Source organism: Croceicoccus pelagius (assembly GCF_001661915.1).
Classification (GTDB): Bacteria; Pseudomonadota; Alphaproteobacteria; order Sphingomonadales; family Sphingomonadaceae; genus Croceicoccus; species Croceicoccus pelagius.
In genome coordinates, this window is the sequence record NZ_LYWY01000037.1 from 55,888 (window position 1) to 111,127 (window position 55,240).

Below are 55,240 nucleotides of genomic sequence, written 5' to 3' on the forward strand. Positions count from 1 at the left end.
GTCGAGCGATTCCAGCTTCGGCTTCTTCTTGGGCGCGGCGTAGTAATACGCATCCTGATAATCGATCGGCGGGAAGTTGACCTTCGCCCAGTCCGGCTGCGGCATGGTCAGCCAGTGGCGGTATGCCTTCAGGCGCCATTCCAGCATCCATTCCGGCTCTTCCTTCTTTGCCGAGATGAAGCGGACGGTCTCTTCCGAAAGCCCTTTTTCCGCAAACTCCTGCTCGATGTCGGAGGAGAAGCCGTATTCGTAGGTTTCGAGAGCCTTGGCCGCATCTTTCGCGGCGCGGTCCTTCTCGATCGCCTCGTCCTGGGCTGCTTTCAGCACTTCTGCCTGTGGGTCGTTCATGCGGGTACTTCCAGATCGGGTATGTCTTGCGGGGCTTTCTCGTGAGCGAGATCGACCAGCGAAATGCCGGAAAGCGCGGAGCGGATGGCGCGGTTCACCTGCGGCCAGTGCGCGCGAGTGCCGCAGCGCAGTTCGATGGCGCAGTCGCCATCCTCGTCGCAGCACTGGGTCAGCGCGATGGGGCCTTCGATCGCCTCGACAATGTCCGCAACGGTGATCGCGGCGGCCGGGCGCGCTAGGCGGAAACCGCCGCCCGCGCCGCGCACCGAACGCAGCAGGCCGGCGGATGAAAGCCTGCTCACCAGCTTTTGCACGGTGGGCAGTGGCAGGCCGGTTTCTTCCGAGATTTCGGACGCATTGGTGCGATCGCCGCCACAGTGAAGGGCAGCGGCACGCATCGCCACGACGGCGTAATCGGCCATGCTCGAAAGCCGCATGTAAGCTCGTGCTCCCCGGGTGTCGCCATACGATCGCTCCTTAATCGGAACGATCTAGTCCGGTTTCACCTAGGGATGCACTGCCGCCGATTCAATCAAAACCGACTGTTGAGAGTCGTTTGCATCTAGAGGTGGAAACGGCGCCTAGCCGCCACGGTCGACGATGATCGGATCGCAGAACGCGAACGTGCCGCTGTCGTCGGTCGACTGCAGCAGTACGGCATATTCATATTCCTTGCCGGCGGTTCCGCTGGAGGTGACCTTCAGCTGCAGGTCCTGACCCGACGTGCCGGTACGCGCGCTGAACGCGATCTGGCCGTCCTCGACCAGCACACCGATGAAGGTGCCGTTCCCATCGGTCAGCGCGGTCCACGAACTGTATCCTGACGGAATGAAGTCGGTGTTCGAAGCGAACTCCCACTTGTTGTCCTGCGCGATGGTCAGCTCGACGATACCGTTCGCGTCGGGCGTGATCTTGCGGTGATCGACGATCACCCCGCTCTTGTTGACTTTGAAGTTCACCGTATTCGGCAGATTTTGCGATGCCATAGTCCCCACTCCTTTGCGTTACTCTGCAAACATTCCCCCGAAAGCAGAAGCAGGCACGCCAGCCTTTTCCCCCGAGCAGAATTCCCCATTGCCGCGCGTTCGGCGGCATAATCTCTGTTCCTGGATCCGCTCCAGCACCTTGCGATGGCGCGATGCAGTCAGAATCCTCGCGGCCTGCCCCCATGCCTTGCCCTGCGTAGCGCTGCCCTTGGGCGCGGCATCGCCGATCGCGATCAGAATCGTGGCGCGGGCAGGCGCGTTGGCGGTAAGCCCTTCGAAATCACCAGCATATTCGCGTTTTGTATAGATATCGAGTGTTGCCGGCTCGGCAACGCCCAGTCCCGCCGCATAGGCGAGAGCGGTAAGATAGAACTCGTCCGCCTCGTCGGTGCCCTTGCCGTCGTTCTCGGCGATCTTGGCAGAGATGGCGCGCAAGTCCGCCGCGGCCTGCGCCTTGCCGCCCGCCTGCCACTTGCAAAGCGCCTGCTGCGCACGGTGAAAGTCGCGGTCCTGGGCCCAGGTCTTGTTGTCGGGGTCGAGCGCGACAAGTTCGCGCCAACGGCGGTCGGCCTGCTCAAGGCTCGCGCAGCCTTCCTTCATCCGACCAAGCCCGAAGCGCAGGCCCGCCAACTGGTCGAGCGCAATGGCGCGATAGCGGTCAAACTGGCGGTCCATGCCGTCGTCGATGGCATCGATCTGCGCGATCTGCCGCTTACGGGTCTTTTCCGCCCCGGCCTCGTCCCCGGCATAGGCCCGCGTCGTCGCCGCGTGGGAAATCGCCTGGATGATCGCGGACTGCGTCGTCCGGTCCTTCGGCTCGATCAGGCGGTAAAGCCGCTCGGCCTCCTCGAACGAAGCGAGCGCATCATCGAATTGCCCGACCTCGCGATAGACGACGCCGAGATTGAGTTCGCCCGAGGCTGCTTCCAGCTTGGAGGTCGGATCGTCGGGCTTCAGTTCGACCAGCTTGCGGCCAAGATCGCGGTACTGGCCCAGATGAACTTCCGCGTTGGGCCAGTCGGCCTGTTCGTAAAAGCCGTAGCCGACCCAGAACTCGCTTTGCGAATGGTCGAAAACGCGCTGCCAGTTATCGGGATCGTCCTGCAAGGCAGCGCCTGTCGCCCTCGCCGCTTCCAGGAAACTGCGCCGCGCCTGCTCGGTCTGTCCGCGCAACGTCGCGACTTCGCCGACGAGATGCAGCGCGCGCGCCTTGCGGCCAAGCGCGTCGATGTCGAGATCGGACTGGTCCTGATCCTCGTAATAGGACAGCGCGCGCTCCCCCACCGAATCCAGCACGTCGAGGCGGCCCACCTTTTCCAGGCGCGGCTTCAGGTCGGTGATCATGAACTCGACAAGGCTGTCGGCCTGCGCGCGCTGATACTGCGCCTCGTCGCGGGCGCGGACGGCGGTATAGGCAAGCAGGCTGGTGCCGATCATGCCGAGGACGGAAGCCGAGGCAAGGATGGCCAGCCGCCGGTGCCGCCGCTGTGCATCGCGGCGCACGATACGGTCGAGCTTTACCCCGAGGATACCGGCAACGAGCTTCAGCCGCGCCAGTCGTTTGCCGTCACCCCCGTCACGGAAATCGGCAGCCAGCGGTTCGATCGGCGTGTCGGTCAGTTCGCCATCCGGCGCAATCGCGAAACGCAGGGCGCGCGGCAGGCATTCCTCGTCCTCCCGGCCCGGAATGGCGCTGGCATGTGGCTCGCCCGAATGGATCGCGGCCAGCACCATGCCGTCTGGGCGGACCTTGCGGAAATAGCGGATTTCCTCGTCCACCCAGCGCGACTTTGCAGCGGCGGGCGAACATATCACGATCAGGCAGCGCGATGCGGCGATTGCCTCGCGCAGCCGATCACCCAGGTCGTTTGCCGCTTCCAGTTCCTGCCGGTCGCGGAACACGGGGAACAGGCGTTTCGGAAGCGCCTGTTCGTCGCCATTCTCGGCGCGGATGTGACGCGGCAGGCGATATGTTTCCAGTGCGCGGTGCAGCCACGCCGCAAACGGCGTATTGCCATGGGAATAGCTGATAAACGCCCAGTAGGTGTCGCCCCCGCCCGGTCCTGCGTCCCCGGTCATGTCCAAAATCCCTACCCCGATATCACAGGCCCGCAGGTTGCGTGTCCGTACCGGCCGGCAGTATCGTCAAACCCATGATCCGCAACCCCGATACTGAAACGGTGCAAGCCATTGCGCGCGGTTTCGACTGTGACGACGCCGTCGCGCAGTCGCTCGCGCGGCAGGCGCAGCGCGTCAGTTTCGAACCGCGCGACATCGTGCTCGCCAGCGGAGAGCGGGCGGAACATCTGTTCCTGATGATTCGCGGCCATGCGCGGATGCTGGCCATCTCGATCGACGGGCGCATGGCGGTGATCGAGGAGTTCCGCGACGGCGACCTGTTCGGCGAAGGCGCGCTGACCGACGAGGGCCCGGGCGCGGAGACCGGGGACGAAGTCGTCGCGGTCAGCCACAGCACGGCCTGCAGCCTCGAATCGCACGTCATGGTCGCCGCGATGTCGGCCCATGCCAGCGTGGCGATGGCGATCTCGCGCCGCCTGCTGAAACGGTTGATGACTCAGAACCGGCGCATGGCCGAAGTTTCGACGCTGTCCACCGTGGGTCGCATCAATGCCGAACTGTTGCGACTGGCACGAGGCGGCGTGAACCTCACGATTTCGCCGCCGCCAGTGCTGACGCAATTTGCGCTCAGCCTTCAGACCACACGCGAGACCGTGTCGCGCGCGATCAGCAAGCTGGAAAAGAAGGGGATCTTGAAGCGCGAGGAAAACGGGCTTCGCATCGTGGCCGAACACCGGCTCGAGGAACTGATCTTCTGATCTGAGAGGCGCAAGCCGCCTAGCCATCGCGCAAGGCAAAGAGAGTCAGCCCCTCACACTCCCCCACCGCTTCGGCATAGACCACGCCCGGAGCGGCAAGGAACAGGGCCGATGCGAAAGGCTCGCTCACCGTCACGACACCGGGCAGGGCTTGCGCTGCAAGACGTGCAAGGTCAGCCACACCGCGCCCGGCAAGCGCCGCCGGTTCCTCGAACCAGTGGGCGAGGGCATAGTGACCCGCGATCGTCACTGGAGCCTTGAAGCGGTGCGATTGCAGTTCGCGCGCGAATTCCCATGCGGCCTCGGGCGTACCGAAGGCGGCCAGCCGCGTGTTCCCGCACGACAGCATGACAGCAGGTTGCGCCTCCATCGCCGCGAGCACGTCGCGCAAAGGGTAAAGCAGTTCGTCGGCGGCTTTCTCGAACGAGGCTTCGTCGAGATCATCCAATCCCGCAAAGCCGATCTGCAGCATCGCGGCGAGCCTGCGGTCGGGACGGCCCTCGGGCGGCTTTGTCGCAGAGGCCTGTACGCTTTCGACACGCGGCCAACGCAAATGGTGGCTGCGGCGGCCCGCGTCCTGCCATCGCGTCGCGTCGCGCGCGGTCGCGCGGCCCTTGCCCAGTTCGCCGCCCTCGTCATCGACGATGGTAAGCTGCACCGCTTCGCTGCCCATCATCGAGGCATGGAGCACGGCGCAGCCCATCGCGACATCGGAAGCAAGCGCGGTCGCCAGCGGTTCGTAGGCACCGGTATCGGTCGCAGTGGTGACAAGGCTTTCTGCCGCATCGAGACAGGCGCGGAAACGCGTTTCCCATTCGGCGCCATAGGGACGGATCGACTGGGCCACGAAGGCATCGGGCGTCAGCGGCAGGACGACATGAAGCTCCGCCCCGCGCGCCAGAAGACGTTCGGCGATGAGGATATCCGCCCCTGCGGCAAGCGCCCCGAAGCCGAGGCCGATCGCCTCTTCCTCCAACACGGCGTCGATCCGGTCCGCCAGAGCGGCGACGTTTCTGGCATCGACGCCCATGTGGCCGGCAAAGTGGAGCGAGCGCGGCGGGCGGAATTCGTCGAGCCAGTCGGCCTCCTCGCCCCTCGCCGCGACGATCAGGCGCAACTGGCGCAGCGTACTCGCCATGTCCTCGTGATTGTCGGGCGATGCTTCCAGCGCCGCGATCAGTGCCGCCCTCGCCCCTGCAGCGTCGCCGACGAGCAGCAGGGCCTCGGCCCTTGTCGCGGCCAGGTAGAACGGCGTTTCGGCCAGTTCGCGGTCGTTTTCGAGCCAGTCCGCGATCGATGCGGCCAATTCGCGTGCGCCCGCGTCATCGCCTGAAAGCAGGCGCAGGGTCGCGACGTTGATGCGGGTATAGGGCTGGGGCAGCAGGGCATCGGCACGTTCGTAAAGGGCGGCGGCCTCGGCCATCATTGCGCGCCGCTCCTCGCCTGTAAGGCGCAAAGCGCGATCCTTACGCAAGCGGCCCTTCACCGCGAGCGTCGAGGATTCTTCCCGGCTTTCGAAACCGCCGGCCTTGAAGAGATGTTCGGCATGGTCGAGCGCGCCCGCGCGCGCCGCCGTGATGATCGCGGGAAGCGTCGGCTTCATCGGCATTTACGATCCTCGATCAAGTTCCGTCCTCCCCTATGACGGTCGTTGCAAGCAAGTGGTTAGCACAAATGGAGAAAGTCCGAACCCTTTCGGGTCCGGACTTCTCCGGTCAATTACCGCACGGTTTAGCGTGCGGACGAACGCGGAGCCCTGATCGGGTCTGCAGCGACCATGACCGGAAGCTTGACCCGCGAGTCGATGACGGCTGCGACCTGCACTTCGGTGCGTTCGAGCGTTTCGTTCATGCACTTTCGCTCAAAGGCCATGGTGCCAACGCCGCGCATCCCCTTGGGTTCGCATACCGTGCGCGCCGCGCGCTTGACCAAGCGGCGTAGGTCCTTGACCCCTTCCTCACTGGTGAGATCGAAGCCCCAGGTATCGACCTCGATGGTACGCGTCTCTTCCTTGGCATGGGCGGTTGACGTAGTACCGGTAGCAGCGATCCCGGCGGCGACAATGGCAATGAAAGCCTTCTTGGAATACATGATAAGAACTCCCCACAGTCTTGCATGTAACGTGTAGCGACCATTCAAGACCTACGAGAGTTTTTGAAACATTTCGCGTGACGTCTATCACGCGTAATTTTATTTCAGTTGCAACCGTATGATGCATTTCAGAATTTAATTGTTCTCGGGCACTTCCTGCAGCTTTAAACCAATTGCCCGGCCCTGAAACGGCGAATGCCCGGACCTGTAAAAGATCCGGGCACCCCCCACGGACACCGGCGCGGACAAACGCCGGTAGGCCTTGCAAGCGAGCCCTGGTCTTTCGGACCATGACGGACGGCTCAGCTCACAACGTACAGAACGGGAACTCCCCCAAGTCCCTGCCCTGTATCTGCTGTCGAAGACGGGTTTACGCCGGGGTCTGCGCGGCTACGCGTGACGGCGGTCACGCCCGCGCAGAAAAATGCGGATTTGTCCGGATGCGACTTTGCGTAAATTGCAGACAGCCGCCGTTCGACATTGCACAAAGCCTCTCTTATAGGCGCGCGCATGGTCTATTCGCTGCTGCGCCCGCTCATCTTCCGTCTCGACGCCGAACAGGCGCACGGTGTCGCGCTCGACGCGCTGAAGACGACGCCCAGTTCGCTGCTGGCCAGCCCGCCGCGCCCCGATCCGGCGCTCGCGATGGACGTGGCGGGGATTACCTTCCCCAATCCCGTCGGTATGGCGGCAGGGTTCGACAAGAACGGCGAAGTGCCCGATGCCCTGCTGCGCTGCGGTTTCGGGTTTGCGGAACTGGGCAGCGTCACCCCGCGTCCACAGGAGGGCAATCCCAAACCGCGCCTGTTCCGCCTTGCCGAGGACCGCGCCGTCATCAACCGCATGGGTTTCAACAACGAAGGCGCCGAAGCGGTCGAGACCCGCATGAAGCGCCGCGCTGGCCGCCCGGGCGTTGTCGGCATCAACATCGGCGCGAACAAGGACAGCGAAGACCGCGTCGCCGACTATGCGACGATGACGCGGATCATGGCTCCTTATGCCAGCTATCTCGCAGTCAACATTTCCAGCCCCAACACGCCGGGCCTGCGCGCGCTGCAGGACGAGTCTGCGCTGACCGGCCTGCTCGATGCGGTACTGGATGCGCGGGGACAGGATGGCCCGCCGGTCTTCCTCAAGGTCGCACCCGATCTCGAACCCGCCGACGTCGATGCGATCTCGCGCATCGCGATCGACAAGAAGCTGGGCGCGCTGATGGTGTCGAACACTTCGATCACGCGGCCTCCGCTCGCCTCGAAGCACCGCGACGAAGGCGGCGGACTGTCCGGCGCGCCGATCAAGGCGCTGGCGCTGCAGCGGCTTCGCGATTTCCGCAAAGCGACAGGGCGCGCGATGCCGCTGATCGGCATCGGCGGCATCGCGACGGCGGAAGACGCGTGGGAACGCATCCGTGCGGGCGCAAGCCTCGTGCAGCTCTACTCAGCCATGGTCTATGAAGGGCCCGGCATTGCGGCAAAGATCGTGCGCCGCCTGCCCGCCCTGATGGAGCGTGACGGATTTTCCTCGATTGCGGAAGCGGTTGGCAGCGAATAGCCTGCGCCCCATGATCCAACGCCTGATTGCCATTCTCGCCGCGCCGCTCGCCCTTGGCGCCTGTGCGACAGTTCCCGCCGAAACCCCTCCCGCCCGCCCCGAGACAGGCCCAACCCTCCCTTCCACCGGAATGGTCAGCGCCGCCGACCCGCGCGCGGCAGAGGCAGGTGTCACCATGCTCAAGGCGGGCGGCAATGCGACTGACGCGGCGGTGGCGACGATGCTGGCGCTTACGGTCGTGGAGCCGCAGTCGAGCGGGATCGGCGGCGGCGGGTTCCTCGTACTCGACCCCGAAGGCGACGGCGACCCGACGACATACGATGGCCGCGAAACCGCGCCTGCCGCCGCCATGCCTGCGCGGTTTCTTGACGCGTCGGGCCGACCGCTGCCGTTCCGCGCCGCCGTCGAAAGTGGGCTCAGCGTCGGCGTGCCGAGCAATATCGCGCTTGTCGCCAGGGCGCATGGCGAACACGGCGCGCTGCCTTGGAAAGACCTGTTCGCGCCCGCCATCGCGCTGGCCCGCGAAGGGTTCGTGCTCTCCCCCCGTCTTCGCGAAAGCCTCGACCGCTGGCGCTCCGTCGGCGCGATGAGTGCGGACGGGCGTGCCCTGTTCTACGGCGCCGATGGCGAGCCGCTTCCGGTCGGCACCAAGGTGCGCAATCCCAAGCTCGCGGCGTTCCTCGAAAGCCTAGCCAACGAAGGGCCGGACGCATTCTACACCGGCAGCAACGCTGCTGCGGTTGCCAGCACCGTTTCCGCGGCAACACCTGCGGGCAAAGGTGCGATGACGCTCGCCGATGTCGCTGCATACGAAGCGAAAGAACGGCCTTCAGCCTGCGGCACCTACCGGCTGTACGTCATCTGCGGCATGGGTCCGCCATCTTCCGGCGCGACGACCGTCTATGCGATTCTCAAGCAGATCGAGCGTTTCGACATGCGCGCCTATGGTCCCGAAAGTCCGGTTGCATGGCACCTGATTGCCGAATCGACCCGCCTTGCTTTTGCCGACCGCGGGCGCTGGCTGGGCGACAGCGACTTCGTCGACGTTCCGCTGCCGGGCCTGATGGACGAGGGCTACCTCGTAAAGCGCGGACAGCAGATCAGCGCCGACAGCACGATCGCCGATCCGCAGCCCGGTCTGCCGCCGGGCGCGATGGCGATCATGAGCATGGCCGATCCGCAGCCCGAGAACGGCACTTCGCATTTCGTCGCGATCGACGGCGATGGCGGAATCGCCAGCTATACCTCGACGGTCGAAAGCGCGTTCGGATCGGGGCTGATGGTGAACGGCTACTACCTCAACAACGAACTGACCGACTTCAACTTCGCGACCGGCACGGCAAACAGCGTCGAGGGCGGCAAGCGTCCGCGTTCCTCAATGTCGCCCTCGATCGTCTATGGCCCCGACGGCACCTTCCGCCTTGCCGTTGGCGCGGCCGGCGGCTCCACGATCATCACGCAAGTCGCCAAGGCGCTGATCGCGGTCATCGACTGGGACATGAGCGCGCAGGACGCGATCGACCTGCCGGTGATCTACGCACCGGGCGATACCGTCTTCGTCGAGGAAGGCACTGTGCTTGTGGCGATGATCCCTGCTCTGCAGGCGCTCGGCCATGCCAAAGTGATGACGAGGCCCGGTACCTACAAGGCCAACGCGGTGGAGCTGGTGGACGGCGAATACGTCGGCGCCGCAGACCGCAGAAGCGAGGGGATGGCGGTCTCTCAATAGGTTGCCGCTAGGGAACGTGCGCCGTAGAAGCGCATTACGGAGAGGAAAGGAAGGACACGCCGCATGGCGAAAACCACTGCGGGTGGACCGCATTCGGGCCCGAACGGGTTCACCATTGCCGAGATCGACGAGGCGCAGAACCTCGTCTCGCTTTTCCTGCATCGCGCCGAACGTTTGGGCGATGCCCCCTTCCTCTATGCCAAGATCGACGGAAGCTGGCAGCCGCTGAGCTGGAGCGAAGTCGCCCGCCAGGTTACCCTGTTGGCCGAAGCGATGCTGACCATCGGCCTCAACAAGGGCGACCGCGTCGTCATCGTTAGCGAGAACCGGCCCGAATGGTGCATCGCGGACCTTGCGATCATGGCCGCGGGCCTTGTCAGCGTTCCGGCCTATACCACCAACACGACGTCCGATCACTTGCACGTGCTGGAAAATTCCGGCGCGCGCGCGGCTTTCGTCTCATCGGCCAAGTTGGCCAAGACCCTCCTTCCCGCCGTCCTCAACAGCCCGTCGGTCGAACACGTGATCGCTTTCGAACCGCTGAAGCAGCAGCAGGTCGGCACGGCGCGTTTCCACACCTTGTCGGACATGCTGACCGGCGACGCGGACGCGGCTTTCGAGTCTGTGGCCAGGCGCATGGAGGCGGTTCAACGCGCCGATCTTGCCTGCATCATCTACACCAGCGGCACCGGAGGAGCGCCGCGCGGGGTTCGCCAGCATCATGGCGCGATCCTGATGAACTGCGGCGGCGCGGCGCGAGTGATCGCCGAGGATCTGGGGTGGGAACAGGAAAGCTTCCTGTCCTTCCTGCCGCTCAGCCACGCTTACGAACATACCGGCGGGCAGTTCCTGCCGATCGGACTTGGCGCGACGATCCACTATGCGGAAGGGCTGGACAAACTGGCCGGCAATATCGAGGAGGTCCGCCCGACGATCATGGTCGTTGTCCCGCGTCTGTTCGAAGTCTTGCGCGCACGGATCCTGAAGCAACTGCAGAAGCAAGGGAAGGCCGCGCAGATCCTGACCGATCGGGCGATGGCCTTGGCCGAACGCGAATCGAACGACCAGCGCCGCCCTTTGATCGACGCCGTGGAAGACCGGGTGCTGGACAAGCTGCTGCGCCCCAAAGTGCGGGCGAGGTTCGGCGGCCGGATCAAGGCTATGGTATCGGGCGGTGCGCCGCTCAACCCCGAAATCGGCTATTTCTTCACCGGGCTCGGTCTGCCGCTGATGCAGGGTTATGGGCAGACCGAAAGCGGGCCGGTCATCTCGGTGTGTCGGCCCAAGACGGGTCTGAAGATGGATACCGTCGGCCCGCCTCTGCATGGCGCCGAAGTCCGCATTGCCGAGGACGGCGAGATTCTCGCGCGCGGCGAAATGGTGATGTACGGGTATTGGCAAAACGCATCGGAAACCGCGAAGGCGCTCGTCGACGGCTGGCTCCACACTGGCGACATCGGCCATTTCGACGAACGCGGGCGGATCAAGATCACCGACCGCAAGAAAGACATGATCGTCAACGACAAGGGCGACAACGTCGCGCCCCAACGTGTCGAGGGCATGCTGACGCTGGAGCCGGAGATCGCGCAGGCCATGGTCTCGGGCGATCGCAAACCGTACATCGTCGGCCTGATCGTGCCCGATGCCGAATGGGCCCGCGACTGGGCTCGTGAGAACGGTGCCGATATCGACTGGACCAAGCTTAAGGACAATCCCGAATTCAAGGCGGCGGTCCGCAAGGCGGTGGACCGGGTGAACGTCGACCTGTCGGTAATCGAAAAGGTGCGCCGATTCGAATTCGCGGACGAGGCATTCACGATAGAGAACCACGAAATGACGCCGTCGCTGAAGATCCGGCGCCACAAGATCCGCGACCGCTATGCCGAGCGGATCGCGGCGATGTACAAGAGCTAGATCAGAAACCGAAGTTGGTCTGGAACTGCTCCAGCTCGATGCTGAGCAGGGTGTAGGCCGCGTCGAGTACTTCTTCGAACGCTTCGGCCTCGACCTTGTCGGCGACCCATTGTTCGATCTTCACGCTGCCGCCGCTGCCGGTCATCGAATCGAAGCGGGCGTGCCAGCGTTCCTTGTTCTGCATGAGCGCAGTGATCACCCCGCTGACCACGAAAGGCCGGCGCACGCCCAGTTTGGACCAGGCGTCAATGGCACGCACGACGTTCGAACGCTTGCCCTCGCCCCCTGTCTCCGCCTCTGCAAGATCGCGCAGAATGCCAAGCTGTTCGTGTGGCGGAAGAGTCAGGTCGACCTCGTGCCCGGCGGCTTCGGCAACCATCAGCGTTTCGCAGATGATCTCGTCACTGCGCGCGTAGAGGTTCATGCAGCGGCCACGCCAGCTGCAGATTTCGTCCCAATGGGGTCCGTTCCCGCCGGTTTCGGGCACCGGCTGTCCCGTGATAGCGCTCAATGGATCTCCGCCGACTGGTCTTCGATCCAGTCAGGATAGAATCCCGGGCGGCGCTTTGACCAGCCCGGAGCGCATGCGGCCGCCTCGCTGATCGAATGGAGCAGCACCTTGCGCCGTTCTGGCACAATCTGCGGCAGCGCAGAGGCGGCACAGAAGGCCGCGGGCAGCCAGGGACGCACTTCCGGGCCGAGCAGACGCTCGTAAAGGAAGCGGTAGGCCGCGAACCCGTTGATGCACCCTTCGACAAGATCTGCCGCGGTCAGCGCGATGAGGCGTCCCATGAAGCGCTCCATCCGCTCGCCGCTCTGCATCGCAGGAAGCGCGGCGCGAAGCGTGCGAAGCTGCTGGTAGGCCAGCGTCTGGCGGCGGATCGATGAAGCCTCATCGGGATTGCGCGCCCAGCGGGCCAGCGCGTCGGCGCGGGCGAGGCCGATGTCGAGACCTCGCCGGATATAACGTTGCTCCGCCGGGTCGAACTCGGCAAATTCGCGAAGTTCCGCGATTGCCAGAGATGCCGTGTCGAGCTGCGCCATGATCCTTCCTTCTCGCATTGCGCCGTCCCTGCGAAGACTATGCGGGGCTGTCCGGCAAGCTTGCGCGAAACGGGGTTAGGATCGGGTTAAGACGCGGGTTAATTTTCTCGCTCTACGATTAGGCTGATGCGATCGAGATCAGAAGCGGCCCCTTACTCGAGTCGATTCTGATCGATAGGTGCGCCCCATCCTCCTCAGCGCACGTAGTCGCCCAATCGATAGCCGATTGGGCGAAATTTTCCGGCATCTTGGATGATCCAGCCTGCCAAGGAACATAGATCGCAATTCCCAGACGGATACAATCTGTTGCAAAGTCTCGGGCCGTAACGTCAGCAACTGCTGCTGCCAAAAGCCCCTTGATGTAGTTTGGCTTTCGTTCGTTTGGCCAACCGATCTTGAACTCTACGATGGCCGTCGAAGGGCCTTCCCGATCAATCAGGATGAGATCATGCCGGCCAGAGCGCGCCCCATCCCTCTTAGCGTTGGCCTCGACCAACGTGAGATAGCCGGATTTGGCTGCCGCCGCGCTAAACGCACCGACTGCGGTCAATTCTCCGTGGACCATCGGATCGTACGCCGGATCAACATTGATCAGATGCTGCCGCGCGGTCGCAAGTTCTTTGAGCACCGACAACAGCCGCGAGGGCAGTCGAAAGCCTTCCATCATCTGGTTGGTTAGGTCACCAACCGTGAAGATCTGCATCAGATCAACCCGGCAAGCGGGCTCGACGGGTCGGCGTACTTGCGTGTGGCCATGCGGCCTGCGCGATAGGCGGCGCGGCCTGCCTCGACCGAGAGTTTCATGGCATGGGCCATCAGGATCGGGTCCTTCGCCTCGGCGATGGCGGTGTTCATCAGGACGCCTTCGCAGCCCAGTTCCATTGCGACGGCAGCGTCCGAGGCCGTACCGACGCCGGCATCGACCAGCACTGGCACGCTTGCGCCTTCAACGATCAGGCGGATTGTAACGCGGTTCTGAATGCCGAGACCCGAACCGATCGGCGCGCCCAGCGGCATGATCGCGACGGCGCCGGCGTCTTCCAGCTGCTTGGCCGCGATCGGGTCGTCGGCGCAGTACACCATCGGTTTGAAGCCGTCCTTGGCCAAGACTTCGGTGGCGCGGAGAGTCTCGATCATGTTGGGGTAGAGCGTCTTTGCCTCGCCCAGAACTTCGAGTTTCACGAGGTCCCAGCCGCCCGCCTCGCGCGCAAGACGCAGGGTGCGGATCGCGTCTTCGGCAGTGAAGCAGCCCGCCGTGTTGGGCAGGTAGGTGATCTTCTTCGGATCGATATAGTCAGTCAGCATCGGCGCCTTGGGGTCCGACACGTTGACGCGGCGTACAGCGACGGTGACGATCTCGGCCCCGCTCGCCTCGACCGCGGCGGCGTTCTGTTCGAAATCCTTGTACTTGCCCGTGCCCACGATCAGGCGCGAACGGAAGGTCTGGCCGGCCACCGACCAGCTATCGTCGCCTACCGGACTCACGTCACCACCTCCCACGAAATGTACGATTTCCAGCTTGTCGCCCTGCGCCAGACCCACGCCTTCGAGGGTAGAGCGCGGGACGATGTCGCCATTGCGCTCCACCGCGACTTTCGCAGGGTCCAGTTCGAGCAGGCGGGCTAGGTCCGCGATCGAGCTGCCGCGGGGAATACGGCGGGTCTCGCCGTTGACGATGATGGAGATCTGTTCGGACATGGAAGGCGACATAGCCGCTTTGCCCGCCGCTTCAAGCTCCGCCATGCAAGAGGGCGGGGGCGGCCGGTGCTTTTGTCGGGCAATCAGAAGGAATGCGCGCGTAGGTTCATGACGTGCGCGATGGCAACACAAACGACACCCGCGATCGTCAGGAAAGCTTCATGCGCGCCATGCGGAACGGTCAGAGCCACGCCCATCAGCGCGAGGCCGAAACCGCCGACGGCCAGCGGCATCATCCGGCCATGGCGCAGGACGCCAACCCCGATGGTCGCCGCGCCGACGAGGATCGCAAGGCCGAGACCGAATTCGTGGATTTCAGGTGCGAGCAACCACTGCCCGCCAAGCCCCAGCAGCCCGACAAGCAGGATGCTGGCCACGCAATGCACGGCACACAGGCCGGAAAGGGCGATTCCCATCCGGTCCAGCTTCAGCCGCGTCGCATAGCTTGGTCGTTCCATGAGGGGTCATGTATGTAACATTATATCATTTAACAAGCGGAATCGGCGAGACGCCCTTGCGCTTTGCGCCAAAGCGACGCAGATGCGGGGCCGAAGAGATGAAAACGGCCCTTATCTATCCCCCCGATTCCGTCCGGTATGGCAGCGAGAGGCCTTTGGCCCTGTCGCGCTGGTTGGCGTTCGTTGCGGCACTCGTAATCCTGATGATCGCAGTGGGTGGCATTACCCGTCTCACCGAATCGGGACTGTCCATCACCGAATGGAAGCCGGTGACCGGCGCCTTGCCGCCCCTTAGCGAAACCGCGTGGCAGGCCGAGTTCGACGCCTATAAGCAGATCCCCGAATATATCGAGGTGAACGGCCCGGCCGGCATGACGCTGGCCGAATACAAATTCATCTACTTCTGGGAATGGTTTCACCGCCTGCTGGGGCGTTTGATCGGCATGGCCTTTGCTCTGCCGCTGGCATGGTTCTGGTTTCGCGGGGCTATTCCGGCCGGATACAAGCCGCGCCTGTTGGCGCTTCTGGCGCTTGGCGGCCTGCAGGGTGTGTTCGGTTGGATGATGGTCCGGTCGGGCGTTGGCGCCGAAGCGATGCTGGATATGCGGACCGACGTTTCGCACTACTGGCTCTCGATCCACCTGATGACCGCGCTGTTCACGCTGGGCGGCCTGGTCTGGACCGCGCTCGACTTGCGCAACTGGGCGCGCAGCGATCCGCATGCGGGGCTTTCGGGCTTCAGCGTCGGTGTTCTTGCGGTCCTGGCGGTACAGCTGCTTTACGGTGCATGGATGGCAGGTCTCGACGCGGGCTATGTCGCAGGCGGCGGGCTGCTCAATTCGTGGCCGCTGATGCAGGGCAGCCTGTTTCCCGAGGGCATCGACTGGTCGCGCGGCGCACTTTTCGCGTTCACGGCCGACCCGTATCTCGTGCACTTCATCCATCGCTGGTGGGCATGGGTCGCGGTCGCCGCGCTTGTCGTAATGGGCCGCCGGCTGCGAGCAAGGCATCGCCATATCTCTATCTTCATTCACGCCGCTTTCGGAACGCAAATCTTGCTCGGCATCGCGACGATCTGGACCGGCATGGAAATCTGGGTCGCTGTCGCCCACCAGGTCGTCGGCGCGCTGGTGCTCGTCACTACGGTCTGGGGCGCACACGCGCTGGGCTTTCGCGACAGGATGCCGGGAAGCGTGATGAAATGAGCGGGGCGGCGCTGATCTGGGCTCCCTTCGAGGACGAAGATAGCGCCGCAAAGGTCGCCGACGCGCTGCTCGACGAAGGCCTGATCGCCTGCTGCAACATGATCCCGATCAAGTCGCGCTACGTCTGGCATGGCGAGCGCGGCGCCGGCGATGAAGTCGGCGCGCTGTTCAAGACGCGGGCCGACATGCTCCACCGCGCGGTCGCCCGGTTGGAAGAGCTACACCCCTACGAAACCCCCGCGATAACGGGTTGGACTTGCGGGGCCGCAGGGGGCGAGACGCTGGCGTGGCTCGCGGGGATTGGGACGGTCGCACGCAACGGCTGACTCTGAACGGTATTATTTTACCGCGCCCGAAAGCCCCCGATTTGCTTGACTTGCGGCACCGATGCGCACAAAAGCGCGCCAACTCGCCGCGGCAGCCCCGTGGCGATTCTGTTTTTTCAACGTAAGGAACTGAAAGCCATGAAGGCAATCAGCACCCAGACCCGGTCGATCAAGCCGGCCGAGGTCGAAAAGAAGTGGCACATCATCGACGCCGACGGTCTCGTCGTCGGTCGTCTGGCGGTGATCATCGCCAACCACCTGCGCGGCAAGCACAAGCCGAGCTACACCCCGCACGTCGATTGCGGCGACCATGTCGTCGTCATCAACGCGGACAAGGTGAAGTTCACCGGCAACAAGACGCAGGACAAGAAATACTACAAGCACACCGGCTATGCCGGCGGCATCAAGGAAACGACCCCGGCGAAGATCCTCGGAGGCCGCTTCCCTGAGCGCGTGCTTGAAAAGGCCGTTGAGCGTATGGTTCCGCGTGGCCCGCTTGGCCGTCAGCAGATGAAGGCTCTCCACCTCTACGCCGGCACCGAACACCCGCACGACGGTCAGAAGCCCGCCGTGCTCGATGTCGCTGCCCGCAATCGCAAGAACAAGGTTGGTGCATAATGGCCGACAACGAAGTTAAGGACCTTTCCGATCTCGCCGAGCTTACCGAAGGCACCGAGATCGAGAACACCGAAGCCCAGGCCCCCACCACGCCGCTGCGCGAGCAGCAGCTGGACAAGTTCGGCCGCGCCTACGCAACCGGCCGCCGCAAAGACGCCGTCGCACGCGTCTGGATCAAGCCCGGCTCGGGCAAGGTCATCGTCAACGGCCGCGACCAGGAAGTCTACTTCGCGCGTCCCACGTTGCGTCTCGTCATCGACCAGCCCTTCTCGATCACCGATCGCCAGGGCCAGTACGACGTCGTCGCCACCGTCAAGGGTGGTGGCCTCTCGGGTCAGGCAGGCGCCGTGAAGCACGGTATCTCGCAGGCTCTCACCAAGTACGAGCCTGCTCTGCGCGGCACCGTCAAGGCGGCCGGCTTCCTCACCCGCGACAGCCGCGTGGTCGAGCGTAAGAAGTACGGCCGTGCAAAGGCACGTCGTAGCTTCCAGTTCTCGAAGCGTTGACGTCTCGCAGACATACATCGAAAAAGGGCCGTATTCGTACGGCCCTTTTTTTTGCGCCCCATCCTTGTGAAGGTCCCGCCTGACCCATGCGTTTCCTGACCAGATCGAAGCCGCAGGCCCCTGCCCGGCTTCCCGGTTTCGACTATGCCGAAGACCCGCGGATCGAACGCATGGTCTTCATCTGCGGGCTCCATCGCAGCGGGACGACCCTGCTCGAACATTACCTCGCCTCGCATTTCGAACTCTCGATCCTGCGCGCCTCGGTGCCCGAGAACGAGGGGCAGCATATCCAGACCGTCTATTCGACCGCCAAGTCGTTCGGCGGACCGGGCAGGTTCGCGTTCAATCCGGCGCTTGGCACGCAGATCCTCGACCAGTGGAAGCCCTTCGTGGTCGGCAATGCCCCAGCGCTGCTGGAAAAGAGCCCGCCCAACCTCGCGAGGATAGGCTGGCTGCGGAAGGTCTTCCCCGGCGCACGTTTCGTCATCCTGACCCGCGATCCGCGCGCAGCGGCGGCCGCTACGCAGAAGTGGGCCAAGACTTCGCTTCCCGAACTGATGATGCACTGGAACGTCGCCCATTCCGCCGCGCTTGCCGACATGCGCGAGGATGACTGCCATGTCCTTCGCTATGAAGACTTGTGCGAAGATGCCGAGGCGGCGCTCGCGGCGAGCGGCCTTGCCGCCACGCTGACGCGCCGCGCCGAACCTGTCGCGATCGAGGACCGTTTCGCGACCTTTCGCAATTCGAACGCCCGCTATTTCGAACTGCACGAAGGCACCAGATATGGCCGGGGCGCGTGGGACGAATTCGGCTACAGCGTCTGACCACGCACTTCAAATCGAGTAACCAGTCGTGCATCTTCCCTTTCGAACAGGATTGGGGGTCGCATGAAAAGAACCACATATATCGGGCTCGCCGCAGTTGCGCTGGCGGCATCGCCGATACACGCAAAGACCACAGCGCTTGTCGGGGCCACCGCCATCGACGGAACCGGCACCGCGATCGAGGACAGCGTGATCATTGTCGACGACGGGCGGATTTCCTGCATCGGAACCGCAGACGACTGCAAGGTCCCGAAGAAGGCCGAGATCGTCCAGCTTGCCGGGCGTTACGTAACGCCGGGCCTTATCGACTCTCATGTCCATTTCGCCCAGACCGGCTGGCTCGACGGACGGCCAGATGGGTTGAGTGCGCCGGATATCTATCCCTACCACGAAACCATGGCCACGCTTCGGGCCGATCCGGGGCGCTGGCACCGGGCCTATCTGTGTTCAGGCATTACCTCGGTTTTTGATGTCGGCGGTGCTGACTGGAGCGTTACGGGCGAGCAGGCGACCGATACCGACCGTCCCGATCGCGCGCGCGCCCGCGCGGCAGGCCCGCTGATCACGCATGCCAGCGAGTATAATGAGAATTACGTCGCGGGTGGCCATCCTGAACTCGCACCATTTCTGCCATTCGACACCGACGACGAGGTGCGTGCAGCCATCGCGCATCTTCAGGCCATCGGCTCTAATGCGGTAAAGGTCTGGTTCCTGAAGCCCAAGCCCGAACTGCGCGAGGAACTGGAGAACCGCCTGCTTTTGACCGGAAAGCTGGCGCGGGAAGCGGGCCTGCCCCTCATCGTCCACGCGACCGGACTGGAGGAGGCCAAGGCCGCCCTGCGCGCCGGAGCGACGATTCTGGTTCACAGCGTCGACGACAAGCCCGTCGATGCCGAGTTTCTCGACCTCCTGAAAGTGAACGACACGGTCTACACGCCCACCATCGTCGTTGGCGAAGGCTGGCTTCGCGCAATGGCTGCCGTCGCGACGGGCGCTGCCTACACCATCGACGATCCGGGCAAGTGCGTGGACGATGCGATCATCGAGCGGATCGTCACGCCCGAAGGGCTTAAGGGACTGGCCGAGCGTCTCACGCCCGATTACGTCGTCGACAGGGCGCTGGCAATAGGACGGGAGCAGGCGATCATGGAGCACAATTTGCGCGCCGTTCGCGATGCGGGCGGGCGGATAGCGGTCGGCACCGATGCCGGCAATCCGCTGACGCTCCACGGCGCGTCGATCTACTGGGAGATGGAAGCGATGCAGGCCGCGGGCATGCCCCCTGGCGAAGTGATCGAGGCCGCAACAATCGCCGGCGCGAAGGCGATGGGTGTCGACGCAGAAACAGGCTCGCTAACGGCGGGGAAGTCAGCCGACCTGCTCGTCATGGCCGAAGACCCGCGCAAGAACGTTACCGCCTTTCGCCAGATCAGCCATGTAATGCGCAAGGGCACCTTGTACGAGCAGCACGAGCTGCAGGTGCGTTAATCGCGGTCGGAAAAGCCGATCTTGATATGCGAGCCGTCGCAGAACGGCTTGTTCCCGCTCGCACCGCAACGGCATAACGCCATGCGGTTGCGGGACTCGTAGCGCTCTCCATCCGCGCCGGTCAGCGACACGCCGCCTTCGACATAGAGCGGGCCCGAACATTCCTCTGCCGGGTCCTGCGTCGTCGAGATGCGGGGGTCGCGCGGGTGTTCGACCATGTCACCGCTCTCGGCGTCGACCGCGACGAGCCGCCCCGATGGGCAGCGGGCGATCTGGTTGAGAAAGACGTCTGCGATTTCGTCCTCGTCGGTCCGCTCCACCTCTTTCCAAACGGTCTGATACGTGTCGCAGAACCGTGCCACGGCGCAGAGGTCTTCCTTGTCGAGCAGATGATAGCGCGGGCCTTCGAGCTTATTCGCCTTTTCGACGAAGCCGCTGCGATCCGCCGTCTCGGTGCCGTCGAAATCGGTGTCCTCGTGGCTGCCGTCGCAGAACGGCTTGTTGGCGCTGTGCCCGCAGCGGCACAGATAATACGTCGGTTCGGCATCATGTTCGCCGGTCTTCGCCCAGTCGAGCGAAGCGCCGTCCGGGCCGGTTTCGATCTTCTGATCGATGAGGGGAAGCGAAGCGCTTACCTCGTAGGGGCCGTCTTCGGTGATCTTGATGCCGTGTGCGTCTGCCATGCCCGATCAACTGACCGGCAGGCCGTGCGGTTCCTCGAGCCTCAAGCCTCTTCGGCGCGGCCCTTGAAGTCCTGGGCGATCACGTACCATTCCGAACTGCCCTTGCGGCTGGCAGGAGGCTTGGCGTGTTTAACGGTGCGGAAGTTCTTTTTCAGGATGTCGAGCAGCGCCTTGTCGGTGCCGCCGGCAAAGACCTTGGCCACGAAATCGCCGCCCGGCGCCAGTGTCTGGACTGCAAAGTCGACCGCCGTTTCGACAAGACCCATCGTGCGCAAGTGGTCGGTCTGTTTATGACCGACAGTGTTCGCCGCCATGTCGGACAGGACAAGATCGGGAGCCTGACCCAATGCCTCCATCAGCGCGTCGGGTGCCGTGTCATCCATGAAGTCCATTTTGAAGATCGTCACGCCGGGCAGGGGATCGACGTCGAGCAGGTCGATGCCCACAATCTTCGCCTGCGGACGGCGTTGCGCAACGACCTGGCTCCACCCACCCGGTGCAATGCCCAGATCCACGACGGCGTTCGCTTTCTTCAGAAGCGCGAACTTCTCGTCCAGCTCCTTCAGCTTGTAAGCGGCGCGGCTGCGATAGCCGTCCGCCTTGGCCTGCGCGACGTAAGGATCGTTCAGCTGACGCGCCAGCCAGCGCGCCGACGACGCAGTACGCTTCTTGTTGCTTTTCAGCTTCTGGCGGTCCTGACCCGATCTGCTCATGGCGCGCCTCTTACAGCGGTTTTTCACGCTGGGCGAGAGCGCGCGGCTGATCCAGTCTCGCCCCGCCCATGAGCGAGCGCAGAATACCCTCGCGAATGCCGCGATCGGCAACGCCAAGGCGGGCGGCAGGCCAGAGGTCGAGGATCGTTTCCAGGATCGCACAGCCCGCGACGACCAGTTCGGCACGGTCGCGCCCGATGCAGGGCAGCGCCTGCCGTTCCTCGGGCGAAATGTGCGAAAGCTGCTTGGCGATGTCGCGCATGGCCAGCGCCTCGACGATCAGCCCGTCGACCGCGCGGCGATCGTATTGCGGCAGGCCGAGGTGCAGGCTGGCCAGCGTGGTGACAGTGCCGCTGGTGCCCAGAAGCCGCAGACCGTCCTCGCCGCCTTGCGAGCGGAAGGGTTTGAGACGCATCGAGAAGTCGGAGAAGGATCTATGCACCGCGCGGCGCATCTCACGATACCGTTCGAGCCGCTGATTGTCGGATTCCTCGGCGTTGCTGGCGGGGAAACTCTCGGTCAAAGAGACGACACCCCACGGCACCGATTGCCAGTCAACGATGCGCGGAACGGCCTTGCCGGTCTCGATCAGGACCAGTTCGGTCGAGCCGCCGCCGATGTCGAAGATCATCGCCGGGCCTTCGCCGCGTTCGAGGAGGACATGGCAGCCGAGCACGGCAAGCCGCGCTTCTTCCTGGGCACTGATCACGTCGAGCACGATGCCCGTTTCGCGGCGGACGCGTTCGATGAAGTCGTCGCCGTTCGATGCGCGGCGGCACGCCTCGGTCGCGACCGAGCGGGCGAGGTGGACGTTGCGGCGCTTCAGCTTGTCCGAGCAGACGTGGAGCGCGGACAGCGCGCGATCCATCGCCTCGTCCGACAGTCGCCCGGTCTGCGCCAGGCCTTCGCCCAGACGCACGACGCGGCTGAATGCATCGATCACGACGAAGTTCTCGCCCGAAGGCCGTGCGATGAGAAGGCGGCAGTTGTTGGTGCCAAGGTCGATCGCGGCATAGGCCTGCCGCGAGGGGCGGCCCTGCGGAACGTTGCCGGAAGAAGGTTTCGCGTTCTGCTGCGGAGCGTTTCCGCGCGCAGGTCTGCCTCGCCTGTTCCGGTTGTTCGACTGCCTGTCCGGCGCGCCCTTGGCAGATGGGGGTCTGCGTGCCCCTTCCGATCCCGGATCGTGCGACCTGTCCGCGGTCTGCCGATCCTCGTCCTGCGATGCCGGCGGGTCCAGATCCGCCATGCTGTATTTCCAAATCCAAAATCAATGAACTGCGCCCCTGGCCAGTGGCCATGCGCAGCGAACCTGGAACCCATGCTAACGGCGGGTGGTTAAAGTGACAAGTTCGCGGCCGGAAACCATGCAAGACTCGCCTTGACGCAGGCGGGAGATGCTAATATTGGGCGCCCCTCGGCGGCCGATTGGCTGCCCGTTGCCCCGTCGTCTAATGGTAAGACTACGGATTCTGATTCCGTCTATCGAGGTTCGAATCCTCGCGGGGCATCCACTTTCCAAACCTCCCTGATGAACGGGCTGCTCAGGCAGCGGCACCGTCGATCCGTGCGCGGATGTTGCGCAGGACGCGGCGGGAGATCTGGCGCTGTTTCTCGCGGTCGAGCGGGTGGTCCGGGTCGAAGCGGGCCTTGTCGTTGTCGGCAAAGACGTAGCGGGTGACGATGGCGCGCTCCATCGCAAGATCGCGCTCAAACGCGTCAATATCGGCGGGGTGGACAGTGCCGGGCATGGTCTGGCGGCTCCGCAAGACGGCACGGGCGCGCTCCTTTTCCGCTCTTTCGCGCATCATCGCCTCGTACGCGTCAAGCATCTCGTCGAGGGAACGTTGCGCGATGCGGGCGGAGGTTTCCGCTTCTACCCGGGCGCTGGCGTCCTCATCCTCGATCTCGAAGCCGAGGGAGACATCACCCTCACCCATCATCGCGTCGAGCGAGACGGTACGCGCGCCGACGCGCTTTGCGCTGTCTCGTGAATCCAAGCGGACGCGGTGGCGCAGGGCCTGAAGCTCGCAGCGCAGTTGCCAGTTCACGAACGTAGTGAAAAGCGCGCGGGCGGGATCATAGTCGCAGATCGCGCGGTGGACGCCGATGGCACAAACCTGTTCGGCATCGTCGGCCATGTCGACCAGGCCATAGACCCGCGTGAAGTGCCTGATGCGCGGCGCGATAAGCCGCATGATGCGGCCGAAATGCGCGTCGATCTCGCGCAGCACGCGCGGCCCCTGCGGTCCCGAGCGCAAGGCGATGATCGCCGCGACTTCGTGCTCCAGAGCCTGCGTCGTGCGCGACATGTCCGGTTCCCTCCATCAGCGAAGGGCGGGCGCCCTTCCAAGGGGATCAGGGTTAACGGGTCGGTCATCAACGCCGCCCGCAACGGCGGATAGGCATTTGCCCGTATCTCGCGCCGATCAGGATAGCAGCGCGTCGAGCGCGTGGATCGCGACGCCGACGAGCCCGCCGACAAGCGTGCCGTTGATGCGGATGAACTGCAGATCGCGCCCGACCGCGCCTTCGACCCGCTGGGTGATCGTCGTCGCGTCCCAGCGCTTGACGGTTTCGGAGACGAGCCGGACGAGCTGGTCGCCATAGCGGTTGGCGATGCCGACCGCGCTGCGACGCGCGAACCGGTTGATCTGGATCTGCAATCTTGGATCGTCGCGCAGGGCCTGCCCCAGTTCGGAGATCGCGCCGCCAAGCTGGCCACCCATCGCCGCATCGGGATTGCGGGCCATGTCGATAAGGCCGCGGCGCATCCGTTCCCAAACGCTCTGCCACCAGACGCCGACGGCGGGGCTGGACAGCACTTCGTGCTTCATCCCTTCGACCCGCGCGCGCATTTCAGGATCGTGGACCAGATCATGGGCGAGCTTCTCCAACCCTTCCTCGATCTTTTCGCGCACAGGATGGTCAGGGTTTACCAGCATCTCGGCCAGCATCCGGTACAGCCCGTCGAGTACCGAATTTGCGAGGCGTTCGTCCAGACCCGTCCAGCGCAGCAGGGCATTGGCCCGTTCGTGTATCATGGTCCGCACCATTGGCTCGTTCGCCTCCAGCGTCAGGCCCGCCCAGCGGATTGTCGAATCGACCAGCGGCAAGTGTTTCCCGTCAGCAATGGCGGTCGACAACACGTTGCCCAGAAGCGGTGCGACCTCCAGCTTGTCGAGCTGGTTCTTGAGGCCCGAACGTACCTGTTCGCCCAGCCTTTCGGGGTCGAGCGATTCGAGTACTTCGGCGAAAAGCTCCGCCGCGCCTGCGCGAACCCCGGCTCCGCCATGGTCGGGCGCCGCCAGATAGTCGCCGATGCCGCGCGCGATATTCATGCCTGCCATGCGGCGGGCAACGACTTGCGGCGTCAGGAAATTTGCCCGCAGAAAGCCCGCCATGGTGTCGGCAATGCGGTCCTTGTTGGTCGGGATAATCGCGGTGTGCGGGATCGGGATGCCGAGCGGGTGGCGGAACAGGGCGGTGACCGCGAACCAGTCCGCCAGCGCGCCGACCATCGCAGCCTCGGCAAAGGCCATGACATAGCCCACCGCCGGATGCATCCCGAGATACTGGCGCGAAACCAGGAAAACCGCCGCCATGAGCACGAGCAGCCCGGTCGCGACCCGGCGCATCGTGCGGGCCCGGTCGGGCATGGCGCCCGACGCGAGCGCGAGGTCGTCGCTTCCGCTCAAACCGTGTGCATCTTCCGCATCATTCGGCAGGCGCAGGGCGATTCTGCCCGTCAGCATCATCGCGCAAACCATGTTCGTCACCCGGACGATAGGTCAGGAACCACTGGCGAAGCTTGGGGCCGACGCGCTTTTCGAATCCGTCTGCCAGCGAGAAGCCTGCCGGCACGATGACCAGCGTCAGGATCGTCGAGAGGATCAGGCCGCCGATCACGACCGTGCCCATCGGCGCGCGGAATGCACCGTCACCGCTGAGCGAAAGGGCCGTCGGCACCATGCCGGCCGCCATGGCGACCGTTGTCATCACGATCGGCTGCGCACGCTTGTGACCTGCGTCGATGATCGCTTCCTTCTTCGGCACGCCGGCTTCCATTTCTTCGATCGCGAAGTCGATCAGAAGGATCGAGTTCTTGGCGACAATGCCCAGGAGCATCAGCAGGCCGATATAGACCGGCATCGAGATGATCCCGAGGTTCTTGTCGAATATACCCAGGAACCAGAGCAGCAAGAGCCCGCCCAGAGGCGCGAGCAGAAGCGATGTCATGTTCACCAGCGGCGAGATGATGCGCTTGTAGAGAAGCACCAGCACGGCAAAGACGAGGAAGATGCCGGTCACGACCGCGTACATGAAGTTCGTGATCATTTCCTGCTGCCACTCGTCGTCGCCGACCGGTGGGGTCGAAACGCCTGTCGGCAGGTTCTGCATCGTGGGCAGCTTGTTGATTTCGCCCATCACGTTGCCCTTCACCTGGCCGTCGGCCATGTCCGCGCCGACGAGGATGCGGCGCGACAGGTTGAAGCGCTGGATCTGCGTGGGGCCCGCTCCGAAGCTGACATCGGCAACGCGGCCCAGCGGGACCGAGCCACCCGTCGCAGTCGGGATCGGCAGGTTCTCGATCGTCGAGATGTCCTGTCGCGACTTCTTGGCAAGGATCACACGGATCGGGATCTGGCGATCCGATAGCGAGAACTTCGCAGCGTTCTGGTCGATCTCGCCGATCGTCGCGATACGGATCGCCTGGCTGAGCGCGGCGGTCGTCACGCCGAGCTGGGCGGCCAGATCGGGCCGCGGCGTGATGATGAGTTCGGGCCGCTGGAGATCGGCCTCGATACGCGGAGCGATGATCGAATCGAGCCCGCGCATTTCGCTAACGAGCTGGTTGGCGACATCCTCAAGCTGTTCCGAATCGGAACCCGACAGCATGATGGTGATATCGCGGCCCGTGCCAAAACCACCGGACTGGGACGCGAAGCTGACGCGGGCGTCGGGAATGTCCTGCAGCGCCGGGGTCAGGCGGTTCTCGAACTCGATACTCGTGGTCTCGCGCTCGTCCTTGAGCGCGATGTAGATATTCGCGTTGCCTTCGCGGATCGATGCCAGAGCGCGTTCGACTTCGGGCTGATCATAGAGCATGTCCGAAATCCGGTCGGCAACGGCGACCGTCTGGTCGAGCGTGGTACCCGGCGTCATTTCGATGCGGACCTCGCTCGTATCCTGGTCCGATTCCGGCTGGAACTGCTGGGGCAGGGAAACGAGGAGAACCGCGGTCAGCACAAGGGCCGCGACGCCTCCGATGAAGGCCCAGAAACGATGGTCGAAGAAACGGGCGTAGGCGCGGTGACCGAAACCACGGAGCCTTGCCATCGCACCGCCTCCGCCGCGCGTCGCGCGAATGATGACGGCGATCAGCAGGCTGATACCGAACATAGCTCCGCCTGCGATGGCTGCCACCATCAGCGTCCCGCCGAGCACCTTGCCGATGGCGATCAACGTTTCGCCCCAGGTGTCACCGTATTCGGCGGTCGCCAGTCCAAACGATGCGCCCACTACGAAGACGAACACGGCCAAAGCGAGCGCGGGCACGAACATCTCGATATCGCGGGCCGGACGGGCCTTGCGCTCCTCTGCCTTGCTTTCGTCCAGCATGAAGGGAAGCACGCGCATGTAGAGGTCCATCATGCGCCCGCCGCCATGTTCGGCATGACCCTTAGCGCGCAGGAAATAGGCCGCGATCATCGGTGTGATCATGCGGGCCACGGCAAGGCTGGTCAGCACCGCAGCAACGACGGTGAGGCCGAAGTTTTTGAAGAACTGGCCCGAAATGCCCGGCATCATGCCGACCGGCAGGAAGACCGCGACGATACACATGGTGGTCGCGACGACGGCAAGTCCGATTTCGTCGGCAGCATCGATCGAGGCCTGGTAGGCCGATTTGCCCATACGCATGTGGCGCACGATGTTCTCGATCTCCACGATCGCGTCATCGACCAGGACGCCCGCGACGAGGCTGAGCGCGAGGAGCGACAGCGTGTTCAGCGAGAAACCCATGAGGTCCATGAAAAAGAACGTCGGGATCGCGGAGAGCGGGATCGCGATGGCGCTGATGATCGTGGCGCGCCAGTCGCGCAGGAAGAAGAAAACGACAATGATTGCCAGCAGCGCCCCTTCGACAAGCGCTTCGATCGAGCTCTTGTACTGGTCCTTCGTGTACGTGACCGAAGTGAAGAGCCGGTTGATGTGAATGCCCGGGTTCTCTTCCTTGATCTTTTCCAGCTCGACCACTGCCGCATCATAGACGGTGACTTCGGACGCACCTTTCGCGCGTTCGAGGCTGAAGGTCACGACTTGGCGTCCCTGCAGCGTGGCGACGCGGGTCTGTTCCGAATAGCTGTCGGAAACGGTCGCGATATCCTTCAGCCGGATGATGCGGCCATTGGACAGGTTGATGCGCGTTTCGCCAAGGCGGAATGCGTCGTCGGCATTACCCAGCACGCGGACCGACTGACGCGCACCGGCGATCTCGGCCTGACCGCCCGCGGCATCGATGTTGACCTGCCGCAGCACGCCGTTGACCTGTGCAGCCGTGACGCCCAGCGACATCATCTTGGCAGGATCCAGCACGACGCGGATCTCGCGGTCGACGCCGCCGTTGCGGCTGACCGAAGCCATGCCCTCGATCGAGAGCAGGCGTTTTGAAATGGTGTCGTCGACGAACCAGCTCAGCTGCTCCATCGTCATGTCGTCGGCATAGATCGCGAAATAGGCGATTGGACCGCCAGCGATGTCGACCTTTGAGACCTGCGGTTCGAGAATCCCGTCGGGCAGGTCGCTGCGGATCTGGTCGATCGTGTTGCGGACCTCGTTCGTCGCCTCGTTCGGGTCGATGCCCAGTTCGAACTGCACGAAAGTGCTGCTCGACCCTTCACGCGCGGTCGACTGGATCTCATCGACGCCGTTGATCGAACGGACCGCCGCTTCAACCTTCTGGGTAATCTGTGTGTTGATCTCGCTCGGCGCGGCGCCGGGCTGCGAGATGCGCACGTTCACACCGGGAAAGTCGATGTCCGGATTGTTGTTCACGTCCATCTGCGCGAACGAGAACATGCCGGCGAACAGCAGAGCCGTGAACAGGACGATGGGAACGATCGGATTGCGGATCGACCAGGCGGACAGGTTGCGGAAGTTCATGGGTCCGGCCCCTTACGTACCGGGCTTGAACATGCTGGGCTTCACCTTGTCGCCTTCGAACAGGAAGCCGCCTGCGCGCAGCACCACCTTCTCGTTTCCGGTCAGCCCTTCGACCACCGTGATGCCCGCATCCGTGACGAGGCCGGTCTTGACCGCACGGCGCTGGACCGTGTCGTCCTTGTCGACGATGTAGACGAACGAGCCCGTGTCGTCGTTCTGGATCGCCGATTCGGGTAGCATCGGGGCATCGACCCCGCCGGTGCCGATTGCCGCCGTGGCAAAGCCGCCGGGGCGCAGTGCACGGTCATAGTCGAGCGCGATGCGCGCCTCGCCCTGACGCGAACCTTCATCGATTGTGGGCGAGAGCTGCCAGATCTGACCGGTGAAAGTCTTGTCGGAGCCAACCGGCTTCACTTGCGCGGTGGCGCCGACCGAAAGGCGGGAAAGATCGCTTTCGCCAACAAGCGCAGCCAGTTCCATCTCGCCGCCGCGGGCGATAAGGAACAGCGGGCCCGACCCTGCCGACACGACCTGCGCCTGTTCGACATTGCGCTGGAGCACGAAGCCGCCAGCCGGGGCAACGATGTTGAGCCGTGCGTTACGTGCGCGCAGTTCGCCAAGCTGGGCCTCTGCCACTCGGACGCGGGCCCGGGCGGCGTCGCGTGTCGCGGTCAGGCGATCGACGTCGGCCTTGGAAATAAAGCCGCGATCCACCAGCTGTAGCGCGCGTTCGAGATTGCTTTGCGCCAGTTCGGCATCGGCGCGGGCGACTTCGACCTGCGCGGCCTGTGCCTGGACCTGCTGGCTCTGTACCGAACGCTCGATCACGGCGAGAACCTGTCCGGCGCGGACCCAGTCGCCTTCGTCGACGCGGATGTCGGTGATCTGGCCGCCTTCTCCCACGACGCCAACCGGCATCGGGCGACGCGCGGCAAGCGTGCCACTGGCGTCGATTTCGCCCAGCACGGTCTCGCTGCCCGGCACGATTACGGTGACGGACGGCACCTGCTCGCCATCATCGGTGGTCAGCGCGGCATCGTCGCCGCCGCTCATGGCAAGGAACAGGGCGATGATGACGACAAGGGCGCCTGCCACGATGGCGGCGATCACGATTTGCTTGCGGCGACGCTCACGCGCCGGCGAATCGTCAAGCGCATCATCGTAAGGGTCGACGATCGCAGGCTCTGCCGGCCCGCTGTTGGACATGGAATCGTACTTCATAAGCGTGGCCTTGCGGCGCTCCCCATCATCGTCACCCGATATAACGACGCTGTATTACTCGTCTAAGTCACCTTGGGCAAGAGCCATGGCCACGCGATAACCGGCAAGAGGGCTGATACACAAGAACCGGCCCGCCGAAACGGCAGGCCGGATATATTTTCATATGTTACATTCTAAGGCCCCGACTTACAATCCGTCCGGGCAATCCGTCCGGGCGTCAGGGCAAGGTCAGCGAACGCGCCCGCGCTGCACCATGTTCACGATGCCCAGCAGGATAACCGCACCGACCAGCGCGCTGATGAACCACAGCAGCCAGTTCGCACCGCCCGCGACGCCCAGAAGGCCCAGCACGAACTTGCCGACGATGGCACCGATCACGCCGACGATGATGTTCCAGAAAATGCCCATCGAGGCATCGCGGTTCATGACCATGCTGGCCAGCCAGCCGGCGATACCGCCCACGATAATAGCGAGAATCCAATCCAAGGCGTCCTCCTCTTTTCTTGATGAGGGGAAAACGCCTTCGATCAGAAGCGGTTCCGGTAATGTCTTGGTTAATGCGATTCGCGGGGGCGCGACGGGCGCGTTAGTACTTCATCTGCCGTTCGTACAGGTCGCGGTAGTGCTGGATCCGCGTAACGCGCAGGCCCTTCATGCCCGAGCGTTCGACAGCGCGCTGCCAGGACGCGAATTCCTCGAGAGTCAGGTCGTAACGCTTGCATGCGTCGTCGATGGTGAGCAGCCCGCCGTTCACGGCCGCGACCACTTCCGCCTTGCGGCGAACGACCCAGCGCTTGGTCGACGCGGGCGGCAAGTCGTCCAGCGTCAGAGGCTCGCCAAGCGGGCCGATTACCATCGCAGGTTTGATGTCCTGGTTCTCGATCATCTACGTCCTCAAGCGTTCCCTTCAGACGACGGCGAGGTCTTGGGGGAGACCTCGAAGTCGAAGCCATCGCTGGCCACTCGTTCCGTCGTTTGTGACGGATTCTTACAATCGGAAGACTTAGGATTGCGTAAACGCGATGGCGCGCCCGCTACCTGTTGCGAAAGAGCGGCCAAATCCTCGGGCAAGAAGCGCCGCTCGGGCGTGTCGCCGGGCACGCCTGCACCCGCGGCTAGCGCGAACAGCATCTCTGCCGCGTGGGGATCGAAGCTGCCTTCGGTGATGAGGGTCGCAAGCCCGCGGCGGTCAAGACCGTCCTCCAAAGAGGCGCGCAGATCGCGTTCGGCCTGAAGCCTTGAGAGCAGGGCATGCCAGTCGATCCGCCGGGTGGCCCCACGGTCATCTTCCGTTGCCCCGTCCAATGGCAGATTGGGAAGATTCTCGAACATGTCGGTGACCATGCAACAGGCTTGGTCAAAAAAGCATAAACGCGGGCTTCATAACTCATTAGGGATAATGCTTAATCCTTCCGGCCCGCGCCCCCACCTCGTCCCCGCCCTCGTCCATGCCTTTTGCCCCGTGCCGGAAACGTGTAGGGGCAGCCGCGACATGACCGGACAGACCGTGACCACTCTCCCCACCGCCCCTTCGGCGACCGACCTTGCCGGGCTATTCCAGCTCGAGCAGCCGCTTTCCGCGCGCCGGATCGTTGTGGCCATGTCGGGCGGGGTGGACAGTTCGGTCGTCGCCGCGCTTGCGGCCAAGAGCGGAGCCGAAGTCATCGGCGTCACGCTCCAGCTTTACGATCATGGCGAGGCGGTGAAGCGCAAGGGCGCCTGCTGTGCCGGCGACGATATACGTGACGCGCGCGAAGTGGCCGACCGGCTGGGCATCGCGCATTACGTCTTCGACCATGAAAGCCAGTTCCGTGAAGACGTGATCGACCGCTTTGCCGACGAATACATGGCCGGGCGCACGCCGATCCCCTGCATTCGCTGCAACATGGGTGTGAAGTTTACCGACCTGTTCCGCATGGCGCGCGAACTGGGCGCCGACTGCCTTGCCACCGGCCACTACGTTCAGCGCGTGGTGGGCGAAAACGGTCCCGAACTGCATCGCGCCGCCGATCCGGCGCGCGACCAGTCGTACTTCCTCTACGGCACGACCGACGAGCAGCTCGACTTCCTTCGCTTCCCCTTGGGCGGTTTGCCCAAGCCGCAGGTGCGCGAAATCGCCGCCGAACTTGGCCTCGGCGTCGCCGCCAAGCCCGACAGCCAGGACATCTGCTTCGTGCCGGAGGGCGATTATGCGTCGCTGGTCAAGAAGCTGCGGCCCGAAGCAGGAAACACCGGCCCCATCGTCCATGCCCAGACGGGTGAGGAACTTGGCACGCACAAGGGCATCATACACTACACCGTCGGCCAGCGCCGCGGGCTGGAGATCGGCGGACAGGCCGAGCCGCTTTATGTCACCGACATCGATGCGGAGCGTCAGGCGGTTATCGTAGGGCCCAAGCGACTGCTGGCCGTAACCGCGATGGAAGTGGTGGAGACCAACCGTATCGGGCCGATACCGTCGGGACAAGTCGCTGTAAAGGTTCGCTCTCTTGCGAAGCCGGTGCCTTGCCGGATAGAAGGCGATCTTGGCGGTAACGCCACTGTCCGCGTGGTGTTCGAGCGTGCCGAATACGGTGTCGCCCCCGGACAGGCCGCGGTTTTCTACGCGGGGGAAAGGGTCGTCGGCGGCGGATGGATCGAGGATACCGAAAAGGTCTCAGGCTAGAGGCCGACCGGAAAAGCCGGAGCACGTGGCTCGGGCTGCTCATCGCATCGTGGGTGGTGATCGCCCTGCTTGCTTGGCTGGACCCGTTCAAGATCGGGCACCGGCGGTACGAACAACCGACCTGGCCGGCGAACATTCACCTCCAGACACCCGAGCGCAGCGGGTCGATTCCCAATGGCGTGACGCTGCAGCCTGATGGTTTCGGCGAACTCTTCGCATTCGGCACGATTGAGGATGCGCCTACGCTATACGGCACGACAGCCCAACTGGAGAGCGCGGGCATGGGCCGCTGGGACGGGCCGTGGAGCCTGACCGAGGCGTGGTCCCGCGAAGCGCGAGGCGAGGAGCTGATCGGCAAAGTCGGCGACGCAGTGCGCGTCGTCGCTTTCGCAGACCCCGGCAGGCAGGAAGAGCACCTGATCATTATCGATGTCGCTGGGTCGGGGCCAAGCCGGACGGGACCGGAGCAGACGAAGCTTGTGCTGGCGCGCGGGTGCCTGCGGCTTGGCAGCGCGAAGGGACCGCTCGTCTTGTTGGGACCTCGGGCGAACGGGGTATACGTCGATAGCGAAGGCTGGCTGGCGGTCGGACGTTTTGGACTGCAACAGCTACGCGTGGGCGAGGTGGGGGAGATCTGGATCGATCCGCCGGTCGAGGACGAGACCGCTCTCAATGCTCTGCGCCTCCAGTGCGGCGGCAACGGCGACGTCGTGCAAATCAGCGGGATTTCCCGAAAGCCCGTTTGCGACCTGACCGCTGAACAAGCCGCCGCCAATCGCGCTGCGCTGACCGAGCAGCAGCGCATGGTCCGCGACCGCATGGCCGAAGCGTTCGAAGAACAGGTGGCTGTCTGCATGAAGCAGGGCCGTACCCGCCTCGCCTGCGAACGGTCGATCCCGCCCATGCCGCCGCCGCCCATGCCCTATGGCGCGCCCGACGGGCCGGTCTATCAGGGTCTTGGTCCCGGAGAGCGCTGCGTCCCGCAAGAAGACCTGCCGCCCGGTGTGTGGGCGTCGGATCAGTCCTCGTAAGTTTCCAGCACGCAGCCCCAGCCTTCGCGATAAGTCGCGGTCGTGCTGGCGATCAGCGGTACGCTGGCGGTGACCGAGCGGTCGACGTCGTCCTCGGACAGCGAGACCATGCCCATGCCGTCGAGAAAGTCCTTTTCGCAGTCACCCAGTTCGCGCCCGCCGACATAGCGGCACGAACAGGCGACGCGCGCGCCATAGGCGGTCCCCGCCTCGGCCTGCGCGGTCAGCGGCGTCCAGCCCCAGGCCAGCAGCACCGCGAGAACTCCCGCGATCAGCAACGCGGCCCTGGCACCCTTGCGGGCGGGCTGGCGGGTGGCGTGCCTGCGCGACGATTTTGCGGGTGGTGATTTTGCGGATTGGGGTGATTTGCTTGGGGGCATCCGGGTTGCCGACTTGCTTTGAAAGGGGGACTTGGTCGATCACGCGCGCAATGAAGACGCGTTACCTGCTTCCTATCCTTGCTGCCGCGTGCCTGCCAGTGCTTTGCGCCTGCGATGCGACGGACGGTGCCCAGCCGCTACCGCCGCCGAGCGCGGAATCGATGGCCTCGCTTGCCGACGGCGAAACCGGCGCATCGCGTGAGGGGCTGGCCCGTGCCATCGACGGCGTGTTCGCGGACGACGTGGGCGAAACCCGCGCGCTGATCGTGATGCATGACGGCAAGATCGTCGCCGAACGCTATGCCGATGGGTACACGCCCGAAACACGCCATGTCGGCTGGTCGATGACCAAGACCGTCACCGGCGTCGTGATCGGCATGCTGATCGCGGACGGTTCACTTGCCTTGGACGAGCCTGCCCCGGTACCGCGCTGGCAACGGGTCGGCGATCCGCGCGGCGAGATCACGGTGCGACAACTGCTCCAGATGCGCAGCGGGCTGCGGCATGTCGAAACCGGCGAACCTGCCTATGATGCCGACACACCGCAGATGCTGTTGCTCCAAGGCCGCGACGACATGGCGCATTTCGCAGAAACCCAGCCTTTGAGCGCGGCACCGGGCGAAGAATTCGTCTATTCCACCGCCAGCAGCGTCATCCTTGCCGACATCGCCACCCGCGCGCTGACCGAATCGGACCGCCCCGCCACCCGCCGCGCGGCGATGGACGGATACCTGCACGAACGCCTTTTCGAATTGCTGGCGATGGACAGTGCCGTCGCCGAATTCGACGCGCATGGTACGCTTGTCGGCGGCAGCATGATCCACGCAACCGCGCGCGACTGGGCAAAATTCGGCGAGATGCTGCGGGGCGGCGGCGCATCACCCAGCGGCGTTCGTATCGTGCCGCAAGGCTGGGTCCGCTTCATGCGTACATCCAGTCCCGCGGACCCGGCCTATGGCGCGCACTTGTGGCTCAACAAGCCGAGACCCGAAGGGCGCGAGCGTGTCCTTTTTCCCGGCAGCGCACCTGAAAGTACGTTCGCCATGCTCGGCTTTCGCGGGCAGTACACGCTGGTCTCACCGTCACAGAAGCTGACGATCGTGCGGCTGGGCAACTCGAACGAGGAGGAGCAGGACCTGCTGCGCGAGGCGATGGCGAACCTCGTCTCGCGCTTTCCGACAGGTCAGTAGCGACCAAAGATTCAGTAGCGGAACGTTCCTTCGAGCAGCGTGACGCAAGGCCCGCCAAGCCACGCAGTCTCGCCATCCAGCCTACAGGTCAGCAGCCCGCCACGCTGCGAAGCCTGGAACGCGGTGAATTCTGCCCTACCCAGCCGCTGCGTCCAGAACGGGGTCAGCACGCCATGGGCCGAACCGGTCACGCTGTCTTCGTCCACGCCGGCACCGGGGACGAAGACGCGGCTTACAACGTCGGTCTCGGTTCCGGGTGCAGTGCAGATGAACTGATCGTCGCCCATCGCGCCAAGGGCGGAGAAATCGGGTCGCAAGGCGCGCACCGTATCCTCGCTGTCGAACAGGAAGACTTTGTAGCCGTCGCCCGATCGCGAAATCGCCTGTGGCGCAGCGCCCAGTGCGGCAATGGCCGCAGGAAACTCGCCCGGCTGCGTGGGGATCGCGGGCAACGCGACTTCATAGGCATCGCCATGCCGCTTGACGGTCAAGACGCCTGCCCGCCGCGTCAGGAAACGGACCTCGTCTGTCCCGTCCCGCCCCAACATGGCATGGCCCGAAGCCAACGTGGCATGGCCGCAAAGCCGGATCTCGCATTGAGGCGTGAACCAACGCAGTTCATAATCCGCTTCCGGCCCCGCGTAAGGGACCAGAAAAGCGGTCTCGGCAAAATTGTTCTCGTTCCCGATGCGCGCCATCGTCGCATCGTCGGGAAAGCCGTCAGCGTAGAGCATGACCGCGGCCTGATTTCCCGCGAATGGCTCGGGCGCGAAGGCGTCGATATGCCAGAAGGGAATTGCGGGCATGGTCAGGCCGGCTTTGCCTGTTCGGGGAAATCCGCGTCCACGCCTTCGGTCAGCAAGTCGACCGGGCGATCGGAATCCAGTTCCACATGTCCTTCCGGATCGGTGTGGATGAGGAACTCGGTCTCGGGAAACCTTGCCAGCAGGCTCGCCTCGATCGCGTCCATGACCTCGTGCGCTTCGGCCACGGTCATGTTGGGGTCGACGGTGATGTGAAACTGCGCGAAATCGCGGTTGCCCGCCGTGCGGGTGCGAAGATCGTGGACTCCCTGAAGGTCAGGGTTATCGCGGATCGTATCGAGCAGTTCCTCACGTTTCTCGACCGGCCATTCGCGGTCCATCAGGTTGTCGATGGCATGCTGGCTCGCTTCCCAGGCGTTCCAACCCAGCCATATCGCGATGCCGAGCGCGAAGATCGGGTCGGCGCCGGTGACGCCTGCATACTGGTCGAGCAGCAGGGCCGCGATCACCGCGAAATTCAGGAAAATATCCGACTTGTAATGGACGTGATCGGTCTGGATCGCGATCGATCCGGTCTTGCGAATGACATGGCGCTGCCAAGCCAGCAGCAACAGTGTCGCAGCGACCGCGATCAGCGAGACGACGACGCCTTCCTCGGCCTGTTCGACGCGTCCGCCGCCAAGCCACACCTCTATCGCGCGGGCGGCAATGCCCACCGCCGAGATCGAGATCAAAACGACCTGCACCAACGCTGCCAGCGCCTCTGCCTTGCCATGCCCGAACCGGTGGTCCGAATCGGGCGGATGGGCCGCGACCCACACGCCAATCAGTGTGACGAGGCTGGCCACGATGTCGAGCGCGGTATCGGCAAGACTGCCAAGCATCGCAGTCGAGCCGGTACGGGCCGTGGCGTAGATCTTGAGGGCGAGCAGGAGCGCGGCCACGCTCATGCTCGCAATGGCGGCGCTGCGGGTCAGCAGCGCGCGGCGCGCCCGTGCCTCTTCGGCATGGACGGCAATGGTCGCAGGGCCTGACGTCATCGGCGGATAGAACTCACGGATAGAGAAGAGTGCTGGCCCAGCCGCTCGCGCTGCGCGTGAAGCGCCGGCGTTCGTGCAGGCGGAATGGCCGGTCGTGCCAGAACTCGATCGCTTGCGGCACGAGGCGGAATCCGCCCCAATGGTCGGGGCGCGGCACGTCCTTGCCTTCGTACTTGCGACGAACTTCCTCGAACCGCGACAGGAACTCGCGACGGTCGGCCATCGGCGCCGACTGGTCGCTGGCGAGCGCGCCAAGCTGCGAATCGCGGGCGCGGCTGGAAAAATATGCGTTCGCCATGTCCTCGCTCACCGGTTCGAGCCGGCCCTCGATGCGGATCTGGCGGCGCAGGCTCTTCCAGTGGAACAACAGAGCAGCCTGCGGATTGGCGGCGATCTCGCTGCCCTTGCGGCTGTGCTGGTTGGTGTAGAACACGAAACCGCCGCCCGCCCCCAGATCCGCGCCGTGCCCTTTCAGAAGGACCATGCGAACCGACGGTGCGCCGCTCGGGCTCGCCGTGGCGAGCGCCATGGCGTTCGAATCGTTCGGCTCGTGCTCTCGTGCGAGCGCATACCACTCGTCAAAGAGGTTGAAGGGATCGCCGGTCGGGATCGCGTCTTCTGCCAGGAGTTCGGGTTCCACTGTTCTCGCCGTGCCTGCTGTCTGGGACCATTCTGCGCCGGACGGACTCGCATCGTCGCCCCGCGCTTGCAACATAGGCATGCCCTGCCGCCTTCGCAAAGGTCGATGCACGACACTGCTCCGTTGCGTAAAGCGCAAATGCTTCCTAGCTAACGATCATGGCCGATCCCTATTCGATCCTCGGTGTGCAGCGCGGCGCGAGCGAGAAGGACATCAAGTCCGCCTATCGCAAGCTGGCGAAAGAGCTTCACCCCGACAAAAACAAGGACAACCCCAAGGCGTCGGAACGTTTTTCCGACGTCACGAAGGCGTATGACCTGCTGTCCGACAAGGACAAGCGCGCCCAGTTCGACCGGGGCGAGATCGACATCGACGGCAATCCGCAAATGCCCTTCGGCATGGGCGGGCAAGGCTTTGGCGGCGGGCGGCGGGGTCATCCCGGCAGTGGCGCAGGCGGTTTCGGCGCAGAGGAAGTCGACCTTTCCGACCTGTTCGAAGGTATTTTCGGCGGCGGCGGTCCGCGTTCGGCGCGTGGCGGCCCCGGTGGCGGTTTCGGCGGCGGCATGGGAGGCGGTCCGCGTCGTCCTCCGCCCAAGGGCGCGAACGTGCAGTACCGGCTTGCGGTTACGCTGACCGACATCGCCAACCTTGCCCCGCAGCGCATCACGCTGTCGGACGGCAAGACGATCGACCTTAAGCTTCCCAACGGGGCCGAGGACGGAACGCAGATGCGCCTGTCCGGCAAGGGCGAGCAGGGTCCGGGCGGCGCCGGCGATGCGCTGGTCACTATCGTCGAGAAATCGCACGCCTTCTTCCGCCGCGACGGGGATGACGTGCGGCTCGATCTGCCCGTGACGCTGGACGAGGCGGTTAACGGCGCGAAAGTCAAAGTGCCGACGACCAGCGGCGCGGTCATGCTGACCGTCGCGCCGGGCAGTTCGTCAGGCAAGGTCCTGCGCCTCAAGGGCAAGGGCTTCACCCGCAAGGACGGATCGCGCGGCGATCAGCTCGTCACGCTGGAAATCGATATTCCCGAAGACGACGCAGACCTGAAGCAGCGGCTCGAGGGGTGGAGCGATACGCGCGCCATCCGGGCCAAGCTGGGCGTGTGACACCCGAATATCTCTTCGTGCCTTGCCCGGTGACTGCCGGATGAGACGGCGGATCAATCGCCACCTCCACAAGGTCCGAAGCGAGATCGGCCCGGGGACGCGTACGTACCAGGTTATCAAGTGTACCCTGCTGGGCGCGTGGGAAGACGGCTTCATCCACGCGGGCAACCTTGCCTATATGGCGATCCTGTCGCTATTTCCGTTCTTCATCGTCGCCGCCGGCGTCTTTTCTCTGTTGGGCGACGCCGAGGACCGCACGGCGGCGATCAACGCTCTGCTGCTGGCGGTGCCGGCTGTCGTCGCCGAAGTGGTCGAGCCTGTTGCCAAGGACGTCGTTTCCTCGCGGACGGGCTGGCTCTTGTGGGCAGGCGCGATCTTCGGGCTGTGGACTGTGGGCAGCCTGATCGAGACGATCCGCGACATCCTGCACCGCGCCTATCACACCAAGCCTTCGGCCAGTTTTCTGAAACACCGCCTGCTTTCGGTTGCCGTCATCATCGGCTCGATCATCCTCCTGATGATGTCGCTTTCGGCCCAGTTCTACATTTCGGCCGTGCAGGAAATGATCACCGCCTGGTTCCCGGATGCGGCCGATCTTGGTTCGGCGCTTTCGCTGTCGCGCATTATTCCTGCGTTTGGCCTGCTGCTGTCGATCTGGCTTCTGTTCGTATCACTGACGCCCAAGAAATACCGCGGACCGGAATATCCCAAGTGGCCCGGCGCGCTGTTCGTTGCGGGATGGTGGATGCTGGTGACGGTCGCCCTGCCCCCTGTCCTGCGCACGGTCTTCGCCTACGACCTTACCTACGGAAGCCTTGCCGGCGTGATGATCGCCCTTTTCTTTTTCTGGCTTGTCGGGCTAGGGCTTGTCGTCGGTGCGGAGCTTAATGCCGCGCTGGCCAACACGCCGTCAGTGCGTGACATGGAAACAGCAGAGGCTGGCGAAGAAACGTCGGCCCAGCAGGAACGAAGATAACAGGCATGGACGAAAACGCTCTTCCCACCGGAACCCTGATGCAGGGCAAGCGCGGGCTGATCATGGGGCTCGCCAACGACAAGTCGCTGGCTTGGGGCATTGCAAAGGCACTTCGCGCACAGGGCGCGGAACTGGCCTTCTCCTATCAGGGCGAGGCACTGGCCAAGCGCGTCAAGCCGCTGGCCGAAAGCCTGGGCAGCGATTTCCTGCTGGAATGCGACGTGGCGGACATGGACGCGCTCGACACCGCGTTCGAAACGCTGGCCGCGCGCTGGCCGAAGATCGACTTCATCGTCCACGCCATCGGCTTTTCCGACAAGAACGAACTTCGCGGGAAGTATGTCGACACCAGCCTCGACAACTTCCTGATGACAATGAACATTTCGGCCTACAGCCTCGTTGCCGTGACCAAGCGTGCGGCCCCGCTGATGACCGACGGTGGCTCGATCCTGACGTTGACGTACTACGGCGCGGAAAAGGTCGTGCCGCACTACAACGTCATGGGCGTCGCCAAGGCCGCGCTGGAAACCAGCGTAAAGTACCTGGCCAACGACCTTGGCCCCGACAACATCCGCGTGAACGGCATTTCTGCAGGCCCGATCAAGACGCTGGCCGCCAGCGGCATCGGCGATTTCCGCTACATCCTGAAGTGGAACGAATTGAACGCCCCGATGCGGCGCAACGTCACGATCGACGATGTCGGCGGCTCGGCGCTCTACCTTCTGTCCGACCTTTCGTCCGGCGTGACGGGCGAAACCCATCACGTCGATTGCGGCTATCACGTCGTCGGCATGAAGCAGGAAGACGCGCCCGACATCGCGCTGTCCTGACGGGGCAGGGACGATGACGACCACGCTCGTCACCGGGGTCGCCGGGTTCATCGGCGCGGCGCTGGCAAAGGCCTTGCTGGCTCGGGGTGAGCGGGTCGTCGGGATCGACAACCTCAACAACTATTACGATGTCGCGCTGAAGCGTGACCGGCTGACCGATATCTGCCAGGGCGCGGGCAACCGGTTCCGCTTCATCGAGCTGGACTTTGCCGACATGGCAAAGCTGCGTAGCGCGCTGGAAGGCGAAACGATCGACCGGATCGCGCATCTGGGTGCCCAGGCGGGCGTGCGCTATTCGATCGACAATCCGCACGCCTATGCGCAGTCGAACCTCGTCGGCCATGTGAACATGCTCGAATTCGCGCGCGAACGCTCGGTCGCGCACATGGTCTATGCCAGCTCGTCCTCGGTCTATGGCGGGAACGAGAAAGTGCCGTTCGACGTCGACGACAGGGTCGATCATCCCGTCTCGCTCTACGCCGCCACGAAGAAGGCGGACGAACTGATGAGCGAAACTTACGCCCATCTTTACAAGCTGCCGATGACGGGGCTGCGGTTCTTCACCGTCTATGGGCCATGGGGACGGCCCGACATGATGATGTGGATCTTCACGGACCGCATCCTGTCAGGCCAGCCCATCCCCGTGTTCAACAACGGCGAAATGTATCGGGACTTTACTTACATCGACGACATCATCGCCGGCGTGGTCGCATCACTGGACTGTCCGCCCGCCGATGACGGCTCGAAAAAGCCCGGTGGCAGCACCACGGCGCATACGATCTACAATATCGGCAACAACCAGCCCGAACAGCTGATGCGCGTCATCGGCCTGTTGGAGGACGCCTGCGGACGCAAGGCGGAGCTCGACATGAAGCCGATGCAGCCGGGCGATGTGCCGCGCACTTATGCCGACATCACGGCAATCAGCCGCGATCTCGGCTATGCGCCGACGACTTCGGTGGACGCAGGCGTTCCCGCCTTCGTCGACTGGTTCAGGAAATACCGAGGCATCTAGGCCGCGGCGCTAAACGGTTTATTCCGCAACGATTTCCGGCAGCGGCTCGTCCTCGGCGGCGGCGGCTTCCTGCGCTTTGCGGCGGGCCTCGTACTCGGCCTCGATGGATTCGACGCGGGCCTGTTCGGCGGCGGCATCTTCGTCGATCTCGGCAAGGCGGGCAGCGCGGGCTTCGGCGACAAGCTGACCCATGCGAACGTCGGAGCCGGTGGCCTTTTCGGCATAGGCCTGCTCGATGATGGCGGCGGTGCAGCCGGTCTGACCCTCGGGCCCGATCACGGTGCACGAACCGACGCCGGTGGAACCGACATCGCGATTGGCAGCAACGCGCTGCGCCCAGGCTTCGTTCTGCTTGCTCTCGCTTTGCCGCAGGGGCTTGGGAATGCGATAGGGATCTTCCTGCCTCACGCAGACGACGATCTCTTCAGCGGTCGGAACCGGGCATTCCTGGTCGCCATAGACGATGACCGAATTGACGGCAGGTTCTGCCTCCTGCGCGAAAGCGGGGCTGGCAAGGCCGATCCCGGCGGTGGCGATGGCAAGGGTAGCGATCAGCGTGCGGGTCATCGGTCTATGCGCCTCCTTCAAGCGCGAGGTCTGTTTTCCAGTCCTGATATAAGTGCCCTTCGCACTGAATGACAGGTGAAGGGTGGGCCATTTTGGTCAGATGCGTTTTGAAAGCCCGATGGCAACGCGGCAGCCGAGGCGTATCGCGCCCGACATCAGGCCATAGACCGGCGCGCGTTCGGCACCGGCATTTATCGCGGCGTCGTGATGCTCACGCTCGTCATCGCGGAATTCGGTGACCATGGCGGAAAGCTCGGGATCTTCCTCGCCCAGTTCTTCCAGCTGCTGGGTATAGTGGCGTTCGATCTCGGTCTCGATCGCGGCAGTGCAGGCCATTGCGGCTTCGGGCCCGATCAGCGCGGTTACGGCGCCAAGCGCAAAACCGGCCTTGTCCCAGATCGGCTGAAGCAATGTGGGACGCACGCCGCGTTCCGCCATCAGGGCATCGAAACGCGCGCGGTGATCCGCTTCCTGCTGCGCCATCGCGGCAATTTCGCCCGCGCCCGGCGCACGGTCGCCCATGACGGCTAGCTGACCCGCATAGATGCGCGTTGCGCCATATTCACCGGCCTGGTCGACGCGGATCATCGATTCGATCCGCTGCTTCTTTTCCGCTTCGGTCATCGTCATGCCCTACCAACGCCCGACCGGCCCGTCCGTGCCGAGAGAACGAGGACGACGATAGCGCCAATACCCGAGATCAGGAAGTTCCAGCCTGCGAGCGAGATGCCGAACAACGACCACTGCACTTCATCGCAGCGCACCGTGGGCGCGCCCATGATCGCGTCGAGCGCGCTCTGCCCCTCGGCGATTTCGAGCGAGGTGCACTGAGTGAACCCTTCCCACCAGCCATATTCGACACCCGCATGGAACGCGCCGATGAGGCCGGAGATCAGAACGGCAATCGCAGCCAGACGCACCAGCCAAACCTTTGCGGCATCTCCCGGCACGACAAAAGCAAGCAATGCGATCGCAACGGCAGCGAAATGCGGCCAGCGCTGCCACCAGCACATCTCGCAAGGGTAAAGCCCGAAGCCGTATTGCGAGATATAGGCTCCCGCGAGAAGGGCTGCGGGGATAAGCAGCGCAAGCAGGCGCGCAAGTTTCAGGTCGGCGGTCATTGTCGGTCCGGAAATATCAGATCAGATCAGGGCTTGGCCGCACCGGTGTGCTTCTGCGCCAGCCGGGTATTGCGCAAGGTATCCAGCGCGTAGTGCATCTGGAAGTCCTTGATGCCCTGCTTCTCCAGCTCCTCTGCCGAAATCTGGAAACGCGGATCGTCGATCAGGTCCTTTTCCAGTTCCTGGTCCTCGACCTGAAGTTCGTTGATCAGGTGACCGCGGAGATCGGATTCGCGGATTGCACGTTCGGCGCGGGCGCGGGCATCGGGGTCGGACAGCTGCGGCACGGCGATATCCGGCTCGATCCCGCCTTCCTGAACCGATTTGCCCGACGGCGTGTAATACCGCGCCGTCGTCAGCTTCAGCGCGCTGTCGTTAGTGAGCGGAACCAGCGTCTGTACGCTGCCTTTGCCGAAACTGCGCTGCCCCATGACGAGCGCGCGGTGATGGTCCTGCAATGCGCCGGCCACGATTTCGGAGGCCGACGCCGAGCCTGAATCGATCAGAACGACCAGCGGGATGCCGCGCGCGATATCGCCGGTACGTGCGACGTAGCTTTCATTGTCGCGCGCGAAACGACCGCGCTGCGACACGATCTGGCCCTTGTCGAGGAACAGGTCCGACATGGCGACTGCCTCATCCAGCAGACCGCCGGGGTTGGAGCGCAGGTCGATCACGATGCCTTCGGGCATCTTGCCCAGCTTGGTACGAATTCCGTTCATCGCCCGCTCGACATCGCGGCCGACGTTGGCACTGAACGAGGAAACGGTGATCACGCCCATATTGCCATCGACTTCCCACTCGACGGGGGTCAATTCGATGATCGCGCGCGTAACGTTGACGTCGAACGGCTCTTCGCGGCCCGAGCGATAAATGGTGAGCTTGATGTCGGTGCCCGGACGCCCACGCATCTGATCGACCGCTTCGTCCAGCGTTCCGCCATAGATCAGCTTGCCGTTGAGGTGCGTGATGTAGTCGCCCGCCTTAATACCGGCAGTTTCGGCCGGGGTACCCTTGGTCGGGGCGATGACCTTGACCACGCCGTCTTCCATCGTGACCGAGAGGCCAAGGCCGCCGTAGTTGCCGTCGGTCTGGGTGCGCAAGCTCTCGAAAGCGGTTGCATCGAGATAGCCCGAATGCGGATCGAGGCTGGCCAGCATGCCGTCGATCGCGCCGCGCAGCAGCTTTTCATCATCGACCTGATCGACGTAATTCGCCTTCACCCGCTGGTAAATGACCATCAGCTTGCCGAATTCCGGAGCGCTGCGGGCATCGACGGCGGCAAGGCCGGCAGTCGTGGCGGGCAGCATGGCAAGTGCGGTCACGAGAGCCGCAGAGCGCAGGAACGGCGCGAGGCGAATGGCCATGGGTAACTTGATCCTTTTTGTCGCGCGGCATGGGTGGCCGCCACGCATCACGAACAAATGTATAGCGCATGAAGGCTTAACGCCAGATGGCAGGTTTTCAGCGCGTTTCAGCGTGCCAGCAAGGGATGAATCGCCCGCCTTCCCTGCCGCAATTCGTAAAGGATGCGCGGCTCTGCATCGGGTGCGCTGCCGATAATTTCGCCGCGCCTGACCTTGGTGCCGGTTTTGACGGCGGTGCGATCAAGACCTGCAAGCAGGCTGAGCTTGCCATCGGGATGGCGCAGGATGACGATCGTACCATAGCCGCGAAACGGCCCGGCGAAGGCGACTTCGCCCGCCAGCGGCGCAACTATTGGCGCACCGCCGCGCGGCGCGATCGTCATGCCGCTGCTGCGCCCGCCTGCGGCGTCGCGTTCGCCGAAACCTGCAAGAATGTCCCCGCGAACCGGCAGGCGCGGGGCGTCGGGATCGGTCTTTGCAGCCGTGGTGGAGGCCAGCAGCGTGGGGGCCGGAAGCGCCGATAGCGCGGCAAGTGTGCGCTCGCCCTGCTGTTCCTCTGCGACAAGAGCGCCGATCGACCGGACCTGTGCGCCGCGCAAGGTTGCCTCGCGCCGTGCCTCGTTCGCGGCATCGACCAGCTTTTCGGCGGTCATCCGGTCCTCGACGCCCATCGCCTGAAGCTCTGCGCGCCTTTCGGTGAGGTCCGCCCTCGCCTGCTCGCCTTCTTCACGGGCGCGCCGCGCGGTTGCGGCAAGATCGCGTGCCTCGGCCAGATCGCCGCGCAGTTCCCTTGTGTGCGCCGCGATCTGCGGCTGCATGCCCGCAACCATCGATCGCATCCGCACAAAATCGCGGGTCGAGGACGGGCGCATCACCAGAAGCAGTGCGGGGCGCTGCGCCAGCCGCTGAAGCCCGGCCATCATGCGGGACAGTGGCGCACGCTTGTTCGCGAGTTCGTCGCGCAGCACGGCAAGACGGTTTTCCGAAGCCTCCGCGCGCAGTTGCGCGGCCTCCAGCCGGTTCTGCGTCTCGGCCACTTCGGCGGATAGCGCCCTCGCCCGTGCTTCCGACTTCAGCGCGCGATCCTCGATCAGGCGCGCCTGATCGGCAAATTCCGCCGCCTTGCGCTGTGCTTCCGCCCTTGCCGCCTCGACTTCACGAAGCCGGTCTTCCGCGCTCGTCACCGCGCCAGCGGCAGCGGGCAGCAGGGCAAGCGTCAGGATGGCAAAGCGCAGGCGCATCTACCCGGCCCGGTGATAGGGGTGACCGGCCAGAATGCTGGTCGCCCGCCAAAGCTGTTCGGCCAGCATCGCACGCACCATCAGGTGCGGCCAAGTCATCGGGCCGAAACCCAACAGCACGTCTGCCTCTTCGCGCGCGGCATCGCCGTGCCCGTCGGCAGCGCCGATCAAAAACCGCGCCTCGCGCACGCCATCGTCGCGCCAGCGTTCCAGCAATTTGGCGAAATCTTCGGACGACATCTGCTTGCCCCGCTCATCCAGCAGGACCTGTTTCGCAGGCGTCAGTGAAGCGGGTACCGTGCCGCCGGTGTCGGGCAGCTCGGTCCACTTCATCGGCCAGGTCACGCGCTTGGCATAGCGCTGAACCAGCTCGGCCTCTGCCGAGCGGCCGATCTTTCCGCGAGCGATGACGTGCAGGCGCATGAGGGCCTGTTACACCGCTCGCACAATTCGCGTCCAGCGCCCCGGCCGGTTATCCCGGCTGCGGAGGACAGGATCCGCGGTTCAGCTCAGGCGTTGCCGCCCTCGCCAAAACCCCACATGCGTTCCAGGTTGTAGAACGTACGCACTTCGGGGCGGAAGATGTGGACGAGCACGTCGCCCGCGTCGATCAGCACCCAGTCGGCGGCCGGAAGGCCTTCGATGCGTACCGATCCGAAACCGCCAGCCTTCACCCGCTCGGCAAGTTTCTGCGCGATCGCGGCAACCTGACGGCTGGAGCGGCCACTCGCGATGACCATCTGGTCCGCGATCGAGCTTTTGCCGGCAAGGTCGATGGAGACGATTTCCTGCGCCTGGTCGTCGTCAAGCGACTGGAGGACCAGTTCGTGCAGGGAACCCGGTTCGGCATCGATGTCGGCAATGCCCGATCCGGGGGTGTTGAAGCCGGTCTGCTCCGGCATGGCTTGGGCCTGGTTCATGGGTGTTATGTAGGCTCCTCGTCTTCGCCCTTCAATTCCCCGCGGCGCAAACCGCCGGGTGCCTGCACCATGCAGGCGTTATGCAACCGAACTGTGATGAAACGGACACGGGTGTCGCGGCGATCAAGCCAGGTCCCCATGCGTCGGCCCCGATAGAACCTTCCGCGTGACCGCATCGCGCGGTCTTGAAGCAGAAAAGGCCCCTGCCCAATCGGGCATAGCATTGCGCCGGGCGGTGGCCGAGCGCGGATCGGGATCGAATGCCAGGAACACCAGTGCCGGTGCGCTCCAACTTCCCCGGTTGCGTAATCCGGACAAAGGCACCCGGAAGCGCCTTAGCCAGGCCGTGGCAGGGCTTGTCACGGCATGGGCATCATATCCCGGACGAGCGATCACCGCAATCGGCATGGTTCGCGCTATCCGCCGCCAATCCTTCCAGCGGTGGAACTGGGCCAGATTGTCGGACCCCATCAGCCAGATGAAACGCCTATGCGGATAACGCCTTACGATGGCCTGAAGCGTATCGGCGGTGAACACCGTTCCGAGCTCCCGCTCGATCGCGGTCACGCGGATCGGGGCGCGGCGGGCCTGCTTGCGGGCCGACGCGACCCGCGCGTTCAATGGCGCCATGCCCTTCTTGGGCTTCAGCGGATTACCCGGCGAGACCAGCCACCAGACCTCGTCCAGTGCCAGCGCATCTTTCGCGAATAGCGTGATTCGCCGGTGCCCACCGTGGGCGGGATTGAAGCTCCCGCCCAAGAGGCCGGTATAGATCGGCGCGCTCAACCGCAGGACCTCGACAAGTTACGGACGAGTCTGACCCGTTCCGCGCACCTGCCACTTGTAAGTGGTCAGCCCTTCGAGAGCGACCGGGCCGCGCGCGTGAATGCGCCCCGTGGCAATGCCGATTTCTGCGCCAAGACCGAATTCGCCGCCATCGGCGAACTGGCTGGAGGCATTGGCCATGACAATCGCCGAATCGACCGAATTGAGGAAAGTCTGCTCGGCCTCGGCATCAGACGTCACAATCACGTCGGTATGGCCCGAGGAATGTTCGGCAATGTGCGACAACGCGGCATCAATGCCGTCGACGACCGCGACCGAGGCCACGGCTTCGAGATATTCGGTATCCCAGTCCTCGTCCGTCGCGGGCAGCACCCGCTTGTCAAGCGACTGCGCCCGGCCATCGCCGCGCAGTTCGCAGCCCGCGTCGAGCAGCTTGCCGACAAGTGCCGACGCCTCAGGGTACGAAGCGTCGACCAGTAGCGTTTCCATCGCGCCGCAAATGCCGGTGCGGCGCATCTTGGCGTTTACCGCGACTTGCTCGGCCATGTCCTTGTCGGCGGCCGAGTGGATGTAGGTGTGGCAAATGCCGTCGAGGTGGGCGAGCACCGGCACGCGGGCCTCGTCCTGCACGCGGGCGACCAGCGACTTGCCGCCGCGCGGGACGATCATGTCGACCGCGCCGGTTGCGCGCAGCAGGGCGCCGACAGCGGCGCGATCCTGGGTCGGAACCAGCTGGACCGCCTTCTCGGGGATTCCGCCCTCGGCCAGACCCTTCGACAGAGCGGCGAGGATGGCGTGGTTCGAATGCACGGCCTCGCTACCACCGCGCAGGATCGCGGCATTGCCGGCGCGCACGCACAGGACGGCGGCATCGGCAGTCACGTTCGGGCGGCTTTCGTAGATGATGCCGATGACACCTATCGGCACGCGCACGCGCGATAGCTTGAGGCCATTGGGACGCTCGCTGGAATCGATGACTTCACCGACGGGGTCGGAAAGGTCAGCGACCTGGTCGACGGCATCGGCAATGCCGGAAAGGCGCGCTTCGTCGAGACGGAGTCGGTCGAGCATCGCGCCCGAGAGCCCGCGTTCCTCACCGGCTGCAACGTCCTTGGCGTTTTCTGCAAGAATCTTCGGGGCAGCATCGCGCAGCGCCTGTGCGGCGAGGTGAAGCGCCGTCGCCTTGTCGGCATCGCTCATCTGCGCAAGCTTGCGCTGGGCCGTGCGGGCATCGGCGGCAAGGCCGGCGATTAGCGTCTCGACATCGGTTTCGGTTTTCTCGGGGGCGAGTTCGGTCTGTGTGTTCATATAGGCGCGCCTATCATCTTTGGGGGCGTTCTGTCAGGGATTTTCCCGCAAGAGCGGCGGGTTTTGCGGGCTCATCAACGCAACGGCACAGGCCTGCGGACGTTCCGGCATGCGCCAGCGAATCTACTGACACCCCTGTCAGCGCCACTGGCGCGATGCGACGAAACGCCTTAAATCTAAGAGCGTTCCCGAGGGCCTGTGAATTTATGCACGGTAACGGCTCGGCTCGTCCCGTTGGGCCAACGGTTCATCTGAAAGTCAGATTCGGGAACTCGACGTTAACCTTGGCCCTGTTAGCCCTTTCGTCGACGGGAAAGTTTCGCACCCCCAGCGGAACTGCAAGGGACTATGGGGTCTAACTGTGACACAGGTTGTCAGCGGGCTTGCCACCCGCCTGCAGAACTGGTTTCCGGATCGCGAATTCATCATGCGTTCGCAAGGTCAGGTGCGGTTCGTCCGCATCAGCGGGAAATTCCAGAAGCGCTGCGCCGCCGCCATCGCGGCTCTCACGGTCGTATGGACCGGAACGATGGCCACTGCCCTCGTGAACGAGTGGCTGACGCACCAGGACGCTGTCGAGCTTGCCAGCCGCGAAGCCAAGGTCGCCACGGCCGAAAGCCGCGTTGCCGCCTATCGCGAGGACATCGACGCGGTGGCCGACGACCTGGTCCGCCGTCAGGACTTCATCGACGACATGGTCGAAAGCCACCTAGGCCAGCTTCCCACCAACGGCGTTGCCGGCGTGCAGGACAGCACCGACCAAACGCAAGCCACGATCGAAAAGGTCAGCGCCGCCCTGCCCGAGGCTTCGGCCCTCGCCCATCTTGAAGCGCGCCAGCTCGCCTTCGTCGAAGGTCTCACTCGCCTTGCCGACACGCGTGCAGAGCAGGCCGCCAGCGAAATCCGCCGCCTCGGCCTCGACCCCAAGGCGATCGTGCGCACCGCCGAACCGGTTGCCATGGGTGGCCCGTTCGAAGCTTTCAGCAGTGGCGATAAGGGCCTGGACCCTCGTTTCGAAAAGCTGGGTCTCTCGCTCGCGCGGATGAGCGCGCTTGAACGCGGCCTCGAAGGTATTCCGAACGTGCTTCCGGCGGCCAAAGACATGATCTCCTCGCCATTCGGCTATCGCCGTGACCCGTTCAACGGACACGCAGCGATGCACAAGGGCCTCGATTTCCGCGGTCCGGTGGGCACGCCGATCCACGCCGCTGCCAAGGGCAAGGTCAGCTACGTCGGCTGGAAGGGCGGATACGGCAAAGTCGTGGAAATCCGCCACGGCAACGGCATGATGACCCGCTATGCCCACATGTCGAAGTTTGACGCCAAGGTCGGCGAAGCGGTAAAGGCCGGCGACATCATCGGCCGTATCGGATCGACCGGCCGTTCGACGGGTCCGCACCTCCACTTTGAAGTGCGCATCAACAATCGCGCGGTCAATCCGCGTCCCATTCTCGAAAAGGGCGCGAGCCTTTCCGGAGCGAAACGTGTTCTCGAAGCAAAGCAAAGTGGCGGAGCAGCGCCCGCAAAGAACGGTTAATCACGTGGCCAGCAACAGCTCGACTTTCTCGGTTTTCGGACCGGACATCAAGATCAAGGGCGACATCAACGCCACCGACGACCTGCACATCGATGGCAGCATCGACGGCGACATCACTTGCGGCACGCTCGTCCAGGGTGAGCAGAGCGTGATCAACGGTGCGATCGAGGCGGATTCGGCTCGCCTGGCCGGCACGGTCGACGGCTCGATCAACGCCAAGACGCTGGTCATCCTGCGCAGCGCGAAGATCACCGGCGACGTTTTCTACGACACGCTGACGATCGAACAGGGCGCCGCCGTCGAAGGCAAATTCGCGCAGCGTCCGGCCAAGGGCGCGGCCGCTTCGAAAAGCGACGAGCCCGTCCTCAGCCTCGCAAACTGATCTGACGTATTGAAAAGGTGGCGCGAACCGGGGCTCAGGCCGCCGGTTCCGCCACCTTTTCCTTTGCCTGTGCCGCGACTTCGGCGCGCAGCGCCTTGCGGTCCAGCTTTCCTATCATCGTCTTGGGCAGGTCCTCGCGGATTTCGACCGAGACGACGCGCTCATGCTTGCCGACATGACGGTTGACCCATGCGCACAGCGTATCCGCGTCGTCGTCGCTGCCTTCTTCCAGCGTGACGTAGAGCTTCGGACGTTCGCCCAGATAGTCGTCGGGCACACCGATGACGAGCGCCTCTTGGATCCCCTTCCGCTCCATCACGACTTCCTCGATCCGGCTCGGGAAGACCTTGAAGCCACCGACGCTGATCATGTCTTTGATACGATCGACGATGGTGACGAAACCGTCCTCGTCGATCGTGGCAACGTCGCCAGTGCGCAAGAAACCGTCGGCAAAGACGCCATCGTCGTTTGAACGGCTCCAGTAGCCCACCATCGTCTGCGGCCCGCGGATCGCCAGTTCACCCGGTTCGCCATCAGGGGCAAGACGCGTGGGGTCGGTCTTGTCGAGCAGGCGGATCTCGGTTCCCGGCAGGGGTTGCCCGATCGTGCCGGGCTTTTCGAAGTCTAGATTGCCGAACGGATTGGTCGACACGATGCCCGATTCGGTGAGCCCGTAGCCTTCCACGATATGCGCGCCGGTCCGCCCCTCGAACTTCCGCTTCAGCGGCAGGGGCAGCGGCGCGCCGCCCGAAATGCATACCAGCAACGAATCGAAATCGGTCTTGGCCACGTCGGGATGGTCGAGGAGCGCCTGGAACATCGTCGGCACGCCGGGCATCGAAGTCGCCCTCACCCGGTTCTGCGCCTTCAGCGTCTGGCGCGCGTCGAATCGCGGCAGCATCACGATCATGCCCCCGTCCAGCACGGTGCGGTTCAGGACGACGATGTTCGCGAAGATATGGAACATCGGCAATACGCCGATCATGATGTCACGCTCACCCCGGTGGCGGTCGACCCGCAGGGTCTGGCGCGCGTTTACCGTGATGTTCTGATGCGTCAGCATCGCGCCTTTCGGCGTGCCGGTGGTGCCGCCGGTATATTGCAGCAGGACCACGTCGTTCGGATCGATCTCGACCGGTTTTGGCTCAGTGCATCCAGCGATGAAATCCGCGTAAGTCCGCACCCGCTTGTCGTTGGTGGGAATGGCGGCGAGCTGCTTGCGACCGACTATGCGGATCAGCGCCGATTTCAGGCGCGGCAGCATGTCGGCAAGGCTCTCGACGACGAGGCCTTCAAGCGACGAGCAATCGAGCACTTTCAGTGCCGTTGGAAGGAGCGCGGAAGAGTCGATGGTAAAGAGCAGCTTCGCGCCCGAATCTTCGACCTGTTGAGCCAGTTCCTCGACCGTGTAGAGGGGCGAAAAGTTGACTACTGTCGCCCCGGCCATCGCGATGCCGTAATAGGCCGCAACATAGACCGGCACGTTGGGCAGGAACAGTCCGACGCGGTCGCCTTTGCCGACGCCTGCGCGCTGCAAGGCGGCGGCGACCTTCTTCGCCTGCGCCAACATATCGATGTAGCTGGTGCGGCGCCCATAGAAATCAACGATCTTGCGCGTTCCAGCAAGGTGCGCGCCACGTTCCAGCAGTTGAGGAACCGTCAGTGGCTCGAACTCACTGTCCCATGCGATAGGGTGGCGATATTGGCCGAGGGCCTCTTCACGGTCCTTACCGGGCCATTCTGCTCTCAAGATCCTCTCCGATGTTTTATTGACATTCATGTCAGCTATTTTGCGCTTTTCCGCGGAATTCCGCAAGGTAGCAGTCTCGCAGGCGCAGCAAAAAGCCCGGCACCGCGCTATGCGGGCCGGGCTTTTCGCAGATGCCGTAACGTCAGGCGCTGCGGCAGAACCTGCAAAATAATTATTCCTCGGGGATGCCTTCGGCGCGACGGGCGGCAAGCCACGCCTCCGCTTCGGCTTCCTGGGCCGCTGTGACAGCTGCGCGAGCAGCGTCTTCACGCTCTTTCTTCAGCTCGTCGATCAGAGCCTGCTTGTCGTCAACCAGCTTCGAATCCGGAATGGCGTCAGCCTCAATGCCTGCCTTCTTCGCGGCCTTGGCGACAGCGGAATCGAGCTCGCGCTGCGAACAAAGGCCCAGCGTAACCGGGTCCTTCGGGTTGATGTTCTGGATGTTCCAGTGGCTGCGTTCGCGGATCGCGCCGATGGTGTTGCGGGTCGTGCCGATCAGCTTGCCGATCTGCGCGTCCGACATTTCGGGGTGATTACGCAGGATCCACGCGATGCCGTCGGGCTTGTCCTGACGCTTGGACACCGGGGTATAGCGCGGGCCCTTGGTACGCTGGATCTGCACCGGCACCTTCTGGATCTTCAGCTTGTAGGTCGAGTCGGCCTGGCCTTTCTCGATCTCGTCGTGCGTCAGTTCGCCCGAACGCACGGGATCGCGGCCGGTGTACTTTGCGCCTGCAAGATCGTCGGCCATGGCCTGGACCTCGAGGATGTGGAGGCCGCAGAATTCGGCAATCTGCTCGAAAGTCAGGCCGGTATTGTCGACCAGCCAGCTTGCCGTGGCGTGCGGCATCAGCGGAGTGGCTTGATTCTGGCTCACGCTAAAAACCTCTCGAAAAAGGGGCCCGGTCGATCGTTCGGAAAAGGTGCCGGGCGGTAAATACGATAAGGGCCGCCCCTTACCGGAGCGGCCGCTTGCGCTGTCGCATTTAGGCCAAGGCGTCGCTTTCGGCAAGGCCGGATACGGCCCTGCTACGGATTCACGGGGTTTCAGCCTTTCATCGCGACATATCCGGGCAGAGTCTCGATCCGCGAAAGCCACCGCTCCACCGCCGGATAGCCCGACAGGTCGAAGCCCGCCTCGCCCGCGACGTGAGTGTAAGGATATAGCATGAGGTCCGCGAGCGTCGGCCCCTCCCCCACCAGCCAGTCGCGGGCGGCCAGTTCGCGATCCATCAGCGCGAGCGCGGCCTCACCCCCTGCCCGCTTGCCGGGGATCGCAGCCGTCTGGACGGCATCAAGGGCGCCCTCGCCCACGACCGTCAGCCAGAAGCGCAGGGTCGCCACGTTCGGCTCGTGATTGTACTGCTCGAAGAACATCCAGCGCAGCATGTCGGCGCGTGCGAACCTGTTCTCGGGAATGAAAGGCAATCCTTCCGCGAGATAGACACATGCCGCGTTGCTTTCCGGCAGAAAGCGGTCTCCCACCTGAAGCACGGGGATACGCCCGTTCGCGTTCACTTCGGCAAGAAACTCCGGCGTGCGGGTTTCGCCCTTCGTGATGTCGTAGGCCCGTCGCTCGATCGCTACTCCGACCAGCGCGGCGGTCAGCCGGATCTTGTAGCAATTGCCGCTGATCGGGTCCTCGTGAAGGACCAGCCGGTCAGACATCGAGCACGATCTTCCCGATGTGCTCGCCGCCGTCCATCCGCGCGTGGGCGGCACTCGCCTCGCGCAGCGGGAAGGACTGGTCCATCACCGGACGAAGCTGGCCGCTGGCAACGAAAGGCCAGGCATTGGCGCGAATCTCGTCGGCAACGGCCGTCTTGAAGTCATTCGAACGCGGACGCAGTGTCGATCCGGTCAGCGTCAGGCGCTTGGTCATGACCTTGTGCATCGGGATCGTCGCCTTGACCCCGCCCATGACCGCAATCGTGACGTGGCGGCCTTCGTCGGCCATGCAAGCGATGTTCTTCGCGACGTAATCGCCCGAGATCATGTCGAGCACGACATCGACTCCGCGACCGCCGGTAATGCGGGCGACTTCCTCGACGAAGTCCTGCGTCTTGTAGTCGATCGCGTGAGTTGCACCATGGCGCAGCGCGGCCTCGCACTTGTCGGCGCTGCCGCAAGTGACGATCGTGCGGATGCCGAACAGCTTCGCGAGCGAGATCGCGGTCGTGCCGATCCCGCTGGTTCCGCCGTGGACCAGCAGCCAGTCGCCTTCATCGGCAAAACCGCGTTCGAAGACATTGTGCCAGACGGTGAAGACGGTTTCGGGCAAGGCTGCCGCTTCGGCCAGCGGCACGCCATCGGGTACCGGCAAGCAGTGGCTGGCCATCGCAAGGCAATACTCGGCATAGCCGCCACCGACGACAAGCGCGCACTGGCGAGAACCGATCATGCCTGCGTCGACGCCCTCACCCACGGCGACGACCTCTCCCGCGATTTCCAGACCCGGAACCTCGGGCGCGCCGGGCGGCGGCGGATAGAGACCCTTTCGCTGCATCACGTCTGGGCGGTTTACGCCCGCGTGCGCGACCTTGATCAGGACCTGTCCCGCTGCGGGTGAAGGGACCGGCATTTCCTTCGGCACAAGGACCTCTGGCCCTCCATGTCCTTCACAGACGATGGCAGTCATCGTGTCCGGCAGCATCAAATTCCCCCTGTTGCGACCAAAACGAACTCCGAAAACGGCCAAGCCCCCTGCCCGCTTGTGGATTTCGCATCGTTTCGCCGGGTGATTAACCGCCCCGCCCATTGACAGCAAGCCGAACGAACCCAAGATTGTCACAGCAATATGGACGACGACGATCGCCCCCGGACACGCGGCGACAATGCCAGCCGCCTCACCAGCGAAAGCCTGGACAGCTATTCGCAGGACGAGCTGGAAATTCGCATTGCGCAGCTTGAAGCGGAGATTCTCCGCACCCGTTCCCACATGGAAAAGGCAGCGGCCCACAGACTGGCGGCGGACGCCCTGTTTTCACCCAAGCCGGACAAGCCTCCGCAGTGATCGCGATACGCCCTTCCCATACGGTTTGGGCAGTTCAGCCTGCATTCGTCGCATTTCTCTTTACGCATGTGCAGCAGTTGTGTTGCACTGCAGCAACCAAGTCGTTTGCCGTTCGTTCAGACCCGATAGGGTATACCGTAGGAACGGACTCGCTTCCTAGGCACAGAAAGGGCCTGACACATGCCATCTTTTGCCCAGAGC

At 63.9% G+C, this 55,240-nt stretch carries 59 protein-coding genes and 1 tRNA gene (2 of these 60 running past the window's edge); 22 read left to right on the top strand and 38 right to left on the bottom strand.

Features of this window, described 5'->3' with window-relative positions:
- From sufB to A9D15_RS09650, 4 genes are all read right to left on the bottom strand, one after another.
- Positions 1–348, bottom strand: the beginning of a protein-coding gene (sufB, locus tag A9D15_RS09635; protein WP_066764393.1) for a Fe-S cluster assembly protein SufB. It extends 1,167 nt beyond the left edge of the window; the window shows 348 of its 1,515 coding nt (coding positions 1–348); its start codon is at positions 346–348; the stop codon falls past the left edge of the window.
- Complete coding sequence (locus tag A9D15_RS09640; RefSeq protein ID WP_066764395.1) at positions 345–785, bottom strand: SUF system Fe-S cluster assembly regulator; 441 nt, start codon at positions 783–785, stop codon at positions 345–347. Before A9D15_RS09640 ends, sufB begins: the two co-directional genes overlap by 4 nt.
- A 144-nt stretch (positions 786–929) precedes the next feature.
- Positions 930–1,334 carry a hypothetical protein gene (locus A9D15_RS09645; RefSeq protein ID WP_066764396.1) on the bottom strand — a complete coding sequence of 135 codons (405 nt, stop codon included), beginning with the start codon at positions 1,332–1,334 and terminating at the stop codon, positions 930–932.
- Between the two features lie 18 nt (positions 1,335–1,352).
- Positions 1,353–3,413 carry a toll/interleukin-1 receptor domain-containing protein gene (locus tag A9D15_RS09650; protein ID WP_066764397.1) on the bottom strand — a complete coding sequence of 687 codons (2,061 nt, stop codon included), beginning with the start codon at positions 3,411–3,413 and terminating at the stop codon, positions 1,353–1,355.
- Positions 3,414–3,454: 41 nt separating this feature from the next.
- Between A9D15_RS09650 and A9D15_RS09655 the strand changes: the two genes are divergently transcribed.
- The gene (locus A9D15_RS09655; protein WP_172807509.1) at positions 3,455–4,171 is read left to right on the top strand and encodes a Crp/Fnr family transcriptional regulator; all 717 of its coding nucleotides are present in this window, start codon (positions 3,455–3,457) and stop codon (positions 4,169–4,171) included.
- 19 nt (positions 4,172–4,190) lie between these two features.
- Here the strand turns inward: A9D15_RS09655 and A9D15_RS09660 are convergent, their stop codons facing one another.
- Positions 4,191–5,780 carry a tetratricopeptide repeat-containing protein gene (locus tag A9D15_RS09660; protein ID WP_066764402.1) on the bottom strand — a complete coding sequence of 530 codons (1,590 nt, stop codon included), beginning with the start codon at positions 5,778–5,780 and terminating at the stop codon, positions 4,191–4,193.
- Between the two features lie 122 nt (positions 5,781–5,902).
- A complete protein-coding gene (locus tag A9D15_RS09665) occupies positions 5,903–6,262 on the bottom strand; it encodes a UrcA family protein (RefSeq protein ID WP_066764404.1) in 360 nt (119 codons plus the stop codon).
- A gap of 510 nt (positions 6,263–6,772) precedes the next feature.
- Between A9D15_RS09665 and A9D15_RS09670 the strand changes: the two genes are divergently transcribed.
- From A9D15_RS09670 to A9D15_RS09680, 3 genes are all read left to right on the top strand, one after another.
- Positions 6,773–7,813, top strand: a complete 1,041-nt coding sequence (locus tag A9D15_RS09670) for a quinone-dependent dihydroorotate dehydrogenase (RefSeq protein ID WP_066764406.1) — start codon at positions 6,773–6,775, stop codon at positions 7,811–7,813.
- A 10-nt stretch (positions 7,814–7,823) separates the two neighbouring features.
- Entirely contained in the window at positions 7,824–9,542 is a 1,719-nt protein-coding gene (gene ggt, locus A9D15_RS09675; RefSeq protein ID WP_066764408.1) for a gamma-glutamyltransferase, read from the top strand.
- Positions 9,543–9,605: 63 nt separating this feature from the next.
- On the top strand, positions 9,606–11,456 hold the full coding sequence (locus A9D15_RS09680) for an AMP-dependent synthetase/ligase (protein ID WP_066764410.1): 1,851 nt from the start codon (positions 9,606–9,608) through the stop codon (positions 11,454–11,456).
- 1 nt (position 11,457) lies between these two features.
- Here A9D15_RS09680 and A9D15_RS09685 read toward each other — a convergent pair whose 3' ends face one another.
- The 5 genes from A9D15_RS09685 to A9D15_RS09705 all read right to left on the bottom strand — a co-directional run bounded on the left by A9D15_RS09685 (position 11,458) and on the right by A9D15_RS09705 (position 14,656).
- The gene (locus A9D15_RS09685; RefSeq protein WP_156521737.1) at positions 11,458–11,967 is read right to left on the bottom strand and encodes a hypothetical protein; all 510 of its coding nucleotides are present in this window, start codon (positions 11,965–11,967) and stop codon (positions 11,458–11,460) included.
- Entirely contained in the window at positions 11,964–12,500 is a 537-nt protein-coding gene (locus tag A9D15_RS09690) for a hypothetical protein (RefSeq protein WP_066764413.1), read from the bottom strand. Before A9D15_RS09690 ends, A9D15_RS09685 begins: the two co-directional genes overlap by 4 nt.
- A 118-nt stretch (positions 12,501–12,618) precedes the next feature.
- The gene (locus tag A9D15_RS09695) at positions 12,619–13,203 is read right to left on the bottom strand and encodes a hypothetical protein (protein WP_066764415.1); all 585 of its coding nucleotides are present in this window, start codon (positions 13,201–13,203) and stop codon (positions 12,619–12,621) included.
- Entirely contained in the window at positions 13,203–14,198 is a 996-nt protein-coding gene (gene thiS, locus A9D15_RS09700) for a sulfur carrier protein ThiS (protein WP_082924422.1), read from the bottom strand. The genes A9D15_RS09695 and thiS overlap by 1 nt, the downstream gene beginning before the upstream one ends.
- 83 nt (positions 14,199–14,281) lie before the next feature.
- On the bottom strand, positions 14,282–14,656 hold the full coding sequence (locus A9D15_RS09705) for a MerC domain-containing protein (protein WP_066764416.1): 375 nt from the start codon (positions 14,654–14,656) through the stop codon (positions 14,282–14,284).
- Positions 14,657–14,754: 98 nt separating this feature from the next.
- Between A9D15_RS09705 and A9D15_RS09710 the strand changes: the two genes are divergently transcribed.
- The 6 genes from A9D15_RS09710 (at position 14,755) to A9D15_RS09735 (ending at position 19,626) form a co-directional block, all read left to right on the top strand.
- Positions 14,755–15,861, top strand: coding sequence for a COX15/CtaA family protein (locus A9D15_RS09710; protein ID WP_066764417.1), 1,107 nt, complete (start codon positions 14,755–14,757; stop codon positions 15,859–15,861).
- Positions 15,858–16,187 carry a divalent-cation tolerance protein CutA gene (gene cutA, locus A9D15_RS09715; protein WP_066764418.1) on the top strand — a complete coding sequence of 110 codons (330 nt, stop codon included), beginning with the start codon at positions 15,858–15,860 and terminating at the stop codon, positions 16,185–16,187. The genes A9D15_RS09710 and cutA overlap by 4 nt, the downstream gene beginning before the upstream one ends.
- Before the next feature lie 138 nt (positions 16,188–16,325).
- Positions 16,326–16,805: a 50S ribosomal protein L13 gene (gene rplM / locus A9D15_RS09720; RefSeq protein WP_066764419.1), complete on the top strand. Its 480-nt coding sequence runs from the start codon at positions 16,326–16,328 to the stop codon at positions 16,803–16,805.
- Entirely contained in the window at positions 16,805–17,311 is a 507-nt protein-coding gene (gene rpsI / locus A9D15_RS09725; RefSeq protein ID WP_066764421.1) for a 30S ribosomal protein S9, read from the top strand. Before rplM ends, rpsI begins: the two co-directional genes overlap by 1 nt.
- Before the next feature lie 86 nt (positions 17,312–17,397).
- Positions 17,398–18,138, top strand: a complete 741-nt coding sequence (locus A9D15_RS09730; protein WP_066764423.1) for a sulfotransferase family protein — start codon at positions 17,398–17,400, stop codon at positions 18,136–18,138.
- Positions 18,139–18,201: 63 nt separating this feature from the next.
- Positions 18,202–19,626 carry an amidohydrolase family protein gene (locus tag A9D15_RS09735; protein WP_066764425.1) on the top strand — a complete coding sequence of 475 codons (1,425 nt, stop codon included), beginning with the start codon at positions 18,202–18,204 and terminating at the stop codon, positions 19,624–19,626.
- Here the strand turns inward: A9D15_RS09735 and A9D15_RS09740 are convergent.
- Genes A9D15_RS09740 through A9D15_RS09750 form a run of 3 tightly spaced genes read right to left on the bottom strand, consistent with a single transcriptional unit; the run spans position 19,623 to position 22,268 of the window.
- Positions 19,623–20,309, bottom strand: coding sequence for a CDGSH iron-sulfur domain-containing protein (locus tag A9D15_RS09740; RefSeq protein ID WP_066764427.1), 687 nt, complete (start codon positions 20,307–20,309; stop codon positions 19,623–19,625). The genes A9D15_RS09735 and A9D15_RS09740 overlap by 4 nt on opposite strands.
- Before the next feature lie 41 nt (positions 20,310–20,350).
- Complete coding sequence (locus A9D15_RS09745; protein ID WP_066764428.1) at positions 20,351–21,022, bottom strand: RlmE family RNA methyltransferase; 672 nt, start codon at positions 21,020–21,022, stop codon at positions 20,351–20,353.
- Between the two features lie 10 nt (positions 21,023–21,032).
- A complete protein-coding gene (locus A9D15_RS09750; RefSeq protein ID WP_066764429.1) occupies positions 21,033–22,268 on the bottom strand; it encodes a Ppx/GppA phosphatase family protein in 1,236 nt (411 codons plus the stop codon).
- A 191-nt stretch (positions 22,269–22,459) separates the two neighbouring features.
- On the opposite strand from A9D15_RS09750, the gene A9D15_RS09755 reads away from it, so the two are divergent.
- Positions 22,460–22,533: transfer RNA gene (locus A9D15_RS09755), tRNA-Gln, on the top strand.
- A 30-nt stretch (positions 22,534–22,563) separates the two neighbouring features.
- On the opposite strand, the gene A9D15_RS09760 is transcribed toward A9D15_RS09755, so the two are convergent.
- The 7 genes from A9D15_RS09760 to A9D15_RS09790 all read right to left on the bottom strand — a co-directional run bounded on the left by A9D15_RS09760 (position 22,564) and on the right by A9D15_RS09790 (position 30,748).
- Positions 22,564–23,331 (bottom strand): hypothetical protein, encoded by a 768-nt coding sequence (locus A9D15_RS09760; protein WP_066764431.1) that lies wholly within the window; start codon positions 23,329–23,331, stop codon positions 22,564–22,566.
- A gap of 117 nt (positions 23,332–23,448) precedes the next feature.
- Positions 23,449–24,657: a DUF445 domain-containing protein gene (locus A9D15_RS09765; RefSeq protein ID WP_066765021.1), complete on the bottom strand. Its 1,209-nt coding sequence runs from the start codon at positions 24,655–24,657 to the stop codon at positions 23,449–23,451.
- Between the two features lie 79 nt (positions 24,658–24,736).
- Positions 24,737–28,183 (bottom strand): efflux RND transporter permease subunit, encoded by a 3,447-nt coding sequence (locus tag A9D15_RS09770; protein ID WP_066764433.1) that lies wholly within the window; start codon positions 28,181–28,183, stop codon positions 24,737–24,739.
- Between the two features lie 12 nt (positions 28,184–28,195).
- On the bottom strand, positions 28,196–29,404 hold the full coding sequence (locus A9D15_RS09775) for an efflux RND transporter periplasmic adaptor subunit (RefSeq protein ID WP_066764435.1): 1,209 nt from the start codon (positions 29,402–29,404) through the stop codon (positions 28,196–28,198).
- Between the two features lie 228 nt (positions 29,405–29,632).
- Positions 29,633–29,890, bottom strand: coding sequence for a GlsB/YeaQ/YmgE family stress response membrane protein (locus tag A9D15_RS09780; protein ID WP_066764437.1), 258 nt, complete (start codon positions 29,888–29,890; stop codon positions 29,633–29,635).
- Between the two features lie 100 nt (positions 29,891–29,990).
- On the bottom strand, positions 29,991–30,290 hold the full coding sequence (gene sciP / locus A9D15_RS09785) for a CtrA inhibitor SciP (RefSeq protein WP_066764440.1): 300 nt from the start codon (positions 30,288–30,290) through the stop codon (positions 29,991–29,993).
- Positions 30,291–30,298: 8 nt separating this feature from the next.
- A complete protein-coding gene (locus A9D15_RS09790) occupies positions 30,299–30,748 on the bottom strand; it encodes a hypothetical protein (RefSeq protein WP_066764442.1) in 450 nt (149 codons plus the stop codon).
- Positions 30,749–30,896: 148 nt separating this feature from the next.
- On the opposite strand from A9D15_RS09790, the gene mnmA reads away from it, so the two are divergent.
- On the top strand, positions 30,897–32,069 hold the full coding sequence (gene mnmA, locus A9D15_RS09795; RefSeq protein WP_066764444.1) for a tRNA 2-thiouridine(34) synthase MnmA: 1,173 nt from the start codon (positions 30,897–30,899) through the stop codon (positions 32,067–32,069).
- Entirely contained in the window at positions 32,036–33,100 is a 1,065-nt protein-coding gene (locus tag A9D15_RS09800) for a hypothetical protein (protein WP_172807510.1), read from the top strand. Before mnmA ends, A9D15_RS09800 begins: the two co-directional genes overlap by 34 nt.
- Here A9D15_RS09800 and A9D15_RS09805 read toward each other — a convergent pair.
- The gene (locus tag A9D15_RS09805; protein ID WP_066764446.1) at positions 33,088–33,378 is read right to left on the bottom strand and encodes a hypothetical protein; all 291 of its coding nucleotides are present in this window, start codon (positions 33,376–33,378) and stop codon (positions 33,088–33,090) included. The two genes, A9D15_RS09800 and A9D15_RS09805, sit on opposite strands and share 13 nt — an antisense overlap.
- Before the next feature lie 152 nt (positions 33,379–33,530).
- On the opposite strand from A9D15_RS09805, the gene A9D15_RS09810 reads away from it, so the two are divergent.
- Complete coding sequence (locus A9D15_RS09810) at positions 33,531–34,670, top strand: serine hydrolase domain-containing protein (protein ID WP_066764448.1); 1,140 nt, start codon at positions 33,531–33,533, stop codon at positions 34,668–34,670.
- Positions 34,671–34,681: 11 nt separating this feature from the next.
- On the opposite strand, the gene A9D15_RS09815 is transcribed toward A9D15_RS09810, so the two are convergent.
- Genes A9D15_RS09815 through pdxH form a run of 3 tightly spaced genes read right to left on the bottom strand, consistent with a single transcriptional unit; the run spans position 34,682 to position 37,114 of the window.
- Positions 34,682–35,476 carry a PhzF family phenazine biosynthesis protein gene (locus tag A9D15_RS09815; protein ID WP_066764450.1) on the bottom strand — a complete coding sequence of 265 codons (795 nt, stop codon included), beginning with the start codon at positions 35,474–35,476 and terminating at the stop codon, positions 34,682–34,684.
- 2 nt (positions 35,477–35,478) lie between these two features.
- Positions 35,479–36,474 (bottom strand): cation diffusion facilitator family transporter, encoded by a 996-nt coding sequence (locus A9D15_RS09820; protein ID WP_082924392.1) that lies wholly within the window; start codon positions 36,472–36,474, stop codon positions 35,479–35,481.
- Between the two features lie 13 nt (positions 36,475–36,487).
- On the bottom strand, positions 36,488–37,114 hold the full coding sequence (pdxH, locus tag A9D15_RS09825) for a pyridoxamine 5'-phosphate oxidase (protein WP_066764452.1): 627 nt from the start codon (positions 37,112–37,114) through the stop codon (positions 36,488–36,490).
- 158 nt (positions 37,115–37,272) lie between these two features.
- Between pdxH and A9D15_RS09830 the strand changes: the two genes are divergently transcribed.
- Genes A9D15_RS09830 through A9D15_RS09845 form a run of 4 tightly spaced genes read left to right on the top strand, consistent with a single transcriptional unit; the run spans position 37,273 to position 41,047 of the window.
- A complete protein-coding gene (locus A9D15_RS09830; protein ID WP_066764454.1) occupies positions 37,273–38,226 on the top strand; it encodes a DnaJ C-terminal domain-containing protein in 954 nt (317 codons plus the stop codon).
- A 40-nt stretch (positions 38,227–38,266) separates the two neighbouring features.
- Entirely contained in the window at positions 38,267–39,202 is a 936-nt protein-coding gene (locus A9D15_RS09835) for a YihY/virulence factor BrkB family protein (protein WP_066764456.1), read from the top strand.
- 5 nt (positions 39,203–39,207) lie between these two features.
- Positions 39,208–40,032 carry an enoyl-ACP reductase FabI gene (gene fabI, locus A9D15_RS09840; RefSeq protein WP_066764458.1) on the top strand — a complete coding sequence of 275 codons (825 nt, stop codon included), beginning with the start codon at positions 39,208–39,210 and terminating at the stop codon, positions 40,030–40,032.
- 13 nt (positions 40,033–40,045) lie between these two features.
- Positions 40,046–41,047 carry a GDP-mannose 4,6-dehydratase gene (locus A9D15_RS09845; protein WP_066764464.1) on the top strand — a complete coding sequence of 334 codons (1,002 nt, stop codon included), beginning with the start codon at positions 40,046–40,048 and terminating at the stop codon, positions 41,045–41,047.
- Positions 41,048–41,065: 18 nt separating this feature from the next.
- Here A9D15_RS09845 and A9D15_RS09850 read toward each other — a convergent pair whose 3' ends face one another.
- The 9 genes from A9D15_RS09850 to A9D15_RS09890 form a co-directional block, all read right to left on the bottom strand.
- Positions 41,066–41,614, bottom strand: a complete 549-nt coding sequence (locus A9D15_RS09850; protein ID WP_066764466.1) for a hypothetical protein — start codon at positions 41,612–41,614, stop codon at positions 41,066–41,068.
- A gap of 96 nt (positions 41,615–41,710) precedes the next feature.
- Positions 41,711–42,244, bottom strand: coding sequence for a demethoxyubiquinone hydroxylase family protein (locus tag A9D15_RS09855; RefSeq protein WP_244881975.1), 534 nt, complete (start codon positions 42,242–42,244; stop codon positions 41,711–41,713).
- Positions 42,241–42,735 carry a disulfide bond formation protein B gene (locus A9D15_RS09860; RefSeq protein ID WP_066764468.1) on the bottom strand — a complete coding sequence of 165 codons (495 nt, stop codon included), beginning with the start codon at positions 42,733–42,735 and terminating at the stop codon, positions 42,241–42,243. The genes A9D15_RS09855 and A9D15_RS09860 overlap by 4 nt, the downstream gene beginning before the upstream one ends.
- A 26-nt stretch (positions 42,736–42,761) precedes the next feature.
- Positions 42,762–44,102, bottom strand: coding sequence for a S41 family peptidase (locus A9D15_RS09865; RefSeq protein ID WP_066764470.1), 1,341 nt, complete (start codon positions 44,100–44,102; stop codon positions 42,762–42,764).
- 107 nt (positions 44,103–44,209) lie between these two features.
- Positions 44,210–45,343 carry a murein hydrolase activator EnvC family protein gene (locus tag A9D15_RS09870; RefSeq protein WP_066764472.1) on the bottom strand — a complete coding sequence of 378 codons (1,134 nt, stop codon included), beginning with the start codon at positions 45,341–45,343 and terminating at the stop codon, positions 44,210–44,212.
- Positions 45,344–45,766, bottom strand: coding sequence for a 23S rRNA (pseudouridine(1915)-N(3))-methyltransferase RlmH (locus A9D15_RS09875; RefSeq protein ID WP_066764474.1), 423 nt, complete (start codon positions 45,764–45,766; stop codon positions 45,344–45,346).
- Between the two features lie 86 nt (positions 45,767–45,852).
- Positions 45,853–46,263 carry a ribosome silencing factor gene (rsfS, locus tag A9D15_RS09880; RefSeq protein ID WP_082924394.1) on the bottom strand — a complete coding sequence of 137 codons (411 nt, stop codon included), beginning with the start codon at positions 46,261–46,263 and terminating at the stop codon, positions 45,853–45,855.
- A 123-nt stretch (positions 46,264–46,386) separates the two neighbouring features.
- Positions 46,387–47,049 (bottom strand): nicotinate-nucleotide adenylyltransferase, encoded by a 663-nt coding sequence (locus A9D15_RS09885; RefSeq protein ID WP_066764476.1) that lies wholly within the window; start codon positions 47,047–47,049, stop codon positions 46,387–46,389.
- 18 nt (positions 47,050–47,067) lie between these two features.
- On the bottom strand, positions 47,068–48,357 hold the full coding sequence (locus A9D15_RS09890; protein ID WP_066764477.1) for a glutamate-5-semialdehyde dehydrogenase: 1,290 nt from the start codon (positions 48,355–48,357) through the stop codon (positions 47,068–47,070).
- Between the two features lie 361 nt (positions 48,358–48,718).
- On the opposite strand from A9D15_RS09890, the gene A9D15_RS09895 reads away from it, so the two are divergent.
- Positions 48,719–49,894 carry a M23 family metallopeptidase gene (locus A9D15_RS09895; RefSeq protein ID WP_229660282.1) on the top strand — a complete coding sequence of 392 codons (1,176 nt, stop codon included), beginning with the start codon at positions 48,719–48,721 and terminating at the stop codon, positions 49,892–49,894.
- Positions 49,895–49,898: 4 nt separating this feature from the next.
- Positions 49,899–50,276 (top strand): bactofilin family protein, encoded by a 378-nt coding sequence (locus tag A9D15_RS09900; protein ID WP_066765030.1) that lies wholly within the window; start codon positions 49,899–49,901, stop codon positions 50,274–50,276.
- A 34-nt stretch (positions 50,277–50,310) separates the two neighbouring features.
- Here the strand turns inward: A9D15_RS09900 and A9D15_RS09905 are convergent, their stop codons facing one another.
- The 4 genes from A9D15_RS09905 to A9D15_RS09920 all read right to left on the bottom strand — a co-directional run bounded on the left by A9D15_RS09905 (position 50,311) and on the right by A9D15_RS09920 (position 54,679).
- On the bottom strand, positions 50,311–52,056 hold the full coding sequence (locus A9D15_RS09905) for an AMP-binding protein (RefSeq protein WP_082924395.1): 1,746 nt from the start codon (positions 52,054–52,056) through the stop codon (positions 50,311–50,313).
- A gap of 142 nt (positions 52,057–52,198) precedes the next feature.
- Positions 52,199–52,876: a DUF1013 domain-containing protein gene (locus A9D15_RS09910; protein WP_082924396.1), complete on the bottom strand. Its 678-nt coding sequence runs from the start codon at positions 52,874–52,876 to the stop codon at positions 52,199–52,201.
- Between the two features lie 197 nt (positions 52,877–53,073).
- Entirely contained in the window at positions 53,074–53,694 is a 621-nt protein-coding gene (locus A9D15_RS09915) for a glutathione S-transferase family protein (RefSeq protein ID WP_066764481.1), read from the bottom strand.
- A complete protein-coding gene (locus A9D15_RS09920) occupies positions 53,687–54,679 on the bottom strand; it encodes an NAD(P)H-quinone oxidoreductase (RefSeq protein WP_066764483.1) in 993 nt (330 codons plus the stop codon). The genes A9D15_RS09915 and A9D15_RS09920 overlap by 8 nt, the downstream gene beginning before the upstream one ends.
- A 144-nt stretch (positions 54,680–54,823) precedes the next feature.
- Between A9D15_RS09920 and A9D15_RS09925 the strand changes: the two genes are divergently transcribed.
- Positions 54,824–55,039, top strand: coding sequence for a DUF1192 domain-containing protein (locus A9D15_RS09925; RefSeq protein WP_066764485.1), 216 nt, complete (start codon positions 54,824–54,826; stop codon positions 55,037–55,039).
- Positions 55,040–55,219: 180 nt separating this feature from the next.
- Positions 55,220–55,240: the 5' portion of an ATP-dependent Clp protease ATP-binding subunit ClpA gene (clpA, locus tag A9D15_RS09930; protein ID WP_066764487.1), read on the top strand. 2,391 nt of this gene lie beyond the right edge of the window; the window shows 21 of its 2,412 coding nt (coding positions 1–21); the start codon lies at positions 55,220–55,222; the stop codon falls past the right edge of the window.

Coding starts and splice junctions, on each gene's coding strand:
- A9D15_RS09730 (WP_066764423.1), top strand. CDS start 17,398: ATGCGTTTCCTGACCAGATCGAAGCCGCAGGCCCCTGCCCGGCTTCCC.
- A9D15_RS09740 (WP_066764427.1), bottom strand. CDS start 20,309: ATGGCAGACGCACACGGCATCAAGATCACCGAAGACGGCCCCTACGAG.
- A9D15_RS09850 (WP_066764466.1), bottom strand. CDS start 41,614: ATGACCCGCACGCTGATCGCTACCCTTGCCATCGCCACCGCCGGGATC.
- A9D15_RS09790 (WP_066764442.1), bottom strand. CDS start 30,748: ATGGTCACCGACATGTTCGAGAATCTTCCCAATCTGCCATTGGACGGG.
- A9D15_RS09745 (WP_066764428.1), bottom strand. CDS start 21,022: ATGAGCAGATCGGGTCAGGACCGCCAGAAGCTGAAAAGCAACAAGAAG.
- A9D15_RS09890 (WP_066764477.1), bottom strand. CDS start 48,357: ATGAACACACAGACCGAACTCGCCCCCGAGAAAACCGAAACCGATGTC.
- A9D15_RS09800 (WP_172807510.1), top strand. CDS start 32,036: ATGGATCGAGGATACCGAAAAGGTCTCAGGCTAGAGGCCGACCGGAAA.
- A9D15_RS09665 (WP_066764404.1), bottom strand. CDS start 6,262: ATGTATTCCAAGAAGGCTTTCATTGCCATTGTCGCCGCCGGGATCGCT.
- A9D15_RS09640 (WP_066764395.1), bottom strand. CDS start 785: ATGCGGCTTTCGAGCATGGCCGATTACGCCGTCGTGGCGATGCGTGCC.
- rpsI (WP_066764421.1), top strand. CDS start 16,805: ATGGCCGACAACGAAGTTAAGGACCTTTCCGATCTCGCCGAGCTTACC.
- A9D15_RS09735 (WP_066764425.1), top strand. CDS start 18,202: ATGAAAAGAACCACATATATCGGGCTCGCCGCAGTTGCGCTGGCGGCA.
- A9D15_RS09765 (WP_066765021.1), bottom strand. CDS start 24,657: ATGCGCCGGGTCGCGACCGGGCTGCTCGTGCTCATGGCGGCGGTTTTC.
- A9D15_RS09650 (WP_066764397.1), bottom strand. CDS start 3,413: ATGACCGGGGACGCAGGACCGGGCGGGGGCGACACCTACTGGGCGTTT.
- A9D15_RS09645 (WP_066764396.1), bottom strand. CDS start 1,334: ATGGCATCGCAAAATCTGCCGAATACGGTGAACTTCAAAGTCAACAAG.
- sciP (WP_066764440.1), bottom strand. CDS start 30,290: ATGATCGAGAACCAGGACATCAAACCTGCGATGGTAATCGGCCCGCTT.
- A9D15_RS09680 (WP_066764410.1), top strand. CDS start 9,606: ATGGCGAAAACCACTGCGGGTGGACCGCATTCGGGCCCGAACGGGTTC.
- A9D15_RS09835 (WP_066764456.1), top strand. CDS start 38,267: ATGAGACGGCGGATCAATCGCCACCTCCACAAGGTCCGAAGCGAGATC.
- fabI (WP_066764458.1), top strand. CDS start 39,208: ATGGACGAAAACGCTCTTCCCACCGGAACCCTGATGCAGGGCAAGCGC.
- cutA (WP_066764418.1), top strand. CDS start 15,858: ATGAGCGGGGCGGCGCTGATCTGGGCTCCCTTCGAGGACGAAGATAGC.
- rsfS (WP_082924394.1), bottom strand. CDS start 46,263: ATGAACCAGGCCCAAGCCATGCCGGAGCAGACCGGCTTCAACACCCCC.
- A9D15_RS09910 (WP_082924396.1), bottom strand. CDS start 52,876: ATGCCGCACGCCACGGCAAGCTGGCTGGTCGACAATACCGGCCTGACT.
- A9D15_RS09860 (WP_066764468.1), bottom strand. CDS start 42,735: ATGACCGCCGACCTGAAACTTGCGCGCCTGCTTGCGCTGCTTATCCCC.
- A9D15_RS09905 (WP_082924395.1), bottom strand. CDS start 52,056: ATGAATGTCAATAAAACATCGGAGAGGATCTTGAGAGCAGAATGGCCC.
- A9D15_RS09915 (WP_066764481.1), bottom strand. CDS start 53,694: ATGTCTGACCGGCTGGTCCTTCACGAGGACCCGATCAGCGGCAATTGC.
- ggt (WP_066764408.1), top strand. CDS start 7,824: ATGATCCAACGCCTGATTGCCATTCTCGCCGCGCCGCTCGCCCTTGGC.
- A9D15_RS09925 (WP_066764485.1), top strand. CDS start 54,824: ATGGACGACGACGATCGCCCCCGGACACGCGGCGACAATGCCAGCCGC.
- A9D15_RS09845 (WP_066764464.1), top strand. CDS start 40,046: ATGACGACCACGCTCGTCACCGGGGTCGCCGGGTTCATCGGCGCGGCG.
- A9D15_RS09710 (WP_066764417.1), top strand. CDS start 14,755: ATGAAAACGGCCCTTATCTATCCCCCCGATTCCGTCCGGTATGGCAGC.
- rplM (WP_066764419.1), top strand. CDS start 16,326: ATGAAGGCAATCAGCACCCAGACCCGGTCGATCAAGCCGGCCGAGGTC.
- A9D15_RS09660 (WP_066764402.1), bottom strand. CDS start 5,780: ATGCCGATGAAGCCGACGCTTCCCGCGATCATCACGGCGGCGCGCGCG.
- A9D15_RS09830 (WP_066764454.1), top strand. CDS start 37,273: ATGGCCGATCCCTATTCGATCCTCGGTGTGCAGCGCGGCGCGAGCGAG.
- A9D15_RS09820 (WP_082924392.1), bottom strand. CDS start 36,474: ATGACGTCAGGCCCTGCGACCATTGCCGTCCATGCCGAAGAGGCACGG.
- A9D15_RS09670 (WP_066764406.1), top strand. CDS start 6,773: ATGGTCTATTCGCTGCTGCGCCCGCTCATCTTCCGTCTCGACGCCGAA.
- A9D15_RS09760 (WP_066764431.1), bottom strand. CDS start 23,331: ATGTCGCGCACGACGCAGGCTCTGGAGCACGAAGTCGCGGCGATCATC.
- A9D15_RS09855 (WP_244881975.1), bottom strand. CDS start 42,244: ATGACGATGACCGAAGCGGAAAAGAAGCAGCGGATCGAATCGATGATC.
- A9D15_RS09705 (WP_066764416.1), bottom strand. CDS start 14,656: ATGGAACGACCAAGCTATGCGACGCGGCTGAAGCTGGACCGGATGGGA.
- A9D15_RS09920 (WP_066764483.1), bottom strand. CDS start 54,679: ATGCTGCCGGACACGATGACTGCCATCGTCTGTGAAGGACATGGAGGG.
- A9D15_RS09870 (WP_066764472.1), bottom strand. CDS start 45,343: ATGCGCCTGCGCTTTGCCATCCTGACGCTTGCCCTGCTGCCCGCTGCC.
- A9D15_RS09750 (WP_066764429.1), bottom strand. CDS start 22,268: ATGGCGGATCTGGACCCGCCGGCATCGCAGGACGAGGATCGGCAGACC.
- A9D15_RS09810 (WP_066764448.1), top strand. CDS start 33,531: ATGAAGACGCGTTACCTGCTTCCTATCCTTGCTGCCGCGTGCCTGCCA.
- A9D15_RS09690 (WP_066764413.1), bottom strand. CDS start 12,500: ATGGCGCAGCTCGACACGGCATCTCTGGCAATCGCGGAACTTCGCGAA.
- A9D15_RS09815 (WP_066764450.1), bottom strand. CDS start 35,476: ATGCCCGCAATTCCCTTCTGGCATATCGACGCCTTCGCGCCCGAGCCA.
- A9D15_RS09770 (WP_066764433.1), bottom strand. CDS start 28,183: ATGAACTTCCGCAACCTGTCCGCCTGGTCGATCCGCAATCCGATCGTT.
- A9D15_RS09775 (WP_066764435.1), bottom strand. CDS start 29,404: ATGAAGTACGATTCCATGTCCAACAGCGGGCCGGCAGAGCCTGCGATC.
- A9D15_RS09865 (WP_066764470.1), bottom strand. CDS start 44,102: ATGGCCATTCGCCTCGCGCCGTTCCTGCGCTCTGCGGCTCTCGTGACC.
- mnmA (WP_066764444.1), top strand. CDS start 30,897: ATGACCGGACAGACCGTGACCACTCTCCCCACCGCCCCTTCGGCGACC.
- A9D15_RS09875 (WP_066764474.1), bottom strand. CDS start 45,766: ATGCGCCTGCACGTCATCGCTCGCGGAAAGATCGGCCGCTCGGCAGAG.
- A9D15_RS09695 (WP_066764415.1), bottom strand. CDS start 13,203: ATGCAGATCTTCACGGTTGGTGACCTAACCAACCAGATGATGGAAGGC.
- thiS (WP_082924422.1), bottom strand. CDS start 14,198: ATGTCCGAACAGATCTCCATCATCGTCAACGGCGAGACCCGCCGTATT.